The sequence below is a fragment of the Tsukamurella strandjordii genome (genome assembly GCF_039525985.1).
GTDB lineage: Bacteria > Actinomycetota > Actinomycetes > Mycobacteriales > Mycobacteriaceae > Tsukamurella > Tsukamurella strandjordii.
The window spans coordinates 1-43,386 of the sequence record NZ_BAAAII010000001.1; the positions used below are offsets into that span (position 1 = coordinate 1).

The 43,386-nt window shown below is 68.6% G+C and carries 37 protein-coding genes and 2 pseudogenes; 29 read left to right on the forward strand and 10 right to left on the reverse strand.

What is annotated here, in order from left to right; translation table 11 throughout:
* Both ABD108_RS00005 and dnaE read left to right on the forward strand, forming a co-directional pair.
* Window positions 1-195: pseudogene (locus ABD108_RS00005) on the forward strand (hypothetical protein); the annotation flags it as partial.
* 160 nt (window positions 196-355) lie between these two features.
* Window positions 356-3,907 carry a DNA polymerase III subunit alpha gene (gene dnaE, locus ABD108_RS00010; protein ID WP_343928900.1) on the forward strand — a complete coding sequence of 1,184 codons (3,552 nt, stop codon included), beginning with the start codon at window positions 356-358 and terminating at the stop codon, window positions 3,905-3,907.
* Between the two features lie 78 nt (window positions 3,908-3,985).
* Here dnaE and ABD108_RS00015 read toward each other — a convergent pair whose 3' ends face one another.
* A complete protein-coding gene (locus tag ABD108_RS00015; RefSeq protein WP_343928901.1) occupies window positions 3,986-4,237 on the reverse strand; it encodes a hypothetical protein in 252 nt (83 codons plus the stop codon).
* A gap of 71 nt (window positions 4,238-4,308) precedes the next feature.
* On the opposite strand from ABD108_RS00015, the gene aroC reads away from it, so the two are divergent.
* The 3 genes from aroC to aroB are packed head-to-tail and all read left to right on the forward strand — an operon-like array spanning window position 4,309 to window position 7,256.
* Window positions 4,309-5,523, forward strand: coding sequence for a chorismate synthase (gene aroC, locus ABD108_RS00020; protein WP_220655769.1), 1,215 nt, complete (start codon window positions 4,309-4,311; stop codon window positions 5,521-5,523).
* The gene (locus tag ABD108_RS00025; RefSeq protein ID WP_343928902.1) at window positions 5,523-6,134 is read left to right on the forward strand and encodes a shikimate kinase; all 612 of its coding nucleotides are present in this window, start codon (window positions 5,523-5,525) and stop codon (window positions 6,132-6,134) included. Before aroC ends, ABD108_RS00025 begins: the two co-directional genes overlap by 1 nt.
* A gap of 6 nt (window positions 6,135-6,140) precedes the next feature.
* Window positions 6,141-7,256: a 3-dehydroquinate synthase gene (gene aroB, locus ABD108_RS00030; protein WP_343928903.1), complete on the forward strand. Its 1,116-nt coding sequence runs from the start codon at window positions 6,141-6,143 to the stop codon at window positions 7,254-7,256.
* A 7-nt stretch (window positions 7,257-7,263) separates the two neighbouring features.
* On the opposite strand, the gene ABD108_RS00035 is transcribed toward aroB, so the two are convergent.
* Window positions 7,264-7,974: a sensor domain-containing protein gene (locus ABD108_RS00035; RefSeq protein WP_343928904.1), complete on the reverse strand. Its 711-nt coding sequence runs from the start codon at window positions 7,972-7,974 to the stop codon at window positions 7,264-7,266.
* Window positions 7,975-7,979: 5 nt separating this feature from the next.
* Between ABD108_RS00035 and ABD108_RS00040 the strand changes: the two genes are divergently transcribed.
* Window positions 7,980-8,936 carry a tyrosine-type recombinase/integrase gene (locus tag ABD108_RS00040; protein WP_343928905.1) on the forward strand — a complete coding sequence of 319 codons (957 nt, stop codon included), beginning with the start codon at window positions 7,980-7,982 and terminating at the stop codon, window positions 8,934-8,936.
* A 109-nt stretch (window positions 8,937-9,045) separates the two neighbouring features.
* Here the strand turns inward: ABD108_RS00040 and ABD108_RS00045 are convergent, their stop codons facing one another.
* The 3 genes from ABD108_RS00045 to ABD108_RS00055 all read right to left on the reverse strand — a co-directional run bounded on the left by ABD108_RS00045 (window position 9,046) and on the right by ABD108_RS00055 (window position 12,613).
* The gene (locus ABD108_RS00045; RefSeq protein ID WP_343928968.1) at window positions 9,046-10,413 is read right to left on the reverse strand and encodes an alpha/beta hydrolase; all 1,368 of its coding nucleotides are present in this window, start codon (window positions 10,411-10,413) and stop codon (window positions 9,046-9,048) included.
* 713 nt (window positions 10,414-11,126) lie between these two features.
* Entirely contained in the window at window positions 11,127-11,621 is a 495-nt protein-coding gene (locus tag ABD108_RS00050) for a hypothetical protein (RefSeq protein ID WP_343928906.1), read from the reverse strand.
* Between the two features lie 38 nt (window positions 11,622-11,659).
* Complete coding sequence (locus ABD108_RS00055) at window positions 11,660-12,613, reverse strand: hypothetical protein (protein WP_343928907.1); 954 nt, start codon at window positions 12,611-12,613, stop codon at window positions 11,660-11,662.
* Window positions 12,614-13,310: 697 nt separating this feature from the next.
* On the opposite strand from ABD108_RS00055, the gene ABD108_RS00060 reads away from it, so the two are divergent.
* The 4 genes from ABD108_RS00060 to ABD108_RS00075 all read left to right on the forward strand — a co-directional run bounded on the left by ABD108_RS00060 (window position 13,311) and on the right by ABD108_RS00075 (window position 17,635).
* Window positions 13,311-14,435, forward strand: a complete 1,125-nt coding sequence (locus tag ABD108_RS00060) for an MspA family porin (RefSeq protein WP_343928908.1) — start codon at window positions 13,311-13,313, stop codon at window positions 14,433-14,435.
* A 276-nt stretch (window positions 14,436-14,711) separates the two neighbouring features.
* Window positions 14,712-16,301, forward strand: a complete 1,590-nt coding sequence (locus ABD108_RS00065) for a MucR family transcriptional regulator (protein ID WP_343928909.1) — start codon at window positions 14,712-14,714, stop codon at window positions 16,299-16,301.
* Window positions 16,302-16,303: 2 nt separating this feature from the next.
* Complete coding sequence (locus ABD108_RS00070; protein WP_343928910.1) at window positions 16,304-16,768, forward strand: hypothetical protein; 465 nt, start codon at window positions 16,304-16,306, stop codon at window positions 16,766-16,768.
* 594 nt (window positions 16,769-17,362) lie between these two features.
* A complete protein-coding gene (locus ABD108_RS00075) occupies window positions 17,363-17,635 on the forward strand; it encodes a hypothetical protein (protein WP_343928911.1) in 273 nt (90 codons plus the stop codon).
* 21 nt (window positions 17,636-17,656) lie between these two features.
* Here ABD108_RS00075 and ABD108_RS00080 read toward each other — a convergent pair whose 3' ends face one another.
* The 4 genes from ABD108_RS00080 to ABD108_RS00095 all read right to left on the reverse strand — a co-directional run bounded on the left by ABD108_RS00080 (window position 17,657) and on the right by ABD108_RS00095 (window position 20,987).
* Window positions 17,657-18,811, reverse strand: coding sequence for an AAA family ATPase (locus ABD108_RS00080; RefSeq protein WP_343928912.1), 1,155 nt, complete (start codon window positions 18,809-18,811; stop codon window positions 17,657-17,659).
* A gap of 4 nt (window positions 18,812-18,815) precedes the next feature.
* Window positions 18,816-19,853 carry an aliphatic amidase gene (locus tag ABD108_RS00085; protein ID WP_220655764.1) on the reverse strand — a complete coding sequence of 346 codons (1,038 nt, stop codon included), beginning with the start codon at window positions 19,851-19,853 and terminating at the stop codon, window positions 18,816-18,818.
* Between the two features lie 47 nt (window positions 19,854-19,900).
* Window positions 19,901-20,524 (reverse strand): AmiS/UreI family transporter, encoded by a 624-nt coding sequence (locus tag ABD108_RS00090; protein WP_343928913.1) that lies wholly within the window; start codon window positions 20,522-20,524, stop codon window positions 19,901-19,903.
* A gap of 124 nt (window positions 20,525-20,648) precedes the next feature.
* Window positions 20,649-20,987, reverse strand: a complete 339-nt coding sequence (locus ABD108_RS00095; protein WP_343928914.1) for a MarR family winged helix-turn-helix transcriptional regulator — start codon at window positions 20,985-20,987, stop codon at window positions 20,649-20,651.
* A gap of 147 nt (window positions 20,988-21,134) precedes the next feature.
* On the opposite strand from ABD108_RS00095, the gene ABD108_RS00100 reads away from it, so the two are divergent.
* The 5 genes from ABD108_RS00100 to nusB are packed head-to-tail and all read left to right on the forward strand — an operon-like array spanning window position 21,135 to window position 24,955.
* Entirely contained in the window at window positions 21,135-22,181 is a 1,047-nt protein-coding gene (locus ABD108_RS00100; protein ID WP_305112065.1) for a substrate-binding domain-containing protein, read from the forward strand.
* Between the two features lie 43 nt (window positions 22,182-22,224).
* Window positions 22,225-22,761, forward strand: a complete 537-nt coding sequence (locus tag ABD108_RS00105) for a YceI family protein (RefSeq protein WP_343928915.1) — start codon at window positions 22,225-22,227, stop codon at window positions 22,759-22,761.
* A 31-nt stretch (window positions 22,762-22,792) separates the two neighbouring features.
* Complete coding sequence (locus ABD108_RS00110) at window positions 22,793-23,878, forward strand: M24 family metallopeptidase (protein ID WP_343928916.1); 1,086 nt, start codon at window positions 22,793-22,795, stop codon at window positions 23,876-23,878.
* A 15-nt stretch (window positions 23,879-23,893) separates the two neighbouring features.
* Window positions 23,894-24,457, forward strand: a complete 564-nt coding sequence (gene efp / locus ABD108_RS00115) for an elongation factor P (protein WP_220655758.1) — start codon at window positions 23,894-23,896, stop codon at window positions 24,455-24,457.
* The gene (gene nusB / locus ABD108_RS00120) at window positions 24,458-24,955 is read left to right on the forward strand and encodes a transcription antitermination factor NusB (protein ID WP_220655757.1); all 498 of its coding nucleotides are present in this window, start codon (window positions 24,458-24,460) and stop codon (window positions 24,953-24,955) included.
* A gap of 12 nt (window positions 24,956-24,967) precedes the next feature.
* On the opposite strand, the gene ABD108_RS00125 is transcribed toward nusB, so the two are convergent.
* Window positions 24,968-26,944: an FAD-dependent oxidoreductase gene (locus ABD108_RS00125; RefSeq protein ID WP_343928917.1), complete on the reverse strand. Its 1,977-nt coding sequence runs from the start codon at window positions 26,942-26,944 to the stop codon at window positions 24,968-24,970.
* Window positions 26,945-27,045: 101 nt separating this feature from the next.
* Between ABD108_RS00125 and pyrR the strand changes: the two genes are divergently transcribed.
* The 14 genes and pseudogenes from pyrR to nhaA form a co-directional block, all read left to right on the forward strand.
* Window positions 27,046-27,624 carry a bifunctional pyr operon transcriptional regulator/uracil phosphoribosyltransferase PyrR gene (gene pyrR, locus ABD108_RS00130; RefSeq protein WP_220655755.1) on the forward strand — a complete coding sequence of 193 codons (579 nt, stop codon included), beginning with the start codon at window positions 27,046-27,048 and terminating at the stop codon, window positions 27,622-27,624.
* On the forward strand, window positions 27,621-28,577 hold the full coding sequence (locus ABD108_RS00135) for an aspartate carbamoyltransferase catalytic subunit (protein WP_343928918.1): 957 nt from the start codon (window positions 27,621-27,623) through the stop codon (window positions 28,575-28,577). Before pyrR ends, ABD108_RS00135 begins: the two co-directional genes overlap by 4 nt.
* A gap of 52 nt (window positions 28,578-28,629) precedes the next feature.
* Entirely contained in the window at window positions 28,630-29,943 is a 1,314-nt protein-coding gene (locus ABD108_RS00140) for a dihydroorotase (protein WP_343928919.1), read from the forward strand.
* Window positions 29,940-30,431 (forward strand): PH-like domain-containing protein, encoded by a 492-nt coding sequence (locus tag ABD108_RS00145; protein WP_220655752.1) that lies wholly within the window; start codon window positions 29,940-29,942, stop codon window positions 30,429-30,431. Before ABD108_RS00140 ends, ABD108_RS00145 begins: the two co-directional genes overlap by 4 nt.
* Complete coding sequence (gene carA / locus ABD108_RS00150; protein ID WP_343928920.1) at window positions 30,432-31,580, forward strand: glutamine-hydrolyzing carbamoyl-phosphate synthase small subunit; 1,149 nt, start codon at window positions 30,432-30,434, stop codon at window positions 31,578-31,580.
* The gene (gene carB / locus ABD108_RS00155) at window positions 31,580-34,909 is read left to right on the forward strand and encodes a carbamoyl-phosphate synthase large subunit (protein ID WP_305112057.1); all 3,330 of its coding nucleotides are present in this window, start codon (window positions 31,580-31,582) and stop codon (window positions 34,907-34,909) included. Before carA ends, carB begins: the two co-directional genes overlap by 1 nt.
* A complete protein-coding gene (gene pyrF / locus ABD108_RS00160) occupies window positions 34,906-35,706 on the forward strand; it encodes an orotidine-5'-phosphate decarboxylase (protein WP_343928921.1) in 801 nt (266 codons plus the stop codon). Before carB ends, pyrF begins: the two co-directional genes overlap by 4 nt.
* Before the next feature lie 340 nt (window positions 35,707-36,046).
* Entirely contained in the window at window positions 36,047-36,361 is a 315-nt protein-coding gene (gene mihF, locus ABD108_RS00165) for an integration host factor, actinobacterial type (RefSeq protein ID WP_220655748.1), read from the forward strand.
* A gap of 6 nt (window positions 36,362-36,367) precedes the next feature.
* Window positions 36,368-36,964 carry a guanylate kinase gene (gene gmk / locus ABD108_RS00170; protein ID WP_220655747.1) on the forward strand — a complete coding sequence of 199 codons (597 nt, stop codon included), beginning with the start codon at window positions 36,368-36,370 and terminating at the stop codon, window positions 36,962-36,964.
* Window positions 36,965-37,012: 48 nt separating this feature from the next.
* Window positions 37,013-37,294, forward strand: coding sequence for a DNA-directed RNA polymerase subunit omega (gene rpoZ, locus ABD108_RS00175; protein ID WP_220655746.1), 282 nt, complete (start codon window positions 37,013-37,015; stop codon window positions 37,292-37,294).
* A 9-nt stretch (window positions 37,295-37,303) separates the two neighbouring features.
* Window positions 37,304-38,542, forward strand: coding sequence for a bifunctional phosphopantothenoylcysteine decarboxylase/phosphopantothenate--cysteine ligase CoaBC (gene coaBC / locus ABD108_RS00180; protein WP_343928922.1), 1,239 nt, complete (start codon window positions 37,304-37,306; stop codon window positions 38,540-38,542).
* Window positions 38,543-38,581: 39 nt separating this feature from the next.
* Complete coding sequence (metK, locus tag ABD108_RS00185) at window positions 38,582-39,805, forward strand: methionine adenosyltransferase (protein ID WP_220655744.1); 1,224 nt, start codon at window positions 38,582-38,584, stop codon at window positions 39,803-39,805.
* A 17-nt stretch (window positions 39,806-39,822) separates the two neighbouring features.
* Window positions 39,823-41,796 (forward strand): primosomal protein N', encoded by a 1,974-nt coding sequence (locus tag ABD108_RS00190; RefSeq protein ID WP_343928923.1) that lies wholly within the window; start codon window positions 39,823-39,825, stop codon window positions 41,794-41,796.
* A 126-nt stretch (window positions 41,797-41,922) separates the two neighbouring features.
* Window positions 41,923-43,191: pseudogene (nhaA, locus tag ABD108_RS00195) on the forward strand (Na+/H+ antiporter NhaA); the annotation flags it as partial.
* Window positions 43,192-43,386 lie beyond the last annotated feature (195 nt).

Here is a 43,386-nt window from a genome sequence, read left to right on the forward strand (position 1 = left end):
CGGCCGGGCGTCCCGTCGGGGGCGATGCCGCGCCCGTCCGCACCCGCGCCGCAGCGCGCCCCGGCGCCGCAGGCCCGCCCCGCGGTGCAGCGTCCGCCCGGGCCGAACGGCTCGGTGTCCCCGGGCGTCCTCGCACTGGTCGGCGTGGCCGTGCTCGCGTTGATGATCCTGGTGCTGATCATCGCCTTCGGCTGAGCCCGCGGGCCTTCGGCGTGGCCCCTGGGGCGGGTGTGAACCGAGGTGCCGGACGGGCCGCCACGGCCGGGCCCGTCGCGCCGAACCTGTCGGTGCGAGCGCCTACACTCGAATCGCAGCGATGAGATTTCCAACCGAAGATGGGTCGAGGTGACCGAGCGTGCCCGCGCAAGATTCATTCGTGCATCTGCACAACCACACCGAGTACTCGATGCTGGACGGTGCGGCCAAGGTCGATCCGCTCTTCGCCGAGGCGAAGCGGTTGGGAATGACCGCGGTCGGCATGTCCGACCACGGCAACATGTTCGGCGCGTCCGACTTCTACAACACCGCGGTCAAGTACGACATCAAGCCCATCATCGGGATCGAGGCGTACATCGCGCCGGAGTCGCGCTTCAACACCAAGCGCGTGCGCTGGGGCGATCCCTCGCAGAAGGGTGACGACGTCTCGGGTTCGGGCGCGTACACCCACATGACGATGGTGGCCGAGAACGCCACCGGCCTGCGCAACCTGTTCAAACTCAGCTCGCTCGCTTCGATCGAGGGTCAGCTCGGCAAGTGGTCGCGTATGGACGCCGAGATCATCGCCGAGCACGCCGAGGGCATCATCGCCACCACGGGCTGCCCGTCGGGCGAGGTGCAGACGCGGCTGCGGCTCGGGCACGAGCGGGAGGCCCTCGAGGCCGCCGCGAAGTGGCAGGAGATCTTCGGCAAGGAGAACTTCTACCTCGAACTGATGGACCACGGCATCGACATCGAGCGCCGCGTCCGCGAGGGCCTGCTGGAGATCGGCCGCCAGCTGGGTATCAAGCCGCTGGCCACCAACGACTGCCATTACGTCACCAAGGACAAGGCCGAATCGCACGGCGCGCTGCTGTGCATCCAGACCGGCAAGACCCTGTCCGACCCCACCCGGTTCCAGTTCGACGGCGACGGCTACTACCTCAAGTCCGCGCAGGAGATGCGAGACCTGTGGGACTCGCAGGTGCCCGGTGCCTGCGATTCCACGGTCGAGATCGGCGAGCGGGTCCAGTCCTACAAGGAGGTCTGGGAGCACAAGGACCGCATGCCGCGGTTCCCCGTGCCCGAGAACCACACCCAGGAGTCCTTCCTCGAGTCCGAGGTCATCGACGGCCTGAACCGGCGCTTCCCCGACGGCCCGCCGGCGGACTACGTCGAGCGCGCCAAGTACGAGCTCTCGGTGATCAACGAGATGGGCTTCCCCGCGTACTTCCTCGTGGTCGGCGACCTCATCGCCCACGCCCACGAGGTGGGCATCCGGGTGGGCCCGGGCCGTGGTTCGGCGGCCGGCTCCCTGGTCGCCTGGGCGCTGGGCATCACGAACATCGACCCCATCCCGCACGGCCTGCTGTTCGAGCGGTTCCTCAACCCCGAGCGCGTCTCGATGCCCGATATCGATATCGACTTCGACGATCGTCGCCGCGGCGAGATGATCACGTACGCCTCGGAGAAGTGGGGCTCGGACAAGGTGGCTCAGGTCATCACGTTCGGCACCATCAAGACGAAGGCCGCCATCAAGGACTCGGCCCGCGTCATCTACGGCCAGCCCGGCTACTCCATCGCCGACCGCATCACCAAGGCGCTGCCGCCGCCCATCATGGCCAAGGACATCTCGGTCAAGGGCATCACGGACCCGGCGCACGAGCGGTACAAGGAGGCCGTCGAGGTCCGCCAGCTCATCGAGACCGATCCCGATGTCAAGAAGATCTACGACATGGCGCTCGGGCTCGAGGGCCTGATCCGCAACGCCGGTGTCCACGCCTGCGCGGTGATCATGTCCTGCGATCCGCTCACCGATGCCATCCCGGTGTGGAAGCGCGCGCAGGACGGCGCCATCATCACCGGCTGGGACTACCCGTCGTGCGAGGCCATCGGCCTGCTGAAGATGGACTTCCTGGGCCTGCGCAACCTCACCGTGATCGGTGACGCGCTGGCGAACATCAAGCACAACCGCGGCATCGAGCTGGACATGGACCAGCTCCCGCTCGACGACGAGACCACCTACCAGCTGCTGCAGAAGGGCAACACCCTCGGCGTCTTCCAGCTGGACGGTGGCCCGATGCGAGACCTGCTGCGCCGCATGCAGCCCACCAAGTTCGAGGACATCGTGGCCGTGGGCGCCCTGTACCGCCCCGGTCCGATGGGCATGAACGCGCACAACGACTACGCGGATCGCAAGAACGGGCGGCAGCAGGTCAAGCCGATCCACCCGGAGCTCGAAGAGCCGCTCAAGGAGATCCTGGCGGACACGTTCGGTCTGATCGTGTACCAGGAGCAGATCATGCACATCGCGCAGAAGGTCGCCGGGTACAGCCTCGGCCAGGCCGACATCCTGCGCCGCGCGATGGGTAAGAAGAAGAAGGAAGTCCTCGACGAGGCCTACGGCGGTTTCCAGCAGGGCATGCTCGACAACGGTTTCTCCCAGCCCGCCATCACGGCGCTGTGGGAGACGGTGCTCCCGTTCGCCGGCTACGCGTTCAACAAGTCGCACGCCGCCGCCTACGGCCTGGTCTCGTACTGGACCGCGTATCTCAAGGCGAACTACCCGGCCGAGTACATGGCCGCGCTGCTCACCTCCGTCGGAGACGATAAAGACAAGGCCGCCATCTACCTCGGCGACTGCCGCCGTCTCGGCATCACCGTGCTCCCGCCGGACGTCAACGAGTCCTTCCACGCCTTCACGTCGGTCGGCGAGGACATCCGGTTCGGCATGGGTTCGGTCCGCAACGTGGGCGAGGGCGTGGTCAACTCCATCGTCAACACGCGCAAGGAGAAGGGGAACTTCACCTCCTTCTCCGACTACCTCGCGAAGATCGAGGTGGCGGCCTGTTCCAAGAAGGTCACCGAATCCCTCATCAAGGCAGGCGGTTTCGATTCGCTGGACCACCCGCGCAAGGGACTGTTCCTGGTGCACAGCGACGCGATCGAGTCCGTCCTGTCCACCAAGAAGGCCGAGGCCGTGGGCCAGTTCGACCTCTTCGGTTCGATGGGCGACGAGGACGGCGGCACCGAGCCGATCGACGACGTCTTCACCATCAAGGTGCCCGAGGAGGAGTGGGACGGCAAGCACAAGCTCGCGCTCGAACGCGAGATGCTGGGCCTGTACGTCTCCGCGCATCCGCTCGACGGCGTGGAGCACGTGATCGCCGCCCAGACCGATACGCCGATCCCGGCCATCGTCGAGGGCGATGTGAAGGACGGCACCCAGGTCACCGTGGGCGGCATCCTGCAGTCGGTGAACCGGCGCGTGAACAAGAACGGTGCCCCGTTCGCCTCCGCGCAGATCGAGGACCTCTCCGGTGGTATCGAGGTCTTCTTCTTCCCGCAGGCCTACGCCGCGTACGGCGCCGAGGTGGTGGAAGACGCGGTGGTGCTGATCAAGGCGCGGGTGAACTTCCGCGACGACAAGGTGACGCTGATCGCGAACGACATCGCGCCGATCGATCTCTCGCAGATCGGTGTGGCCAAGCCCCTCTCGCTCACGATGCCCACCCGGATCTGCACGCAGGACAAGGTCTCCGCGCTCAAGCAGGTGCTGCAGCGCCACCCCGGCGTCTCGGATGTGCACGTCAAGCTGGTCAGTGGAGACAAGGCCACCACCCTGCGGCTGGACGACACGCTCCGGGTGAATCAGTCGTCATCGCTGATGGGAGACCTGAAGGCCCTGCTCGGCCCGAACTGCCTCAGCTGAGGTGGTTCGGGGGCTGACCGGACCCGAAACGACGAACGCCGCTGAGGAGCTCCTCAGCGGCGTTTCTCGTCAGCGCGGTCAGGCGCGCGCGTGCACCGCGCGGGCGGCCCACCAGACCGCCACGCCGGCGCCGGCGGCGACCAGCACCGCGGGGGCGAAATTCGCGCCGCCGGTGGCCGCGGTGAGCACCACGCCGAGTGCGAGGACGACCATCGCCACGAGCACGGCCTCGGCCTTGTAGAGGGGCCAGCGCACACCGAAGACGTCGACGGTGCGCCGGTCCGCGGGGGAGCGGCGGGCGGAAGTCGAGGATGCGGCGATCACGGTCATGATGTTGATGGTAGCCGGTGACTGAGGTTTCGGCTACCCGAACTCACGCTCGGGCGGGTCCATCTGGGAAGATGAATCCCGTGTTGCGCTGGATCACCGCAGGAGAATCGCACGGCCCCGCCCTCGTGGCCCTCGTGGAGGGCATGGTCGCGGGCGTCGAGGTCACGTCGTCGGACATCGGCGCGCAGTTGGCGCGCCGCCGTCTCGGCTACGGCCGGGGTGCGCGCATGAAGTTCGAGGCCGACAAGGTCACGATCCTCGGCGGCGTCCGTCACGGGCTCACCCTGGCGGGTCCGATCGCCATCGAGATCGGGAACACCGAGTGGCCGAAGTGGGAGCAGGTCATGTCGGCCGACCCGGTCGATCCGGCCGAGCTCGACGGTGTCGCTCGCAATGCGCCGCTGACCAGGCCGCGTCCCGGGCACGCGGACTACTCGGGAATGCTCAAGTACGGCTTCGAGGACGCCCGCCCCGTGCTGGAGCGAGCGAGCGCCCGCGAGACCGCGGCGCGGGTGGCCGCGGGCACCGTGGCCCGGAACTTCCTGCGCCAGGCCCTCGGCGCCGAGGTGATCAGCCACGTCATCTCCATCGGGGCGTCCGAGCCCTACGTGGGCCCCACCCCGTCGGCCGCCGATCTGGACCGGATCGACGCCTCGCCCGTGCGGGCCTTCGACGAGGCCGCGGAGCAGTCGATGATCGCGGAGATCGAGGCCGCGAAGAAGGACGGCGACACGCTGGGCGGCGTCGTCGAGGTGGTCGTCACCGGACTGCCCGTGGGCATCGGATCCGTGACCTCAGGCGATACCCGGCTCGATGCGCGGCTCGCCGGCGCACTCATGGGTATCCAGGCGATCAAGGGCGTCGAGGTGGGCGACGGTTTCGAGACCGCCCGCCGCCGCGGTAGCGCCGCGCACGACGAGATGCTGCCCGATCGGGGCGGCGTGCTCCGCTCGACCAACCGTGCCGGCGGCATCGAGGGTGGCATGACCAACGGCGAGGAACTGCGCGTTCGCGTCGCGATGAAGCCGATCTCCACGGTTCCCCGCGCCTTGCGCACCATCGACATGCAGACCGGTGCCGAGGCCGTCGCGATCCACCAGCGCAGCGATGTCTGCGCGGTGCCGGCCGCGGGCGTCGTCGCCGAGGCGATGGTCGCCCTGGTCGTGGCCCAGGCAGCCCTGGAGAAGTTCGGCGGCGACAGCCTGGGCGAGACCCGCAGCAACATCGAGCGGTACTCCGAGCAGGTGGCGGCGCGGTTGCAGCGGGTGACGCCCGAGGCGATCTGATGGGCACCGCGCCCCAGCGAGCGCCGCAGGGGCCGGCCGCGATCTTGATCGGCCCGCCCGGGGCGGGTAAGACCACCATCGGGCGGCGCCTGGCCAAGGTGCTGCGCGTGGAGTTCCTCGACATCGACGAGGAGATCGAGCGCCGGGAGGGCCGCACGATCCCGCAGATCTTCGCGGGCGACGGAGAACCCGCCTTCCGGGCCATCGAGGAGCGCGTCGTGGCCGATGTGGTGGCCGCACACAACGGTGTGGTCTCCCTCGGTGGTGGGGCCGTGCTGGCCGAGCGCACGCGTGAGCTGCTCCGCTCTCACCAGGTGGTCTACCTCGAACTCACCGAGGAGGAGGGCATCCGGCGCACCGTCGGGACGGCCCGCCCGCTCCTCAAGGGCGACGATCCGGCCGCCGCCTACCGTGCGCTCATGGCGCGCCGCACGCCCATCTACCGCGAACTGGCCACCATCCGCGTGTCCACCGTCGGGCGCGCGCCCGGTTCGGTGGTCCGGCAGGTGCAGCGCCGCCTCAAAGACACCGCGCCCGCGCGGGTGCGCCGCAGCCCGTGGCCGCTGCTGCCCGCCGTGCTGCGCACGTCCACCAAGAATCGATCGGAGTAGCAGAAGATGTCGCAAGATTCCCCCGTCAAGGTCCGCGTGGATGCCGGTAGCCCGTACGACGTGATCATCGGCCGCGGCCTGCTGGACGAGACCGTGGCGGCCGCGGGCGAAGCCACCAAGGCGGCGATCTTCTACCAGCCCACGCTGGCCGAGACCGCCGAGGCGCTGCGCAAGGCGCTGGCCGACAAGGGGATCGACGCGCATCGCGTGGAGATCCCGGACGCCGAGGCCGGGAAGGACCTGCAGGTCGCCGGTTTCTGCTGGGAGGTGCTGGGCCGCATCGGCCTCAGCCGCCAGGACGTGATCTACAGCCTCGGCGGCGGCGCGGCCACCGATCTCACCGGCTTCGTGGCCGCCACCTGGATGCGGGGCGTGCCCGTGGTGCACATCCCCACCACGCTGCTGGCGATGGTCGATGCGGCGGTGGGCGGCAAGACCGGCATCAACACCGATGCGGGCAAGAACCTGGTGGGCTCGTTCCACGAACCGCGCACCGTGATCGTCGATCTCGCGACGCTGGAGACGGTGCCGCGCAACGAGATCGTCGCGGGCATGGCCGAGGTCATCAAGACCGGATTCATTGCCGATCCGGTGATCCTGGACCTGATCGAGAAGGACCCGCAGGCCGCGCTCGATCCCACCGGCGAGGTGTTGCCCGAGCTGGTGCGCCGCTCCATCGAGGTCAAGGCGAAGGTGGTCTCCGCCGATCTCAAGGAGTCCTCGCTGCGCGAGATCCTCAACTACGGCCACACTCTCGGGCACGCGGTGGAGCGGCGCGAGAGGTACCGCTGGCGCCACGGCGCCGCCGTCTCCGTGGGCCTGATCTACGCGGCCGAGCTCGGCCGTCTCGCGGGCCGGCTCGACGATGCGACCGCCGACCGGCACCGGACGGTGCTCGAATCCGTGGGCCTGCCCACCGGTTACGACGCCGACGCCTTCGGCCAGCTGCTCGAGTACATGGGCAAGGACAAGAAGAACCGCGCGGGCATGCTGCGATTCGTGGTGCTCGACGGCCTGGCCCGGCCCGGCCGGCTGGAGGCGCCGGATCCGTCGCTGCTGGTGGCGGCCTATTCCGCCGTGGCGAAAGAGGACTCCGCGCCCGGCGGCGCCATCCTGCTCTAGCTGCCGATCAGCGTTCAGCCTCCGTCGTCATCCCGTCGACGATTCGACCCGTCACGTCGGAGTCCGACGGTTTAGCGCTGCACTGTTTCGCCATCAGGATCACGTTGCGTACCAAGGCGTACGACGTGACGCAGTACGCACTCGGACCGTTGATGCTCCAGTTCAAGCGGTTGGCGGCCGGGGTCGGAATCCGTCGTGCCTGCCAGGTCGCTCCCTCGAACATGTACGACGAGCATCGTTCGATCGCGTTCTCGGTAGTCCGGTAGGACCGGTCGGCTGCTGCGGCGTCACCGAACGCCGCTGCACGGATACCGAAGGCCAACGGGGATTCCGCGCCCGACTGCAGCTTTGTGTACTTGTCGACAGTCGTCGACACCGCCCCGGTCCACGTGGTCTCAGAATCGGGTTGCGCGGTCGGACGGCAGGCGCTCGGTTCCACAACCACGTCCGGTGCGCGCTCGTAGCTTCGACGGGGAGTTGCGAGCTGCAATCCGGAGAGTGTCGAGACTGAATCGGCAGTGGGGAGCAGCTTGTCCGTCCGGGTCGCGACGGTTGCGGGTCTGGTGGTCGTCGTCGCTGGCACAGAGGCAGCGGAGGTAGCGGACTTCACGCTCGCTGCTACTTTCTGTTGTACCTGGGCGAACGACGTCCCGAACGCCTGGACCACCCGCGCGCTTCGCGTCCACCGCCAACGTTGCGGTCTACGAGGACTCCGCATTCTGGATGTGGGCCATCACCGAGACCCTGCGCCACAGCGGCCTACGCATTGAAGAGCTCACCGGACTGTCCCAGCTCAGCGTTCGCCAGTACCAACGCCCCAACGGGGAGGTCATCGCCCTGCTCGTCGTCGCGCCCTCGAAGTCCGATCGTCAACGCGTCATCCCCATGTCCACCGAACTGTTCCACGTCGTCGCCTGCATCCTGCGACGCATCACTGGCCCCGACGGCACTGTGCCGCTCGCGACCCGATACGACGACAACGACCGCACAACCAGCGACCCGCAACCGTTCCTGTTCCAGCGCCGTATCGGGCAGCGTCGCGAGGTCATGACCGCTGGTTCCATCGGCATCAGCCTCCGCAAAATCTGCACCTCCCTCGCCGAGACCGACCCCAGATTGGCCGGGCTGCACTTCCGGCCGCACGACTTCCGCAGGCTCTTCGCTACAGATCTGGTCAACAACGGCCTGCCCATCCACATCGGCGCCGCCCTCCTCGGGCACCTCGATCTGGAAACCACCCGCGGCTACGTTGCCGTATTCGAAGAAGACACCACCCGCCATTACCAAGCCCACCTCCAGCGACGGCGCGCCCTCCGGCCCACCGAGGAATACCGCTCCCTCACCGCAGGGGAGTGGACCGAATTCGAAGAACACTTCGACAAACGCAAAGTCGAACTAGGCTCCTGCGGGCGCTCCTACGCCACCCCGTGCAGCCACGAACATGCCTGCATCCGCTGCCCCATGCTCCACGTCGACCCCCAAATGATCAGCCGGCTCACCGAGATCGAGGCCGATCTCCAATACCGCCGCCAGCACGCCCACGACCGGGGCTGGCTCGGCGAAATCGAAGGCATCGACCTCACCCTCACCTACCTCCGCGACAAACTCCACGACACCCAGCACCGCGCCACCAGAGGCACCGCACTGGGACTCCCACACCTGCGTAGTACGCCAAGGTAGGTCAAGATGGGACGAAACTGGCCGCGACGGGAGGATGCCCCACGCGATACCTGCCTCCCGGAATTATGCTACGCAGCGGTGGACGGGAGCGCACTACCGTCGCGCACCACTATCGGGGACACTCCGCTAAGCGAGTGGCGTTCGAAGCATGTGTAGCTTCAAGAAGGAAAGAAGCCACTAGCGCGTCCACGCACCGATTTCCACGAAACAAGGTGCCGTGCCCAATTCCGGGAACAACTATGCGACGCAAACGGTTCCCTCGCTGAACAAGAGTGGTGTCTATCGAATTCGCCTGGCTCGCGACAATGTCCACCTGGTGACCTGCCGAGAGGATGTCCAGATTCGTCGGGACGATCACGGAATCGCCCTCGTGCCCCCTGATTGCGGCAGCCAGCTCTGGCGTACACAGCCCCTCAGATAGCTCCAGAACGTCTATGTCGTAGTCAGGTATCTGGCGAGTGAGATCAGGCGCCTCGTTGGTCGAAGGAGAAGAATCAGCACACTGATACATCTCGGCCACATCTGCGGTGCTCTGATATCTTCCTGAAGGAAGCCTTCCGAAATAGATGTCGGCCATTCCTGTAAGTCTGTTTGATTTCCCGCTCAACGATAGCTCACGCAGCCCATTCAGCAGATCGATCGAGTCTGATTGCGTCGCCGACAACAGCACCGCTGCAAGAAGATCGCCTATCGACAGGCGAGGCTCGCCGCCGGCTCGCAACTCTGCAACAATGGAGCTAATTGCTGCAGAGTACAGTTGGCGGATCTCATCACCATCAGGTGAACGTGTAACGACGGTGTCGTAGGCTGCACGTAGCTGACGGCTCGAGTCCGCGACCCTATCTGAGGTGGGAGTGACGACTCCGTCGAGCACGAGCCGCCCAGTCTTACTGGAATAGTTCGCGCCGAAACGCATCGCAACGCGAGTACCGTAGCTCACGCCTACCACGGATACTCGTTCGGTGCCAGTCGCGACCACTACGGCATTGATCTCGTCCGCGGCTGACGTTGCGCCCAGAGGAGACAGTCTACGAGCGGCAGCCCTACAGCGTTCTGCAATCTGGTGCTCCCGAAGGGCGCGACGCTGAATATCCGCGTCATCACGGAGTGAACTGTTTATAAGGGTCAGATTGCGGCGTTCCCAGTCGCGGTCGTCGAATGTCCGGCAGGCAGCGTCCGGAGTCGCCCGCCCCGTCCCTCTATGATCAATCGATAGAAGTGACGCTCGTTGCGCCAGTTCAGGGGGAATGGCGCCGCTCCGCAGAGCGTTGGATAAGAACTCGATTCCTGATTCCCCAGGCCCACCCGGTTCAATTACGATCGTTTCTAAAGTAGAGGGCGTCTCTGCGCTTTGCGCCGGGAGGGTGCGTAGGTAAGGCACCCGAACTTCCCCGCCTTCACCATTGGGGAATGCAACGTAGCCGCAGCTCGTTGCGATTCGAGTTGAGGATGAAATTCCAAATTGCTCGCAAGGCACCCGATCGTGCGCTCTAGGGCGTGAGCTTATGCTACGGATGTCTGATACACATAAGGTCGCTACCAGAATGAGAACGATACCGAGTTCGACCCCGCGCCTAGTGGATATTCGCAAAACGCGCGTCAATGCCGGAGGCTAGCGGAGCTCCGTGGTGCAGACAGCGAGCTTACGCACCTTGTAGGAGAATCCTACCTCCGGGCAAATCGATGCATCTGGTACTCCGGTCCGGAGAAGCGAGGCCTTAAATGTCCGATGGCCAGAGGGGACCCTGCAATCGGGCATGCTCGTTGCCGCTGACGCGGTCATTGCGATACATTTACCGGAACCCCAGTTGTAATCCAGGCATGCGGTGTATGATGATTCGCCGTTATTTCGGTAGAACCGATTATCCGAGTCTGCAATGCAGTCATCGGGCAACTCCTGGACGGAGTTCACGGTATAAGTTGCCTCGCTGCAATCGGACGGGACAAATTTCTTCGGTCCGTCGATCGGCGCTTCGATGTTTCCGCAGGAGTTGACCGCCGGCGCTCCTTGGATCGGCTTGGAGGTAGGTGCGCGATGTGCTGTACTCCAGGCCGTTGAATCGAAATTCCCTTGCATCCCTGGGGATGATGGCGAATTCTCGTCACCGGAGCATCCGGAGACCAGAAGTAGAGCGGCCCCGGTGATGACCAATTGTGCGGCTGACCGGGTTCGGCTTGAGGCCCGTCTAGTCATTTGCTCGCCTTCTTCAGGACAGGGAGAGTCATACCAACGGAACTGCTATTGCATCCGCGATCTTTAGCCCACTCATCAGGGAAGTTATTGTACCCGTTGTTTCCCTTGACATAGCCGGGGAAGTATACCCCAGGAGGAACCGCTGAGAAGGTGAGAGTGTCTTCTGCAGTGACGGTCTGGGTGTAGTTCCGATAACACCATCCAGTGACGACCCAACTACCTTGCGTTTGCAGGGTGATGTCGGTCTCTGTCAGGACTACTACGTTCTTGGACTTCGCTAGGTCGCCAGCAAGACGGTCCGGGAAGCCCAGTCGATATTTTGCCTCATCTACCGTCTTACCCACGAGTTCCGCCAAAGGAACCATTTCTGAATTCTCTAGTTCGCTGGTATCTACTGAAGTAGCGCTAACCACCTTGGGTTGTACGGTTACTTCTCGCTCGGTGTCAGAGCACGCGGTACTGGTCGCTGCAATGCACAGTGAACCGAGCATCACGGTGAGTCTACGGAGTTTACTGGCGTGGTGCATTATCATCCTCGACCGCCCGATACGCCCGCAGGGCCGGCGTAACCGCCGCCTCGGTTGGCCTTACCGACCCACGTAGTTCCTGGCTGGCCCTTGAGGCCGATTACCGTCGTCTTTTCCGGGCCACTGAAGCCATTAGCGGGGACGGACTTGATTGACACATCGTACATGCAGGTAACGGGGAACGTTCCCCAGGTCTCCCCGGCAGGAACATCCAGCTCGCTCTCCAAGCTCTCTTCTGCGGAGTTGGTAGATGTGGTAGTCCGGCTCACCGTTCCCGTAACCTGCTGGGTTAGCTTGCCGCCGATCTCGGCCAGCTTGACGCCGCCACCCGCGCTTTCCTCGGCGCCGAGAGCGACCGCTAGAGAGGTCGAGTTTTCCACGGCCAAAGACGTCCCCACCTTGATTCCACGCTTGATCTTGTGAGGCCCCTGAGTCCAGTCGATTGCGGGGGTGCCGAGCGGTACATCACAGTTCTTTCGGACAATTCGGGTGATTTCAAGGTCATAATTGGCCTTGCAATCGTCCTCATCCCAAGGGTTCCATTTACTGTCACTATCCTCGTCCGCATGGGAACCGGCAGGGCACTGTTTGGTGTCCTTATTCTTCTTCCCTTGATCCGGGCCCTTGATCTGAACATTGCAGTTGCCATCGCAGATCGTCGCTACGAGCTTGGGGTCAGGGTCACTGGGCTGGACATCTGTCCAACCTGATCCCACGCTGCTCGCGACACCGAGTTGGCGAAGAGCCAGGGCGCACTTCTGCTGCTGCGTGCCGGGACGCTTCTCCTGGGAAGTCGTCGACGGCTGTTCACCGGGCGGCTGCGTCTCGGTGGGCTGAGTACCTTGCGTCGGCGCCTGCCCGTTCGGCGGCTGGCCGGTGGGGGCAGGGTTCTGCGTGGGTCCGAAAATGCCGTTCGGGTTCGTCGTCGCCGGCTGATTCGGTGTCTGGACGTTCATTCCGTTGCCACCCTGGTTCGGGGTGGGCTCGGATGGAGCTTCGGTTGGCTGCTGCCCAGGGATTGCTGTGGTGGTCGGCGCTTGCGGGGCCGTCGTCTGTCCGCCGGTGGGGTCACTGGTGGGACCGGTGGGTTGTGGTCCGGGCGGGCATGTTGGCGAGGAGCCGGGGATGCACGGTTCCGCGGCGGCGGGAGCCGGTACTTCGGCTGTGCTGTAGATGAGCCCGCCTGCGACGAGCGCAGTCGCGGTGGCGAGCGAGGCCATGGCTCTCGCGACTCTGGTCCTTCGTCTCGCCGGCTGTGGTCCGGTGTGCGTCATCTCGTAGATCCTCCCAGTGAGCTGCACTGCTCGTGCGTCGATGCCGAACTCGAAGACCATGGCATTCCGTTCACGGCACTAGTCCGACTAGCTGCTATGGGCAGGTATGCGCAGGTTAAAAGGTTCGTTGTGCACCGTACCTCACAGAGACGGGCCCGTCTACAGCATCGACAACCACACATGCGACGCACCAATGCGGCGGTCAGGGTGCACGGCCATTGTGGGTCACGTTTACATCTCACACCTTGACTTTGGCTACAGGGGCCTGTTTCAGTTCGTATGACTTGTTACAGAAGTGACCAATGGTGCGGCTGTGACAACAGTGACTTCGGATGGAGGGAAGTGCGGAATGTCCGCGAAACGCAATAGCAAGACATCGATGACCACCGCGGGGGCGTCTGCGCCTGTGCGGCGGGGCTACCTCGAGCAGGCTCGGCTCGACCGCGGCGTTCGCCGGAGGGTCCGCAAGGCGGGCGCCCTCGCGGCTTTGGGTGGTGTGGTGATCGCCGGTCTGTCGGGGGTGGCGTTCGCTGCTCCGCCGGCGGCGGATAAGGCGCCGACTCCGGGCGGGATTCGGGGTGGGATGTATGCCGACACCTCACGGGCGCTGGAGATCCCCGAGGGGTACACGATCCGGGTGTGGAAGTACGGTGAGAATCTGAGATCGGTTCTGCCGCTTGGTCGTGCGCTCAACTCGTACGAGGCGTTTAGCCAATTGGCCGGTAGCGCAACGCTTTCCGTCACTGACCCGAAGAAGCCGCCGAAGGTCCGTGTCAAAGGCGGAAACGTGACCATCGGACTTCAGCTCGGCTGTGCCAGTGAGGCCAAGTCCTTGGCGCTGGCCGGTAACGCCAGCGACGCTATTAATACTAGCGTCACTCCGAGCCTGAACGGAACCGTGGGCGCGTCGGCGAACGGCTCCGGCGGCTCCAACGGCGGACAGGGCGGCGGCTCGGTCAACGGATCGATCAGCCCCGGCATCTCCGGCACCCTCGGCAACACCGTCACCCTCGGCGGATCGATCACCGGCACCCTCGGCCCCGGCACCACCCGGGACCTGCCGATCGCCAAGAAGGACCTCAACGGGCAGACCGCGTATCTGATTTCGCGGGAGACCCGCGTCTCCGTGGACGGCTGCCTCGGCGGCGCGCAGGTCCGCTCTTACGCCACCGCCACGGTCGTCACCGACGCTGGCACCTCGAACATCACCACCTATGGCCGGGTCCTATTCATTGAGCGCGACAACCCGGGTGATGCCAAGACCCCGCCGCCGGTCAAGGAAGCCCCCGTCCAGCCCGGACAGGCTGCCTCCAAGCCTGAGCAGAAGCCGGCCACCGCACCCGCCCCGGCGCCGAAGCCCGACGCTCAACCAGCTCCCGCGCCGAAGCCGGTGCCTAAGCCTGACGCCAAGCCTGCGTCTTCCGCATCGAAGCCGGAAGCGAAGCCCGCACCGGCACCGAAGCCCGCCGCTACGCCCGCGCCAGGGGCCAAGCCCCAGACGTAGGTCAATGCACGGCCATCACGATCTCGTCCGCCCCTCGTCCTACGGCAAGGGGCGGACGAGGCGTCTCCGCGGCGCGGAAGTTCCACACGCTGGCAGCGGCGGTGGTGTTCGGGGTGGTACTGGCACGGTGAACAGTGTGAACGATCTACCGGTGCCGCCGCCTACGCCTAGCCACGGCGACGACGACGCGTGGGTCGCTGGCCTGGTCTTCGACGGCGAGCGGCTGCAATGCGCCGAGTGCGGGGGCTGGTATCGGCATTGGCCACGCACGTGTTCATGGCCCACGGCTTGCTCGCGCAGGACTACCGCGCGGAGCACGGCCTGCCAGCGTCGGTTCCTTTGGTGGTCGGTGAGATCTCCGAGGTCTTTCGTGTCTGTGCTGCCGAACGCGGCACAAATCACCTCGACGTGTGGCGTCGCCCCGGACCGGAGCGCGAGGAGCTGGTGGCCAAGCTGCGGGAGGCCAAACGCGAGCAAGCCGACGAGTACTGGACGGCACGGCTCGCGGAGGCCGGGTGGCGGTTCTGGTTCGACGCCACCGCCTGGGCCCAATCGACGGGCGCCGGGTGGGCAGGTATCGGGGAGCGGCTGGGCATCAGCTGGCAGTCGGCCCACACCGCGGGCCTGCGTGCCGGGGCGCAGCTACGGCATCGATCCTGGCGGTTCTTCGAGCTCGCCGAAGCCTGCGTGCACGAGCACGGCAACCTCGACTACGCCGGCGGGGAACTGGGCCAGTACCTGGCCAATGCCCGCGCGTATCTGCGCAACACTGGGCGGCACACGGCGATCGCGACCGCCCTCGACGGGTTGGATCCGAACTGGCGTCTCACGGCCGCCGAGCGGGTGGCCCGCTCGATCGCCGCGGGGGATCGGTTCGAGCACCCCACTGCGCGCCGGCACCGGCTGTTGTGGGAGGAGCGTCTCACCGGGGCGGGGTGGGTGTCATGGTCCGACGCCGTGGTGTGGGCGGCACGCACCGGCGGCGGTCCCGCTGAGATCGCCGACCGTCTCGGCACCGAGAACCTCCAAGTCAGTACGGCCCTGCAGCAGCACTGGAACCGCCTCGCCGACGCCGGCGAGGATCCGCACGCCGTCACCACCGCACTGATCCTCGCCCCTGCCGCCGGCTGCGCCGGCGCCGTCACCAGCGACGACCACAGCAGCGACAGCCCGGCCCTCGCGCGGACCACCACGGACACCGAACGTATCCAGTGCATGATCTGCGGGCTCTGGCTCGGCACCCTCGGACAACACCTACCGGGGCACCAGCTCACCGGCACCGAATACAAACAGCAGTTCGGGTTGTCGCCGAAGGCGCGGATGTCCGGGTACCGGCCGCGGCGCCCCGCACCGCCAGCCGACAGCCCCCAGTACTGGGATCCGGTCCTCTCGACCAACGGCTTCGAGGATCTCGCCGCGGCGGTGGCGTGGGCGATGGAGCAGGGGAAGGTCGCGCCGGAGCTGGCCCGGCATCTCGGTGTCCCGTACGCCCGGCTTAGCCGCGCGCTTAAGGCGGCTGGGTTGCGGTTCCCCACCGTCGGGGACCGCATGATCGCCGAAGCAAAACAGCACGTCGCGGCCGGTGGGAACCTCTCCGACGCGCCGACGCCGGAGATGCGGGCCTGGATCGATACCGTCCGCGGCACCCTCCGCCGCGACTCCGTTTTCGCTGCGCAACTCGATCAGATCGACGAGCACTGGCGGCTCAGCGCGCCGCTACCACTGGCAGGGCGTACGTGCACAAGCGCACCCGCACCATGCAGGCCGAGCACACGGCAGGGCTCACGCGAGTCGGACGGAACTGCCTCGACGACGCTGTCGCCTGGGCCCATCAACACGACGCGCCGGTCAGCGCGATCGCCATAGCCATGGGCCTACCCACCGACCGCGTCTCCGCCCAGCTCAAAGCCCTGGGATACGGGCTACCCAGACCGCCGAAGTCCGGCGCCAGCTTCCGCCGCCAACTAACCACCATCACCGGCCACCTACACCGCCACCAGACCGTCGGCGGCCTCCCCGGCGAACTGAAATCCTGGCTACGCCGACGCCATGACCTCGAAACCACCACCACCGACAGTGGCGAGGTGATTCCGGACAGATGGATCAACCACCTGCTTGACCACCTGCACCCCGCATGGCGCCCCACCGCCGAGCCCGAGCAGGCTGCCGCCCCACCGCCGCAGGCAGCAGTCACCTCGCCGCCGCGGATCCTCGATCCGAACTGGAGCGGACGTCTTGCCGAGGTCGGCTGGGAGAACTGGAACGACGCCGTCGACTGGGCAGCAGCCCAACAATCCGGGCTCGCCGCGATCGCCCAACGCCTCGGCGCATAGAAGATCGACATCCTCGAACAGCTGCAAACATGGTGGGCTCACCACCCCGACACACTCCGTACCATCCCGGACGAAACTCGGCAAGCACTTCCCGGCCGTGGAGTCCACGCACCCTGCCCCGCCTGCCGCCTGCCGCCTGCCGCCTGTGGTTCATCGACGTAGCCGTCCACTACACCGCGGCCCACACCCTCCTACCACCCGCACCAACCGCACCTGCCGCTCAAACTGCCACAACGAAACCGCGGATCCGGACAGCGAAGGCAAGGAAGAAGACGCCAACATCAACCGCTCGCCCACGACGGAGCCGACGAAAGACAGCGAAGGCGCCGAGTGCCAAAACCGCAGCATCCCCGACCGCCCTGGCCGCAGCCGCCCGAATCGCGACCGACCCCTGGGCAGCACGGCTCACCAAGGCCGGCTTCGCCGACTACCTCGACGCCGCAACCTGGGCCACCAAGACTCATCCCGACGACCCCCTCACGGCCCTCGCCAATAAGATCCAAACCCCGAAAACCGTTCTCGCAGCGGCATTGAAAGCACACGGGATCTACACCCAGTTTCACCAAACCTGAGCTGGTCTCGCCTGGCGCGCTCTTGACTAGTGCAGAGAAGCGCGGCGAGACGCAGTGGGTGAAGAACCTGCGCGTCGCCGGCGCCGGGGAGCTGCGGCTCGGGAGCCGCGCGGAGGCGTTCGCCGCCACCGAGATCACCGACGAGGCGCTCGCCATCACGGTGCTGCGCGCCTACCTGCGCAAGTGGGCCTGGGAGATCGGCGCGTTCTTCCCTGGGCTCTCGGCGGACAGCACCGACGCCGAGCTCGCCGCGGCCATCGGGCGCTACCCGATGTTCGTGCTCTCGCGGTCGTGATCAGCGCCGGCGCAGCCTCTTTCAGCCCACCGCGCACCGCAGATGGCCGGCTCCGTCGGCCTGCTCCACGGTGAGCCGCGCGCCCACGGTTCGTGTGGTATCGGCCATCCGCTCGGCGCGATGGGCGATCACCGCGTTCGCGACCAGTGGCCACACCTCGTGCCGGATCGCGCGTCGCACCGACCGCGCGCCGTACACCGGGTCGAAGCCGTGCTGAACCAGGTGCGGCGCCACGGCGTCGTCGACCGAGAGCTCGACCCCGCGCTTGGCGGACCGGGCGGCGAACAGCTCCAGCTCGTGCCGGGCGACGGTCACCGCGACGTCGTCGGTGAGCTCCTCGAACAGGGTGACCTCGTCGATCCGGTTGAGGAACTCCGGATCGAAGAACCGCGCGATCGCACCCTCGGAGATGCGGTCCAGCCGCCCTTCCAGGAGGCCGTCGAGACGCGCGCCCACCGGGGCCGGCGCGAGCCGGGCGATCGACCGGCCGGCCCGGTGCCACGGCCGTTCCTGCTCGATCCGCAGGTCCCGGCTGCCGAGGTTGGAGGTCATGAACACCAGGCAGTTGCGGAAGTCGTACCGCTCCTGGCCGTTCGCCAGTGTCAGCAGGCCACGGTCCAGAACGTGCAACAGCGATCGCAGCACCGTGGTGTGCGCCTTCTCCACCTCGTCGAACAGCACGATGCCCGGCATCGAGACCGTGCCCTCGACGCGGGACCGATCAAAGACGCTCAGGCCCTCCTTCGATCCCGCGTAACCCGGTGGCGCGCCGGCGAACGACGCCGCGTAGTGCTCCTGCGCCATGGCCGACATGTCCACCTGGCAGAAGTCGTCGGGTCCCGTGCGCAGCGCCGACGCGAGCTGACGAACGATCTCGGTCTTGCCGGTGCCGGTCGGGCCCACGAGCAGGTGACTCGCCAGCGGGCGGGTGCGGTCGTTCAGCCCCGCTTGCACGACTGACAAGGTCCGGAAGATCGACTCGATCGCGTGATCCTGGCCGAAGATGTTGGCGCGCAACCGCGCCTCGATCCGGGCGGCGTCGATGTTGCCCACTGCGGCCTTCGCGAACTCGGCGTCGGACGGGCGGGTCTCTCCGCCCTCGGACGGGCGATCGCGTCCGTTGTTGTCACCCGGCGTGCGGCCCTCCGCCGCCATGCGGTCGGTGATGTACGGCACGCGCTCAGGCCTCGCGCGTCTGCTCGTTCGGCAGCGTTCCCACCGGGCATTCGGCGACGCCGATGGTCTCGCGTGTGAACGATTCCACCTGCTCGCGGGCGGCCTCGGCGTCGGTCACCCACAGCTTGTAGAAGTCGAACGGGCAATCGGCGACGCCCTTGTCGCCCTCACCGGCGGCGTGGATGCCGGTGTAACCGCGATGGAGCAGCTTGAACAGGTGGTTCTGCGACTGGTCGTACTTGCGCGCATCGCGGATCGTCGACACCGAGAGCTGCGCGTACTGGATGCCGTACTCCTCCTCGCCGGTCTCGCCGAGCGTGCGACCGTCGAAGCCGATGATCGAGGAGTGACCGAAATACGAGTACACGCCGTCGAATCCGGCCGCGTTCGCCACCGCGACGTAGCAGTTGTTCGCCCACGCCATCGCCTTGGCGATGAGTACCTGCTGGTCCTTCGCGGGGTACATGTAGCCCTGGCAGCGGACGATCAGCTCGGCCCCCTTCATCGCGCAATCGCGCCAGATCTCGGGGTAGTTGCCGTCGTCGCACACGATGAGCGAAACCTTCAGGCCCTTGGGGCCGTCCACCACGTAGGTCGAGCTACCCGGGTACCAGCCCTCGATGGGCGCCCACGGGATGATCTTGCGGTACTTCTGCACGATCTCGCCCTGATCGTTGATCAGGATCAGCGTGTTGTACGGCGGCTTGTTCGGGTGGTCCTCGTGCTGCTCGCCCGTGATCGAGAAGACGCCCCAGGTACCGGCTTTGCGGCAGGCCTCTGAGAAGATCTGCGTCTCCTCGCCCGGAATGGCTGCGGCGGTGGCGTACATCTCGTCGGGGTCGTACATGATGCCCTGCGTCGAATACTCCGGGAACACCACGAGATCCATGCCCGGCAGGCCGGCCTTCATGCCCACCACCATCTCCGCGATCTTGTGGCAGTTGGCGATCACTTCCTCGCGGTTGTGCAGGCGGGGCATCTTGTAGTTGACGACGGCGACGCCGACGGTATCGGGGCTGGACGAGATGTCTCCGTGACGCATGATGTGCTCCTGTATCGGATGGTGTTGGGTGGGTGTGGGTTTCGATCTCAGGTGGTGGCGGGAACCGCAGGTCGGGGGGTGGGCAGCGTCGGCGAGACCCGGGCGGCTAAGGCGCTCGCCGCGATCAGTGCGATCGCGGAGACGGCGGCCCAGCCGCCCGCGGCGGCGGTGGTGGGCCAGTGGCCGCGCCAGGTGAGCAACGCCGGAACGGTGCACGTGGGGATGGATCCGAGCAGGATGAGCCAACCGGTGAACGGTGTCAGCGAGGTGATTCCGAGCGCGAGGATCAGGAAGAACAGGGTCCACATCACCGCCCAGGTGAACCAGATGACGGCGAACACCGGGTCGGAGCCCAGCGACAGCGATCCGTAGACGAGGGCCATCCCGGCCACGAAGGCGGAGTACCAGCCGAGGCCGCGGCCGTCGTTGCCGGTGAGGTTGTTCACGCCCACGTAGAGGTAGGTGAAGCCGAAGAGGTAGCTGGCGCCCGCCTGGAAGATGGTGTCCAGGGCGCCGCCCGCGGCGATGATCGCGAAGGTCGGCAGGACCACCTGCATGGTCCCGACGAACAGGTTGAAGACGCCCGCCTCGCGCGCCGAGACGGCGCCGAGGAACCACGCGCCGTTCACGAAGAGAACGGCTCCGACGAACAGGAGGCCCATGGTTGTCATCGTCGTTCCCCTTTGTTACCGATCCGGGACTATCTCTTATCGGTAGTGTTACGCGGCCGGCGCGATGCCGTACGCGGTTTCGGGGAAAAGCGTGGTGGGATGGTGTTTTTCGACGTGACCGAGGTCAGTCGAGGGCGTCGACGACGGACGCCCAGGTGGTCCGACCGGTGTCGGACATGGTGAGCAGCACGCTGCGACGGTCCGTCGGCGCGGTGCGCCGGTAGGCCAGACCGCGCTCGACGAGCCGGTCCACGAGGCGGGTGGTGGACGACGGCGTGGTGCCGGTCCGAGCGGCGATCTCGCCGACGGTGGCCCCGTCGACCTCGGTCAGCAGGCGCAGGGCACGGAAGTGCTCGATCGTGAGATCGTGCTCGGCGAGCACGGGGGTCAGCGTCGACAGGATCAGATCGTCGGCCGCGGCGATCGCGGCGAGGGTCCCGCGGACCGTCGTATCGCTGTCCATGTCGTCCCCCTCCGGCTCTCTTTGCAGCTGCGCGCAGGTACTACCGTATCGCGAACATGCCGTCCCGTGGGGCCGACTCGGCGTAGTGTGCGTGCTGTCGCCGACCTCGACCAGCGTTTGGACCCTACCGCCGATGAGTGGACACAGATGAGCGAGTTCACCGTGGGGCTGCTGTACCCCCAACGGGGTTCCGCCGGCTTGTTCGGCCCGTCATGCCTGGCCTGTTCCACGCTGGCTGCGGACGAGATCAACGACCGCGGCGGTGTCCTCGGCCGCGAACTGAAGCTCCGCCCCATCGACTCCGCAGCGGGAGTCCGGCGCGTCTCGGGCGAGGTGGACCAGTTGATCGCCACGGGGGAGATCGACGCGATCGTCGGCTGGCACACCTCCGATGTCCGACAAGCGATCTCATCGCGCCTCGATCTGCGGGTGCCGTACGTCTACACCGCCCTGTACGAAGGTGGCGAGGCCACCGACGGGGTATTCCTCACCGGCGAGACACCCGATCAGCAGATCGAGCCGGCCCTGCACTGGCTGCGCCGCGAGCGCGGCGTCACCGACTGGTACGTAATCGGCAGCGACTACCTCTGGGCCCGCAACAGCGCCCACGAATGCCTGCGGTTCGCGGCCGAGCAGCGGCTGCGCGTGCGCCGCACGCGGTTCGTCCCCGTGGGCACGGAGGACTTCGCGGACGTCATGACCGACATCGCCCGGTCCGGCGCCAATGGGGTGTTGATGCTGCTGCTGGGGCAGGACGCGGTCGCCTTCAACCGTGCCTTCGCCGAGACCGGACTGGCCGCAGTCGCGACTCGGTTCTCGCCGCTGATGGACGAGCACATGCTGATGGCCTCCGGCGCCGAGGCCACCGACGACCTGTTCGCCTCCGCGGGCTACTTCGGCTCGATGGTCACCCCCGCTTCCATGGATTTCGGAGCGCACTACTTCAGCCGATTCGGCGCCGATGCGTGCGCGCCGACGTCGATGGGGGAGTCCTGCTTCGAGGGCATGATGCTGCTCGAATCGCTCCTGCGGAGCGCCGGCTCCGCCGATGTCCGCGCGGTGCTGAGCGGGGCGCCGCAGGTCCGCTACGACGGTGCCCGCGGCAACATCGCCCTCAGTAATCGGCACGCCGAACAGACCATGTACCTCGCCCGCGCCGAGGGCTGCGATTTCGACGTGATCGAGCAGCTCTGATCGGCCCCGGCGCGAGGGTCCGCACCGAGCTACCGTGGACGGCGTGAGCGAAACCCGGAACTACGACCAGAACTCCGGCACCCTGCAGGTGCGCACCGGCGTCGCCGGACGATCGGCCCGGCTCGGCCACAAACTGCTACTCGAACCCGGCAGCTGGAGCGCGGTGGCGCAGGTGGACGACGGCGAGCCCACCTCGCTCACCGTCACCGTCGACGCCACCTCGCTCGATGTCACCGGCGGCGACGGCGGCCTCACCCCGCTCGCCGCACCCGAGCGCGCCGTCGCCCGGAGCAATGCGCAGAAGTCGCTCCAGACCAAGACCTACCCCACGATCGAGTTCCGGTCGACCGCCATCGCCCGGACCGACGACGGATTCCACGTCGAGGGCGAGCTCACCCTCTGCGGCACCACCCGGCCGTGCCACTTCGCGCTGAACTACGACGACGGCGCGCCCGCGCCCGCGCTCACCGCCGTGGTCCCGGTCCGGCAGACCGACTTCGGCATCAAACCCTTCTCGCTGATGATGGGCACGCTGTCGGTCGCCGACGAGGTGACCGTCTTCGCGCAGGCGATCCCGTGAATCCGGGGCGCCCCGCGCTACCGTGGCGGGCATGCCCCACGCACAGCTGGACTACGCCCGCCGGCGCGACACCCTGCGCGCCCTGCTCCCGGACCACGATCCGAGCCTCGACGCGCTCCTGGTGACCAACCTCGACAACGTCCGCTACCTCTCCGGCTTCACCGGCTCCAACGCCGGGCTGCTGATCACCGCCGACCCCGCGGGCGACGCCATCGCCACCGACGGCCGGTACCTCACCCAGGTGGCAGAGCAGTCGGGCGATCTGCGCGCCGTCATCGAACGCGATGTGGCCGCGGCGCTGGTGGCCGAGGTGCCGGGCATCGTCGGCTTCGAGGCGACGGCCATGAGCTACGCCGATCACGCCCGGCTCGCGGCGCAGGGAGCGCGTCTGGCGCCCACCACCCGGCTCGTCGAGCGGCTCCGTGAGGTCAAGGACGAGGGCGAGATCGAGCTACTGCGCACGGCCTGTGCGATCAGCGACCGGGCCCTGGCCGCCCTCGTCGAGGAGGGCGCGATCCGGCCCGGGGCCACCGAATCGCAGGTGGCGCGGCGGCTGGAGAACCTGATGTACGACTTCGGTGCGGAGGCCGTCGCCTTCGAGACCATCGTGGCCGCCGGAGCGAACTCCGCGATCCCGCACCACCGGCCCACCGGCGCCGTGCTCGCCGCGGGCGATTTCGTGAAGATCGACTTCGGCGCGCGCTACGCGGGCTACCACGCCGACGAGACGCGCACCTTCGTCCTCGGCGAGCCCGCGGACTGGCAGCGCGAGATCTACGACCTGGTCCGCGCCGCCCAGGCCGCCGGACGGGAGGCCCTCGTGCCCGGCGCCGACGTCCGGGAGATCGACGGTGCCGCCCGCTCCGTGATCGAGGCCGCGGGCTACGGCGAGCAGTTCCTGCACGGCCTCGGGCACGGCGTCGGCGTGGAGATCCATGAAGCCCCGACGCTGGGCAAACTCGGCAGCGGTACACTGTCCGACGGTGCTGTGGTCACCGTGGAGCCGGGTGTGTACCTCCCGGGCCGTGGTGGAGTCCGCATCGAGGACACCCTCGTGGTCCGCGGCGACGGACCGGAACTGCTGACCCGCACCACCAAAGACTTGATCGCACTCTAGGAGAATCGACACACCGTGGCATCGACTGCTGACTTCAAGAACGGACTGGTCCTCAACCAGGAGGGCCAGCTCTGGCAGATCATCGAGTTCCAGCACGTCAAGCCGGGCAAGGGCCCCGCCTTCGTGCGGACCAAGCTGAAGAACGTGGTCTCCGGCAAGACGGTCGACAAGACCTTCAACGCCGGTGTGAAGGTGGAGGTCGCCACCGTCGACCGCCGCGACTTCGACTACCTGTACCACGACGGCTCGGACTACGTCTTCATGGACGCCGAGACCTACGACCAGATCAACCTGGACGACGCCAAGGTCGGCGACGGTGCGAAGTTCCTGCTCGAGAGCATGCGCGTGCAGATCTCGATGCACGACGGTGAGGCCCTGTTCGTCGAGCTGCCGCTGTCGGCCGAGTACGTGGTGCAGCACACCGATCCGGGCCTGCAGGGCGACCGCTCCACCGGCGGCACCAAGCCCGCCACCCTGGAGACCGGCGCCGAGATCAACGTCCCGCTGTTCATCAACACCGGCGACAAGCTCAAGGTCGACACCCGCGACGGCAGCTACCTGGGGCGCGTGAACTCCTAAGTGCCCGAGCAGTCTGAGAACAAGCGCCCCAAGAAGTCGGGCGCCCGGCATCGCGCCCGCAAGCGCGCCGTCGACCTGCTCTTCGAGGCCGAGGCCCGTGGCGTCACCGACGTCGACGGCCTGCTCGCGGAGCGCCGCACCCTGGCGGCCGACGACGCGTCGGTCGCGCCGGTGTCCGATTACACCGCCCAGTTGGTGACCGGTGTCGACGTCGATCGCGAGCAGCTCGATTCGGTGATCACCTCGCACCTGACCGGGTGGACGCTCACGCGCCTGCCGGCGGTGGACCGGGCGATCCTGCGGGTCGCCGTCTGGGAGCTCTTCAACGCCCCCGACGTGCCGCCCGCGGTCGTGGTCGACGAGGCCGTCGAGCTCGCCAAGGAGCTCTCGACCGACGAGTCGCCCGCGTACCTCAACGGGGTGCTGGGCAAGGTCGCGACGCTGGCTCCGCAGGTTCGGTCCGCGGCCGCGGCGCAGCCGGTCGACCGCTCCGAGTAGGCCGGGCGCGGCTCAGGTGAGCCGCGCCGCCAGGGCCCGCGCATTACGCAGGGCCAGCGCCTGGATCACTCCGGTGGGGTGCACCCCGCTCGCGGTGGGCAGCATCGAGGCATCCGCGACGACCACATTGGGCACGTCCCACAGCTGGCCCTCCGGATTCGTGGCGCCGCGCTTGGACGATGAGGCCATCCGGAGCGTGCTCATCGCCTCGAACGAGGCCAGCGCGATCTCGCCGACGCCGTAGCCCGCCGCGTGCGACCGCCCGAGGAATCCCTCCAGCGGCTGATCGCCGGGCACGTAGTCGCCGCCCCGCTGTTGGCCGGTGAAGATCCGCCGCGCACCGGAGGCCTCGAGGATCCGCACCGCGGTGTCCAGTCCCGTGCGCAGGTGGGCCCGGTCGGCCTCGGCGAGGTCGTAGCGCACCGACGGCTCGCCCGAGGAGTCCATCATCACCTCGCCCGCCCCGCGGTCGCGGATCACCACCCGCAGCACGGACAGGTGCGGCAGCTGGCGCATCACGTTGAGATGCTCACCGGCGTTGCGCCAGGGCACGTAGCTCGATGCCACCGCCGGGGTCAGCGGCGCGGTCTCGTAGATCACCCCGAAGCCGTTGCCGTCGAGATCGGCGTGCGCATCGCTGTACCGCGCCGAGGTGGTGCCGTACCAGGGCGCCACCACATCGCTGAACACTCCGAGCGCGGTGGCCGTCGGGTGCAGGTGCAGATGTTTGCCCACATGCTGGCCGCCGAGGCCCGAACGCGCCAGAAGAGCGGGGGATTCGAAGGCGCCGGCGGCGAGCACCACGGCGCTGCACCGCACCGTCAGCCACGACCCGCCGGAGGTGCGGGCCACCACGCTGCGCGCCCGATCGCCCTGAACCTCGATGGACCGCGCCTGCGCACCGGTCACGATCCGGGCACCGCGCTTCTCCGCATCCCGCAACCAGGTGCGCCCGGCGTCGTGTTTGGCGCCGATCCGGCAGCCCAGGCCGCACCGGCCGCATTCGACGCCCTGATCGCAGTTGTTGTCCACGGCGCGCTGCACGGTGTGCACGGGCAGCCCCAGGTCGAGGCAGCCCTTCTCCAGCAGTTCGTCCCGCGGCGACGGTGCGCTCATCGAGGATGTGACGCCCACCCGCTGCCACACCGCGTCCAGCGCGGCGCCCAGGTCGGGACCGGTGTCCACACCGCGAGCCGCCCAATCGGCCAGCACCTTCTCCGAAGGCCGGTAGTAGCCGCCGTGCGAGGCGACGGTGCCGCCGCCCAGACAGTTGCCGGACAGGATGAAGGACTGCGCGTTCTCGGTCCAGAACGGGCTCGGCGCGAACAGGTTCGACAGCCCGTCGAGGTCGCTCCCGCCCATATCGGACGGGGCCACGTACTCGCCCCGCTCCAGCACGATCACATCGAGGCCCGCCTCGGCCAGTTGGGCCGCCACCACCGAGCCGCCGGCGCCCGATCCGATCACCACCACATCGCAGTTGGTGGTGGCGTCGATCTCGTAGCGGGTGGGGGTCAGCGGGCGCAGCGCGCGCATCGCCCGGCCGCGTGGTTTCTTGTGCGGCGTCTGCGGCGGGTAGCCGATCGCGGCCATCAGCTCCGCCCCCGGACCGTGGCCGTCGTCGGCGCCGCCCGCGGCGTAATAGGCCAGGAGCGCGATGTTGCGCAGCCGCTTGAACAGCATCCGCTTCTGTCCGAACCGCGACCGCGAGAGGTCGATCAGGATCCGCTCGCGCTCCGCGAACGGCAGGTCGGCGAACTTCTGCCCCCGCGTGCCCAGCACGGTGGCGCAGAACACCCGGTTGTCGAACAGTGACAGCGACTGCGACAGCGACATCCCATCGCTGTCGCGCGGGCTGCGAGCGGCATAGGAAACCGCGAGGTCGTCGACGTGCAGGTCGCTCGCCGAGGGGATCGCCACACCGTCACCCGGGGCGAACGTGTCGACGATCGCCGAGAGCGTCTCGCGCTGCCTGGTGGACAGATCCATGACTCGAACGTACTGGTATGCTTCTCACTGCATCAAGGCATCCTTTAAGTCCGTCCCGTGAGGCGGAGCGAGCCGTCCCGCGAGGCGGAGAAGGAGGTCACATGGCTCGGGAACTCATGTCCGCGGCGGACGTCACCCGCACGGTGGCGCGGATCGCGCATCAGATCATCGAGAAGACCGCCCTGGACGCCGGTGGCGAAGAAGCGCCCCGCGTCGTCATCTTCGGCATTCCCACCCGCGGTGCGGTTCTCGCCGCGCGGCTGGCCGCCGATATCGAGGAGTTCTCCGGCGTGGCGGTGCCCGTCGGCCACCTCGACATCACCCTCTACCGCGACGATCTGCGGCACAAACCGCACCGTCCCCTGGAACGCACCACGGTGCCGCCGCAGGGGGTCGACGGTGCGCTCGTCATCCTCGTCGACGACGTGCTGTTCTCCGGTCGCACGGTGCGCGCCGCGCTCGACTCGCTGCGCGACCTCGGCCGCCCGGCCGCCGTGCAGCTCGCGGTGCTCGTCGACCGCGGCCACCGGCAGCTGCCGATCCGCGCCGACTACGTGGGCAAGAACATCCCCACCTCGCGGCACGAGGACGTGCAGGTGCGCCTGCAGGAGAAAGACGGTGAAGACGCCGTGGTGATCTCCGATGTGGCCGGTGACGAGGGCGCGGAGGCGGACCGGTGATCCGACACCTGCTCTCCGCCGCCGACCTGAACCGCGACGACGCCGAGGCCATCCTCGACGAGGCGGACCGGCTGCAGCAGGCGCTGCTCGGCCGCGAGGTCAAGAAGCTCCCCACGCTGCGCGGCCGCACCGTGATGACGGTCTTCTACGAGAACTCCACCCGCACGCGCGTCTCCTTCGAGGTGGCCGGGAAATGGATGAGCGCCGACGTGATCAACGTCTCCGCCTCCGGTAGCTCGGTGGCCAAGGGGGAGTCGCTGCGCGACACCGCCCTCACCCTGCACGCCGCCGGTGCGGATGCGCTCATCGTCCGGCACCCGGCCTCCGGTGCGGCGCAGCAGATCGCGGCGTGGACCAACTCGGCTGCGGCGCACGACGGCCTGCCCGGTCCGGTGGTGATCAACGCGGGCGACGGGATGCACGAGCACCCCACCCAGGCCCTGCTGGACGCACTGACCCTGCGACAGCGCCTCGGCGGCATCGAAGGACGCCGCGTGGTGATCGTGGGCGATGTGCTGCACAGCCGGGTCGCCCGGTCGAATGCCCTGCTGCTCTCGACCCTGGGCGCCGAGGTGGTCCTGGTCGCGCCCCGCACCCTGCTGCCGGTGGGCATCGAGACCTGGCCGGTCACGGTCGGCGAGTTCCTGGAGGCCGAGCTGCCCGGCGCCGACGCGGTGATGATGCTGCGGGTGCAGGCCGAACGCATGAACGGCGGATTCTTCCCCAGCGAACGCGAGTACTCGGTGCGCTACGGGCTCAACGCCCAGCGCGCTGCCCTGCTCCCCGAGCACGCCGTGGTGCTGCATCCCGGACCGATGCTGCGCGGCATGGAGATCGGCTACTCGGTGGCCGATTCCGCCCAGGCCGCCATCCTGCAGCAGGTCAACAATGGTGTGCACGTGCGCATGGCGGTGCTGTTCCATCTGCTCGCCAAGGACGGGGGCACGGAATGATCGCCGCGTGCCACGGCGCCACACCACCTCCTCGGAAAGACGGGAGTCCCGAATGAGCCTGCTGCTCACATCCGTCCGTCCCTACGGCGAGGGCGATCCGGTGGACGTCGCGATCGACGGCGGCGAGATCACCGCGATCGGCGCCGGTCTCCCGGTCCCCGAGGGGGCCGAGGTGATCGACGGCGCCGGCGCAGTGCTGCTGCCCGGTTTCGTCGATCTGCACACGCACCTGCGTGAACCCGGCCGCGAGGACACGGAGACCATCGAATCCGGTTCCGCCGCCGCGGCACTCGGCGGCTACACCGCCGTCTTCGCGATGGCCAACACCAGTCCGGTCGCCGACTCCGCCGTGATCACCGATCACGTGTACCGCCGCGGCCGCGAGGTCGGCCTGGTCGATGTGCACCCGGTGGGCGCCGTCACCGTGGGGCTGAAGGGCGAGAAGCTCGCCGAGATGGGAATGATGGCCGCCGGCCCCGGCCGGGTCCGCGTCTTCTCCGACGACGGCGTGTGCGTCTCCGATCCGCTGCTCATGCGCCGCGCCCTGGAGTACGCCTCGTCGCTCGGCGCCGTGATCGCCCAGCACGCCGAGGAGCCCCGGCTCACTCAGGGGGCCGTCGCCCACGAGGGACCCGAGGCCGCCCGCCTCGGCCTCACCGGCTGGCCCCGCGCGGCCGAGGAGGCGATCGTGGCCCGCGACGCCCTGCTCGCCCGCGATGCCGGCGCGCGTGTGCACATCTGCCACGCCTCCACGGCGGGAACCGTGGAGCTGCTGAAGTGGGCCAAGGAACAGGGCGTGTCGATCACGGCCGAGGTCACCCCGCACCATCTGCTGCTCGACGATTCGCGGTTGGCCACCTACGACGCGGTGAACCGGGTGAACCCCCCGCTGCGCGAGGCCTCGGATGTGGCCGCGCTGCGGAAGGCACTGCGGGACGGCGTGATCGACTGCGTGGCCACCGACCACGCACCGCACGCCGACCAGGACAAGTGCTGCGAGTTCGCCGCCGCCCGTCCCGGCATGCTGGGCCTGGAGACGGCACTGGCGATCGTGGCGCAGGTCGCGGTGGAGCCGGGCGATATCACCTGGCGTGATGTGGCCCGCGTGATGAGCGAGAAGCCGGCCGAGATCGCTCGGCTCGATGACCACGGCCGGCCGATCGAGGTGGGCGAGCCCGCGAACCTCACGCTGGTCGACCCCGACCTCGGGTGGACGGTGCACGCCGACGATCTGGCCAGCCGCTCGCGCAACACCCCGTTCGCCGATCTGGACTTCCGCGCCAAGCCGGTGCTCACCGTGCTGCGCGGCCGGATCACCGCACGCGACGGCGTCGCGGCCGCACCGGGAACGGGGGAGCGGGCGTGAGCTTCAGCGATTTCGCCACGCTGCTCCTGGTGCTGGTGGTCCTCGCCGGACTGTTCTCGCTGATGGCACTGGGCTGGCGCCGCCGCGGGCGGCGGCAGGCCGCCGCGGTGGGCGAGATCCCGAGCACCCCCGAGCAGCTCACCGACCTGGTCTTCGGCCCGGTCTCCGGTGTCTACGTGGGCTCGACCATCGCGCCGCACTGGCAGGACCGGGTGGCGGTGGGCGACTGGGGCTACCGGGCCACGGTGAACCTGAGCCGCTACGAGGACGGCTACCTGATGGAGCGCGGCCGCGGCAATCCGATGTGGATCGCCGACGGCGCGATCGTCGAGGTGCGCCGAGCGGCGAAACTGGCCGGCAAGGTGATGCCCGGCGACGGCCTGCTGGTGATCCGCTGGGAGCTGCCCACCGGCACCGTGATCGACTCCGGCTTCCGGGCCGACGACAAGACGACGTATCGAAAACTGATGGACGTGAGGGAAAGCTAGATGGCTGCACAGGAATTCGGGAACGGGCCCGCACTGCTGGTCCTCGAGGACGGCACGGTGCACCGCGGCGTCGAATTCGGCGCCGTCGGCCAGACCCTCGGCGAGGCCGTCTTCTGCACCGCGATGACCGGCTACCAGGAGACCCTCACCGACCCGTCCTACGACCGGCAGATCGTGGTGGCTACGGCCCCGCAGATCGGCAACACCGGCTGGAACGACGAGGACGACGAGAGCCGCGGCGACAAGATCTGGGTGGCCGGGTACGCCGTGCGCAACCCCACTCGCCGGGTGAGCAACTGGCGCGCCAGCGGCACGCTGGAGGGCGAGCTGGTGGACCAGGGCGTCGTCGGCATCGGCGGCATCGATACCCGCGCGGTGGTCCGCCGTCTGCGCGATCACGGCTCGATGCGCGCCGGAGTCTTCTCCGGCGAGGCGCTCGCGCCCGAGGCCGAACTGCTGGACCGGGTGCGCGCGCAGCCGTCGATGAAGGGGCTCAACCTGATCGGCGAGGTCTCCACGAAGGAGACCTACACCGTGGAGCCGGTGAATTCGGGCGGGGCCGAGCCCCGGTTCACCGTGGTCGCCGTCGACCTCGGCATCAAGACGAACACCCCGCGGATGTTCGCCGAGCGCGGCATGCGGGTGCACGTGGTGCCCTCCACCATCACGCTCGACGAGGTGAAGTCGCTGAACCCGGACGGCTTCTTCCTCTCCAACGGCCCCGGCGACCCGTCGACCGCGGAGCACGAGGTGGAACTCACCCGCGGTGTTCTCGACTCTGGCCTGCCGCTGTTCGGCATCTGCCTGGGCAACCAGTTGCTCGGTCGCGCCTTCGGACTGCAGACCTACAAGATGAAGTTCGGCCACCGCGGCATCAACATCCCGGTGGTCGAGCACACCACCGGCCGCATCTCGATCACCGCGCAGAACCACGGCTTCGCCCTGGAGGGCGAGCGGGGCGCCGAGTTCGACACCCCCTTCGGCCGGGCCCGCGTGAGCCACGTGTGCGCCAACGACGAGACCGTGGAGGGCGTCGAGCTGCTCGACGGCCGCGCCTTCTCGGTGCAGTACCACCCGGAGGCCGCGGCCGGCCCGCACGACGCCGCCTACCTCTTCGACCGCTTCGCAACCATCATGGGAGACAAGTAATGCCACGGCGCACCGATATCCAGCACGTCCTGGTGATCGGCTCGGGCCCGATCGTGATCGGCCAGGCCTGCGAGTTCGACTACTCCGGCACCCAGGCCTGCCGTGTGCTGCGCGCCGAGGGGCTGCGCGTCTCGCTGGTGAACTCGAACCCCGCCACGATCATGACCGATCCGGAATTCGCCGACTCGACCTACATCGAGCCGATCAACCCGGAGTACATCGAGAAGGTCATCATCGCCGAGCGCGACAAGGGCTTCCCGATCGACGCGGTGCTCGCCACCCTGGGCGGCCAGACCGCGCTCAACGCGGCTGTCGGCCTGCATGAACAGGGCATCCTGGAGAAGTACGGCATCCGACTGATCGGCGCCGATTTCGACGCCATCCAGCGCGGTGAGGACCGGCAGAAGTTCAAGGACATCGTCGCCAAGATCGGTGGCGAATCCGCGCGCTCCAAGGTCTGTTTCACCCTGGACGAGTGCAAGGAGACCGTCGCCGACCTCGGCTACCCGGTCGTCGTGCGGCCCTCGTTTACCATGGGCGGCCTCGGCTCGGGCATGGCCTACGACGAGGCCGACCTGATCCGCATCGCCGGCGCGGGCCTCGCCGCCTCGCCCACGGCGAACGTGCTCATCGAGGAGTCGATCCTCGGCTGGAAGGAGTACGAGCTCGAGCTCATGCGCGACGGCCGCGACAACGTGGTGGTCGTCTGCTCCATCGAGAACGTCGACCCCGTCGGCGTGCACACCGGTGACTCGGTCACCGTGGCGCCCGCGATGACGCTCACGGACCGCGAGTACCAGATCATGCGCGACCAGTCGATCGCCATCCTCCGCGAGGTGGGCGTCGACACGGGTGGCTGCAACATCCAGTTCGCGCAGGACCCGCGCGACGGCCGCCTGGTGACCATCGAGATGAACCCGCGCGTCTCGCGCAGCTCCGCGCTGGCGTCCAAGGCCACGGGCTTCCCGATCGCCAAGATCGCCGCCAAGCTGGCCGTGGGCTACACGCTCGACGAGATCCTCAACGACATCACCGGTGAGACCCCCGCGTGCTTCGAGCCGACCCTCGACTACGTGGTGGTCAAGGCGCCGCGGTTCGCCTTCGAGAAGTTCCCCGGCGCCGACGACACGCTGACCACCACCATGAAGTCCGTCGGTGAGGCGATGAGCCTGGGCCGTAGCTTTGCCGAGGCCTTCGGTAAGGTGATGCGCTCGCTGGAGACCAAGCGGCATGGCTTCTGGACGGGGGCGCCCGTCGAGGGCACGCTGGAGGAGCTGCTGGAGGAGATCAAGGTCCCGCGCGACGGCCGCTACTACCTGATCGGCCGCGCCTTCGAGCTGGGTGCCACCGTGGAGCAGGTCTTCGAGTCCACCGCGGTCGACCCGTGGTTCCTCGAGGAGATCAAGGCCACCGTCGACCTGGGTGAGCACGTGCGCACCGCCGATCTCACGCCGGACCTGGTGCGGCTGGCCAAGACCCACGGCTTCTCCGATCTGCAGATCGCGAACCTGCGCGGCATCACCGAGGACGAGGTGCGTGCCTACCGGCACGAGAACGGCGTGCGCCCGGTGTACAAGACGGTGGATACCTGCGCCGCCGAGTTCGAGGCGAAGACGCCGTACCACTACAGCAGCTACGAGCTCGATCCCGCGGCCACCAGCGAGGTGGCCCCGCAGACGGAGCGGCCGAAGGTGCTGATCCTGGGCTCGGGTCCGAACCGCATCGGTCAGGGCATCGAGTTCGACTACTCGTGCGTCCACGCCGCGCTCACGCTGAGTGAGGCGGGCTACGAGACCGTGATGATCAACTGCAACCCGGAGACGGTCTCCACCGACTACGACACCGCCGACCGGCTGTACTTCGAGCCGCTCACCTTCGAGGACGTGCTGGAGGTCTACCACTCGGAACAGGCCTCCGGTGCGGGCGGCCCGGGCGTGGTGGGCGTGATCGTGCAGCTCGGCGGGCAGACGCCGCTCGGTCTGGCGGCGCGGCTCAAGGCCGCGGGCCTGCCCATCGTGGGCACCTCGCCCGAGGCGATCGACCTGGCCGAGGACCGCGGCGAGTTCGGCCGCGTGCTCACCGAGGCGGGACTGCCGGCGCCGAAGTTCGGCACCGCCACCACCGCCGAGGGTGCGCGCGAGGTGGCCGCGGGTATCGGCTACCCGGTGCTGGTGCGTCCCTCCTACGTGCTCGGCGGGCGTGGCATGGAGATCGTCTACGACGAGGGCGCGCTGCTCGACTACATCTCCCGCGCCACCGAGCTGACCCCCGACCGGCCCGTGCTGGTGGACCGGTTCCTCGAGGACGCCGTGGAGATCGACGTGGACGCCTTGTGCGACTCCACCGGTGCGGTGTTCATCGGCGGCATCATGGAGCACATCGAGGAGGCCGGTATCCACTCCGGTGACTCGGCGTGCACCCTGCCGCCCACCACGCTGGGCCGCGCCGACATCGACGCCGTGCGCGTCGCGACCGAGGCACTCGCCCGCGGTATCGGCGTGCACGGCCTGATGAACGTGCAGTACGCGCTCAAGGACGACACCCTCTACGTGCTCGAGGCCAACCCCCGGGCCTCGCGCACCGTCCCGTTCGTGTCCAAGGCCACCGCGGTGCCGCTCGCCAAGGCCTGTGCCCGGGTGATGCTGGGCCAGACCATCGCCGAGCTGCGCGACCAGGGCATCCTGCCGCGCGAGGGCGACGGCTCGCAGATGCCGATCGAGGCGCCGGTCTCGGTGAAGGAAGCGGTGCTGCCCTTCAACCGGTTCCGCCGCGCCGACGGCACCGGTGTCGACTCGCTGCTCTCGCCGGAGATGAAGTCCACCGGCGAGGTGATGGGTGTGGACCGTGACTTCGGTACCGCCTTCGCCAAGTCGCAGACCGCCGTCAGCGGCTCCCTGCCGGCCACCGGCAACGTCTTCGTCTCCGTGGCGAACAAGGACAAGCGCGCCCTGATCTTCCCGGTCAAGCGGCTCGCCGATCTCGGGTTCACCATCCTGGCCACCGAGGGCACCGCGGATGTGCTGCGCCGCAACGGGGTCCAGGTGCAGCAGGTGCACAAGCACTCGGACGTGATCGCCGAGGGTGAGCGGACCATCGTCGATCAGATCAAGGCCGGGGAGGTGGGCCTGATCATCAACACCCCGTACGGCAACGCCGGGCCGCGCGTGGACGGCTACGAGATCCGCACCGCTGCGGTGCAGGCCTCCGTGCCGTGCGTGACCACGGTGCAGGGCGCCTCGGCGGCGGTGCAGGGCATCGAGGCCGCGCTGCGGGGCGGAATCGGGGTCAAGAGCCTGCAGGACATGCACGCCGCGCTGGTGAACAAGTGACCTTCGCGCAGCGGGTCGCGCAGGCCTGCGCGGCGCGCGGGCACCTGGTGGTGGGGATCGACCCGCATCCGCCGCTGCTCGCGGCCTGGGGCCTGAGCGATGACGCCGAGGGCGTGCGCGCCTTCGGCCTGCGCTGCGCCGAGGCCTTCGCGGGTGAGGTGGGCTTCATCAAGCCGCAGGTGGCCTTCTTCGAGCAGTTCGGCGCGGCCGGGCTCGCCGCCTTGGAGGAGGTGACCGCCGCGTGCCGGGAGGCCGGCGCCGTGGTGATCGCCGACGCCAAGCGCGGCGACATCGGCTCCACCATGGCCGGCTACGCCCGCGCCTGGCTGGGCGATTCGCCGCTCGCGGCCGATGCCGTCACGCTCTCGCCCTACCTCGGCTACGGCTCGCTGAAGCCCGCCATCGACGCCGCGCGGGCGGCGGGCAGGGGAGTGTTCGTCCTGTCCCGCACCTCCAACCCGGAGGGGGCGCAGGTGCAGGCCGACGGCGTGGCGCAGCGGATCGTCGACGATGCCCGCGCCGATAACGCCGACGGTGCCGGCACCGTCGGGCTGGTGGTCGGGGCGACCCGGGAACACGGCCTCGACCTCGCTGGGCTCGGCGGCCCGATCCTCGCGCCCGGCCTGGGTGCGCAGGGCGCGACTCCGGCCGATCTGGCGGCGATCTTCGGCCCGGAGGCCACGGTCCTGCCCAATTCGTCGCGCCAGGTGCTCTCCGCCGGTCCCGATGCGGGCGCGTTGCGGGACGCGGCGCTCTCGGTGCGCGACGAGGTCGAACAGGCCCTGAGCGGCCGCTGACCGGGGTCGATCGGCCCGAACGGGCCTCGACACGCCCGCGACACGCGCGGAGCGCTCCACGACTTTGAGGCATCTGCGCAGGTCACATGTGTTTCACGTGTCACAGGCGGAACGTCGTGATCGGCGCCGCGCGTTCGGCTGAATCCGTTGTCGGTCAAGGGTTTTCGATTGCAATGCGACGCTCGGCCGGCCGGATCCGTGCGGTTCGCTCACGAGCTTCTACAGCACTGTCAAACCGCAGGTCGGAGGGGGGTGGGGTTCCCACCCGCGGGCAAACCTCGGTACCGTCGCAGGAGTCGCAGTACGCGGCACGACTAAGTACATCGAAGACGGAGGAATCGTGGCCCTTCCCCAGTTGACCGACGAGCAGCGCGCCGCTGCTCTGGAGAAGGCAGCTGCCGCTCGCCGAGCCCGCGCAGAGCTGAAGAACCGGCTCAAGGGTGGCACCACCACCCTGCAGCAGGTGCTGAAGGACGCGGAGGCCGACGAGGTCATCGGCAAGATGAAGGTCTCGGCGCTGCTCGAGGCTCTGCCCAAGGTTGGCAAGGTCAAGGCTCAGGAGCTGATGACCGAGCTGGAGATCGCCCCCACCCGCCGCGTGCGTGGTCTGGGCGAGCGGCAGCGCAAGGCGCTGCTCGAGAAGTTCTCCGCCTGACACGTAGTGTCCGGAGATATCTCTGCAGGCCGGAGGGGCCGACTGGTGGTACTGGTCGGCCCCTCCGCCGTTGGCAAGTCATCCGTCGTCGGCCGGCTCCGTCAGGAAGTGCCCGACATGTTCTTCTCGGTGTCCGCCACCACGCGCGATCCGCGCCCCGGTGAGGTGGACGGCCGGGACTACCACTTCGTGGGCGATCACGGCTTCGACCGGCTCATCGCCGACGGCGACCTGCTCGAGTGGGCGGAGATCCACGGCGGGCTGCAGCGCTCGGGAACCCCGGCCAAGCCGGTCTTCCAGGCGCTCGACGCCGGTCGTCCCGTGCTCATCGAGGTCGATCTCGCCGGTTGCGCCAGCGTGAAGGCGGCCCTTCCCGAGGCGATCACGGTGTTCCTGAGCCCGCCCAGCTGGGCCGAGCTCGAACGCCGGCTGCGCGGCCGCGGCACCGAGAGCCCCGAGGTGATCGATCGCCGCCTGGAGACCGCGCGGGCGGAAATGGCCACCCGTGACGACTACGACGCGGTGGTCGTCAATGACGACCTGGACCGAGCCGTGGCCGAGTTGGTATCCTTACTGGTCGGCCCGTCCGCGCGCGACGCGTAGACTCGGTTGTACTTGAGAACTTTTTTCGCCACTTGACGTAGGAGACGCGTGAGCACCACCCGCACCGAGGCCGTGTACGACCAGCCGCTCGGCATCACCAACCCGCCGATCGACGAGCTGCTCGACCGCACCTCGTCGAAGTACGCGCTCGTGATCTACGCGGCCAAGCGCGCCCGGCAGATCAACGACTACTACAACAGCCTCTCGGACGGCATCCTCGAGTACGTTGGCCCGCTCGTCGAGCCCGGCCTGCACGAGAAGCCGCTGTCGATCGCGATGCGCGAGATCCACGAGGATCTCCTGGAGCACACCGAGGGTGCGCCCGAGTAAGCCCCCAGCATGATCATCGTCGGGGTCGGCGGGGGAATCGCCGCGTACAAGGCGTGTGCCCTGATCCGCCACTTCACCGAGGCGGGGCACGAGGTGCGGGTGATCCCCACCGAATCGGCGCTGAAGTTCGTCGGTGCCGCCACCTTCGAGGCGCTCTCCGGGCACTCGGTGCAGACCGGGGTCTTCGAGTCGATCCCCGAGGTGCCGCACGTGCGGCTCGGCCAGGAGGCCGAGCTCGTCGTGATCGCGCCGGCCACCGCCGATCTCATGGCCCGTGCCGCCCAGGGCCGCGCCGACGATCTGCTCACCGCGACGCTGCTCACCGCCCGCTGTCCCGTGGTCTTCGCGCCCGCGATGCACACGGAGATGTGGGAGCACGCCGCCACCCGCGCCAACGTCGCCACGCTGCGCGAGCGCGGCGCCACCGTGATCGAGCCGGCCTCCGGCCGCCTCACGGGTAAGGACACCGGTGCCGGGCGCCTGCCCGAGCCCGACCAGATCGGCGCGCTCGCCGATCTGCTGCTCGAGCATCCCGCCGGCTTGCAGCGCGACCTCGAGGGGCGCCGCGTGGTGATCTCCGCGGGCGGCACCAAGGAGGCGCTCGATCCCGTCCGCTACCTCACCAACCGCAGCTCCGGGAAGCAGGGCTACGCGCTCGCCCGGATCGCGGCGCAGCGGGGCGCTCGGGTGACCCTGGTGGCGGGCAACACCATCGGCCTCGCCGATCCGCCCGCGGTCGACGTGGTGCGGATCGCCTCCGCCCTGGATCTGCAGGCCGCGATGACCGCCCACGCCGCCGATGCGGATCTGGTCATCATGGCCGCCGCCGTGGCGGACTACCGGCCCGCGCAGGTCGCCGATACCAAACTCAAGAAGGGCGCCGACGGCCGCAGCGACGCCCTCGAGACGATCACGATGATCGAAAACCCCGACGTCCTCGCCGGCCTGGTGCAGGCGCGCCGGGACGGCGGGCTCCGCCCCGGAACCGTGATCGTCGGGTTCGCGGCCGAGACCGGCGACGCCCAGGGCAGCGTCCTGGATTACGGCCGGGCCAAGTTGCAACGCAAGGGCTGTGACCTGCTCGTCCTCAATGCGGTCGGCGATGGCCGAGCCTTCGAGGTGGACGAGAACTCGGGGTGGCTGCTGGGCGCGGACGGCAACGAGACCGCGCTCCCGCTCGGCTCGAAGATGGCCATGGCCGCCCGCATACTGGACGCGGCCGTGGCCCGCGTCGGCTCCGCCCGCTAGGTTGGAAAGTCGCACACCAAGTCGAGAGGACATAGCGCCGTGGTTTCTGGGTTCGCCAATTCCGCCCATCGTCTGTTCACCAGCGAGTCGGTCACCGAGGGGCACCCGGACAAGATCTGTGATGCCATCTCGGATTCGGTGCTCGACGCGCTGCTGACCGAGGACCCCTCCTCCCGCGTGGCCGTGGAGACGCTCGTCACCACCGGTCAGGTGCACGTCGCGGGCGAAGTGACCACGAGCGCGTGGGCCGACATCCCGAAGATCGTGCGCGAGAAGGTCCTGGAGATCGGCTACGACAGCTCCGCGAAGGGCTTCGACGGCAACTCCTGTGGTGTGAACATCGCCATCGGCGCGCAGAGCCCCGAGATCGCGCAGGGCGTGGACCACGCCTACGAGCACCGCGTCGACGGTGCGCAGGACGAGATCGACGCGCAGGGCGCGGGCGATCAGGGCCTGATGTTCGGCTACGCCTGCTCGGACACCCCCGAGCTGATGCCGCTGCCGATCTCGCTGGCGCACCGGCTCTCGCGCCGCCTGACCGAGGTGCGTAAGAACGGCACCCTGCCCTACCTGCGTCCGGACGGTAAGACCCAGGTCACCATCGAGTACGCCGGCGAGCAGCCGGTGCGCCTGGACACCGTGGTCATCTCCAGCCAGCACGCCGCCGATATCGATATCGACGGCATGCTCACCCCCGATCTGCGCGAGCACGTGCTCGGCTCGGTGATCGCCGATCTGAACCTGCCCAGCCTGGACACCTCGAACGTGCGGCTGCTGGTGAACCCCACCGGCAAGTTCGTGCTCGGCGGCCCGATGGGCGATGCGGGCCTCACCGGTCGCAAGATCATCGTGGACACCTACGGCGGCATGGCCCGCCACGGCGGCGGCGCCTTTTCGGGCAAGGACCCGTCGAAGGTGGACCGCTCGGCCGCCTACGCGATGCGCTGGGTCGCCAAGAACGCCGTGGCCGCCGGTCTCGCCGAGCGGATCGAAGTGCAGGTCGCGTACGCCATCGGCAAGGCGGCGCCGGTCGGCCTGTTCGTCGAGACCTTCGGCACCGAGCAGGTGGATCCCTCGAAGATCCAGCAGGCCATCACCGAGGTCTTCGACCTGCGGCCGCGCGCGATCATCAACGATCTCGACCTGCTGCGCCCGATCTACGCTCCCACCGCCGCGTACGGCCACTTCGGTCGTACCGACATCGACCTGCCCTGGGAGCACACCGGCCGCGCGGACGCGCTGCGCTCCGCGGCGGGCTTCTGACCGACACCTCCACGGCGGTGGACGCTGCGTCGAACCCCGGCGAGCTCCCCATCGCGCGGGTGCTGCCGCTGCTCCAGGTGAGCCACCTGGACCGCGAGTTCGACTACCTGGTTCCGCCGGAGCTCGACGCCGATGCGCAGCCCGGGGTCCGGGTGCGCGTGCGGTTCTCGGGTCGGCTGGTGGACGGGTACCTGCTCGAGCGGCTGCCGCGGTCCGATCACGAGGGCAAGCTCGCCAAGCTCGACCGGGTGGTGTCGCCGCTGCCGGTGCTGACACCGCCGGTCCTGCGCCTGATCACCGAGGTGGCGGCGCGCTACGCGGGCACCCGGGCGGATGTACTGCGGCTGGCGATCCCGCCGCGGCACGCGCGTGTCGAGAAGGATCTGCTCAAGGCTGATCCGCCCGAGCCCGGCGCCCCGCCCGCGGTGGTCGACCCGCTGGCCGAGTACACCCACGGGGAACAGTTCGCGGCCGCCGCCGTGGCCGGCCGCGCGCCGCACGCGGTCTGGCAGGCACTGCCCGGCGAGGACTGGGCGGCGCGACTGGCCGAACTGGCCGCCGCGGTGATCGCCTCCGGGCGCTCGGTGCTGATGGTGGTTCCCGATCAGGCCGACCTCGACCGACTGGCCGCGGCCTGCGCGGAGCTGTCCCCGACGGTGCTGGCCGCGGGTCTCGGTCCCTCCGCTCGGTACCGGCGATGGCTCACCGCACTGCTCGGCCGCACCCGGCTCGTGATCGGAACCCGCAGCGCCGCCTTCGTGCCCCTGGCCGATCTCGGGCTTCTGGTGCAGTGGGACGACGGCGACGAATCCTTCGTCGAGCCCCGCGCGCCGTATCCGCACACCCGCGAGGTACTCGCGCTGCGCGCCCACCAGGAGGGCGCGGCGTTGCTGATCGGGGGGTTCGCCCGCACCCCCGAGGCGCAGGCCCTTCTCGACGCGGGCTGGGCCGCGGAGGTGGTCGCACCCCGCGAGCGGGTGCGCGAGCGCTCGCCGCGGATCATCGGCGTGGCCGACTCCGATTTCGAACTCGCCCGCGATCCGCTGGCCCGGTCGGCGCGGCTGCCGGCGGCGGCCTTCGCCGCGGCGCGCACCGCGCTCGATGCGGATCGTCCTGTGCTGGTGCAGGTTCCGCGGCGCGGCTACGCCCCGGCGATGTCCTGTGAGCGGTGCCGCACGCCGGCGCGGTGCCGGCGGTGTCACGGACCGCTCGAACAGGCCGCGGGCGGTGTGCTCCGGTGCCGGTGGTGCGATCGGACCGATCCCGGATACCGCTGCCCGGCGTGTGGCGGCACCACGATGCGGGCCGTGATCATCGGCGCCTCGCGCACCGCGGAGGAGCTCGGGCGCGCCTTCCCCGGCGCGGCGGTCACCATGTCGGGCGGTGAGAACGTGCTCGCACAGGCCCAGGGCGGCCGCCGCCTCGTGGTGGCCACCCCCGGTGCCGAACCGGTGGTGGAGGGCGGCTACGGCGCGGCGCTCCTGCTCGACGGCTGGCTGATGCTGGGCCGGGCCGATCTGCGTGCGGGTGAGGAGACGCTGCGGCGGTGGATGAACGCCGCAGCGCTCGTGGCGGCCGACGGCACGGTGGTCTGCGGTGCGGATGCCTCGGTTCCGGTGGTGCAGGCGCTGATCCGCTGGGATGCCGCGGGCTTCGCCGCCACCGAGCTCGCGGAGCGCGCCGTGGTCGGATTCCCGCCCGCCGCCCACCTCGCCGCGCTCGATGGTGCGGAGGCCGATGTCGTCGCGGTCGCCGAGGCCGCGGAGCTACCGCCCGGCGCCGAGATCCTGGGACCCGTGGATCTGCCGCCCGGGGTGCGGGTGCCGGGTGCCCCGGACGACGGTCCGCCGCCGATGCGGATGCTGGTGCGCGTCCCGCGCCGCGACGGACGTGCCTTGGCGCAGGCCGTGTTTCGCGCGCAGGTCGGACGGAGTCTGCGTCGGGAGGGCGCACCGGTGCGAATCCAGATGGACCCCTTGCGAATCGGCTGACGCGCCACTCACGCCATTCATCTCGACCAACTAGATGTGCAAAAGTTTGGTAAGGTGAATGGCGGAGCGCCGGGAAGTCTGGTCGGCATGTCAATCGTCGCCGACCTGATCAAGGATCGTTCAACCATGCCCCGACCGATCGCGCCTCGGCGTGCCTCCGCTCTGTTCCGCCGTGGATCACCCACGGAGACTTCCCGTATCACCGCCATCCTCCGCAAAGAGGCGGTCGGCGGATTCCTGCTCGTCGGTGCCGCGATCGCGGCGCTCATCGCCGCGAACAGCGGCCTCGCCCCCGCGTACGAATCACTGCGCGGCACGGTCGTCGGATACGCGCCGTTCAAGCTCGATCTCACTTTGGGGCAGTGGGCCTCGGACGGCCTGCTCGCGGTCTTCTTCTTCCTCGTCGGCCTCGAACTCAAACGCGAGATCGTCGCCGGGGAGCTCCGCTCGCCCCGGACGGCGGCCGTCCCCGTGGTCGCGGCGATCGGCGGTGCCCTCGTGCCCGCCTTGATCTACCTGGTGCTCAACGCGGGCGGCCCGGGAAGTGCCGGGTGGGCGATTCCGACCGCCACCGACATCGCCTTCGCGGTCGCCGTCCTCGCCGTGGTCGGCTCGCACCTGCCCGCTGCGCTGCGTCTGTTCCTGCTCACCCTGGCCGTGGTCGACGATCTCCTGGCCATCGCGATCATCGCCATCGCGTACACCGAACAGGTCAATTGGACGCCGTTGGCGTGGAGCACCATCCCGCTCGCGCTCTTCGGTTTCCTGGCGCATCGCTACGCCGGCGCGTTCTCGCGCCATCATCTGGCGGCGTGGCTCGTACTGCTGCCCGTGGGCTTCCTCTTCTGGGTCCTCGTGCACGCCTCCGGAATCCACGCCACCATCGCCGGCGTCCTGCTCGGGTTCGCGGTGCCGGTTCTGCGGGGCGGCCCCGACGGGGGACTGGCCGAGGAGTTCGAGCACCGGTTCCGCCCGCTCTCGGCCGGATTCGCGGTCCCCGTGTTCGCCTTCCTGGCGGCCGGCGTCACGCTCACCGGCAGCGGCGCGGTCGCGGTCGCGGACCCGATCTTCATCGGCATCGTCGCGGGACTGGTGCTCGGCAAGCCGATCGGCATCGTGGCGGCCACCTGGCTGGTGACCCGGCTCACCCGGAGCACGCTCGATCCCGCGGTCCGCTGGATCGATCTGCTGGCCGTATCGCTGCTCGCGGGTATCGGATTCACCGTTTCGCTGTTGATCGCCGAACTCAGCTTCACCGACTCCGCCGAACAACTCGCGTTCGCCAAGCTGGCGGTCCTGTGCGCATCGGTGGCCGCCGCGGTGGGGGCAGGGGTGATCCTGGGCGTGCGGAATCGCACCTACCGCAGGCTCGAAGAGGCGGACGCGGAGCTCGACGCCACCGACGTGGCGGGCGCCGACGACGAGCGCACGGCGCTGTTGATCGCCACCCCCTTCCGGCCGCGCGCGACCCGCTGGATCCCCGGGGTCCGGGGCCGGCCGATCCGGCTCGCCGTCGACGGGCGGGTGATCCGCATCGACGGCGACGGCGGGGTCCGGATACCGGTGCGTCCCGGTGCGCACGACGTGGTC

Bases quoted from the DNA above. Each gene is read 5' to 3' on its own strand.
- coaBC (WP_343928922.1), top strand. From the start codon at position 37,304: ATGATCATCGTCGGGGTCGGCGGGGGAATCGCCGCGTACAAGGCGTGT.
- carB (WP_305112057.1), top strand. From the start codon at position 31,580: ATGCCACGGCGCACCGATATCCAGCACGTCCTGGTGATCGGCTCGGGC.
- aroB (WP_343928903.1), top strand. From the start codon at position 6,141: ATGTCGCAAGATTCCCCCGTCAAGGTCCGCGTGGATGCCGGTAGCCCG.
- ABD108_RS00035 (WP_343928904.1), bottom strand. From the start codon at position 7,974: ATGCGGAGTCCTCGTAGACCGCAACGTTGGCGGTGGACGCGAAGCGCG.
- ABD108_RS00055 (WP_343928907.1), bottom strand. From the start codon at position 12,613: ATGAACGTCCAGACACCGAATCAGCCGGCGACGACGAACCCGAACGGC.
- ABD108_RS00050 (WP_343928906.1), bottom strand. From the start codon at position 11,621: ATGCTCGGTTCACTGTGCATTGCAGCGACCAGTACCGCGTGCTCTGAC.
- ABD108_RS00110 (WP_343928916.1), top strand. From the start codon at position 22,793: ATGCCCCACGCACAGCTGGACTACGCCCGCCGGCGCGACACCCTGCGC.
- pyrR (WP_220655755.1), top strand. From the start codon at position 27,046: ATGGCTCGGGAACTCATGTCCGCGGCGGACGTCACCCGCACGGTGGCG.
- ABD108_RS00140 (WP_343928919.1), top strand. From the start codon at position 28,630: ATGAGCCTGCTGCTCACATCCGTCCGTCCCTACGGCGAGGGCGATCCG.
- ABD108_RS00070 (WP_343928910.1), top strand. From the start codon at position 16,304: ATGGGCCTACCCACCGACCGCGTCTCCGCCCAGCTCAAAGCCCTGGGA.
- carA (WP_343928920.1), top strand. From the start codon at position 30,432: ATGGCTGCACAGGAATTCGGGAACGGGCCCGCACTGCTGGTCCTCGAG.
- ABD108_RS00065 (WP_343928909.1), top strand. From the start codon at position 14,712: ATGGCCCACGGCTTGCTCGCGCAGGACTACCGCGCGGAGCACGGCCTG.
- ABD108_RS00040 (WP_343928905.1), top strand. From the start codon at position 7,980: ATGTGGGCCATCACCGAGACCCTGCGCCACAGCGGCCTACGCATTGAA.
- ABD108_RS00100 (WP_305112065.1), top strand. From the start codon at position 21,135: ATGAGCGAGTTCACCGTGGGGCTGCTGTACCCCCAACGGGGTTCCGCC.
- ABD108_RS00060 (WP_343928908.1), top strand. From the start codon at position 13,311: ATGACCACCGCGGGGGCGTCTGCGCCTGTGCGGCGGGGCTACCTCGAG.
- ABD108_RS00095 (WP_343928914.1), bottom strand. From the start codon at position 20,987: ATGGACAGCGATACGACGGTCCGCGGGACCCTCGCCGCGATCGCCGCG.
- ABD108_RS00125 (WP_343928917.1), bottom strand. From the start codon at position 26,944: ATGGATCTGTCCACCAGGCAGCGCGAGACGCTCTCGGCGATCGTCGAC.
- ABD108_RS00090 (WP_343928913.1), bottom strand. From the start codon at position 20,524: ATGACAACCATGGGCCTCCTGTTCGTCGGAGCCGTTCTCTTCGTGAAC.
- ABD108_RS00085 (WP_220655764.1), bottom strand. From the start codon at position 19,853: ATGCGTCACGGAGACATCTCGTCCAGCCCCGATACCGTCGGCGTCGCC.
- aroC (WP_220655769.1), top strand. From the start codon at position 4,309: ATGAATCCCGTGTTGCGCTGGATCACCGCAGGAGAATCGCACGGCCCC.
- ABD108_RS00015 (WP_343928901.1), bottom strand. From the start codon at position 4,237: ATGACCGTGATCGCCGCATCCTCGACTTCCGCCCGCCGCTCCCCCGCG.
- ABD108_RS00025 (WP_343928902.1), top strand. From the start codon at position 5,523: ATGGGCACCGCGCCCCAGCGAGCGCCGCAGGGGCCGGCCGCGATCTTG.